This is a genomic window from Paraflavisolibacter caeni, from assembly GCF_025628885.1.
Classification (GTDB): Bacteria; Bacteroidota; Bacteroidia; order Chitinophagales; family Chitinophagaceae; genus Flavisolibacter; species Flavisolibacter caeni.
The window spans coordinates 115,343-162,882 of the sequence record NZ_JAOTIF010000014.1 but is presented as its reverse complement, the minus strand read 5'-3'; the positions used below and the strand labels follow the sequence as shown (position 1 = coordinate 162,882).

Sequence of the window (47,540 nt, the reverse complement as noted above, 5' to 3'; positions counted from 1 at the left end):
TTTTTCCACTTCTTTTTCTTGTTCCCCCTATAATGCTTCACCACAAAGCACTTCCCAATCGAGCCCCGGATCATGCCTAACAAGAGTCTAGGTACCTGCTTGCCATCCTTGATCACCACCCTTTCTTTACTATTGATATAGACCTGTTTCATCTTTCTGATTCATTTACCCCCTAAAGCTACTGCCCCCCATCCACAAGCAAAAACCTCCTGGCCGCTTTGGCATAAAATGGCAGGAAATGACCGCTTTTGTCCACCCCCAGCTCCAGCTTTCCAGCAGGGATCCTTCGTAGATCAAGTATACCTGAAGCATACCATCAGTATACCTAGAGTATGACAACAGTATGCCCCCTTCGTTCCTAAACCTCAAAAAAGCATCTTTTCTTCCCCTTTCTCAATCTCCAATAAAACCCGGACTCCTCCATCAAAAAATCCTATTCCTCCCTTTCTAATCGTGCAAATCCGCGGTTCATCTTTCGTTGCTCAGCCCTACCTGAGCCCTACTGAATCCATAGCTAAGCCTAGGAAAAGCCTAGAAAACCACTTTTATCTCCCATATCATGCCATTCCAATACCCCAATACCTCATTTCACCTTTCCCTATGGACCAATAATCAATAATTAATTATTAATAATCCAGCATCTGCTATCCATCATCTTCCTCCTACTTGCTCCCTAGATACTCCCTACCAACTCCCCAAACACCCGTTACAACTTTTGGCCTAAATTGTGCCTTTGATGGTCCTCATATGAAGAAATCTCTCTTAGCAATATTATTTTCAAGCATAGGTCTTGCCTCAATAGCCCAATATAAAAGTACCCTGTCAGCCTCCGAATGGGTGGATAGTGTTTTCAATTCCCTTTCCAAAGATGAAAAGATTGCACAACTTATAGTGATCAGGGCCCATAGCAACCTAGGACCTGATCATGTGGAGCAGGTTACCAACTTAATAACCAAATACAACGTTGGAGCCCTTTGCTTTTTCCAGGGTGGCCCTGTTCGCCAGGCTAATCTCACCAATCAATACCAGGCTATTGCCAAAACACCATTGATGATTACCATTGATGGCGAATACGGCCTGGGTATGCGGCTCGATAGCGTTGCCCGGTTTCCCTATCAGGCCACATTAGGCGCATTAACTGATACTGCCATCATTTACCAGATGGGCAGGGCCGTCGGAAGACAGATGAAGCGCATAGGCGTGCATGTAAATTATGCACCAACGGTTGATGTAAACAACAATCCGGCTAACCCTGTTATCGGCTTCCGCTCTTTTGGTGAGGACAAGAATAAAGTAGCCCGCTTTGGCGTGGCCTATATGCGCGGAATGCAGGACGAAGGCATCATGGCCTGCGCCAAGCACTTCCCAGGCCATGGCGATACAGAGGTGGACTCCCATCTGGACCTGCCCGTGATCAACAAGAGCATGGCGCAACTGGATTCCCTGGAACTGTATCCTTTCAAAGAACTCATCAAAGCCGGCGTGGGCAGTGTGATGAATGCACACCTGTTTATCCCGGCTATTGATAAATCACCAAACCGCCCTACTTCTCTTTCCAAAAAGTCAGTTACTGACCTGCTGCGCAAGAAACTGAATTTCACAGGTCTAAGCGTTACTGATGCTTTGGAGATGAAAGGGGTTACCAAGTTCTTCCCTGCAGGCGATGCTGCAGTTCAGGCGCTGCGGGCTGGCAACGATATGTTGTGCCTCCCGGACAACGTGGAGTTTGCTATGGCTGCTATCAAAAAAGCTATCGCTAAGAAGAGGCTTTCCTGGAAGGACATCGATAAGAAGGTGAAAAAGGTGCTGTATGCCAAATACAACCTTGGTCTTTACCAAAAACAATGGATTGATACCACCAACCTGGTCCGTGATGTAAATGCAGAAATAAATGGCATCCGCTCCTTAGTGGCACGCAATACGGTTACTGTTATGCGCGACAGTCAGAATCTGTTGCCATTAACCAAGGGCAGGAAGCTGGCCTACATCGGCTTCGGACTGACTGCTCCAAATGAATTTAGCCGCCGCATGCAACAGGAGCATAATGCCGATATTTACCTGGTCTCTTATAAAGAGGGCGACGACAGGGCTGATTATATCTTACAACAGGTCAAGGAGAAAAACTATGATGAGATCATTGCAGGCGTGCACAATTATAACCTGCGCCCTGCGAATAACTTTGGTCTGAGTGCCAGCGCCCTGCAGTTGTGGAACAACCTGCCGCAGGCTAAAACTGCCACGCTCTTGTTTGGTAATGTATATGCCGCCGGTAACTTCTGCCAGGCACCCACACTGGCAGCCTTCCACCAGGACGATTCAATTACACATGAGGCTGCTGCGGATTTTATGAGCAATGAATTGTCTGCAAAAGGAAAGCTGCCGGTCTCCGTGTGCGACCTTCCTTTTGGAAAAGGCCTTACAATGATCAATTATTATCCTGGCCCTACATCTACTGCATGGATCAAAATAGATAGCTTGGTTTCCAACGCCATTTTACAGGGTGCTTTTCCCGGCGCTGTGGTGTTGGTTGCCAAAGATGGTGAGATCAAATACCATAAAGCTTTTGGCAATTACGAATATGATGTTTCCCGTTCCGTAAATCTGGAAACCATCTTTGACCTGGCTTCTGTCACAAAGATTTCTGCCACTACTATTGCAGTCATGAAGTTGTACGAACAGGGAAAACTGGACCTCAAAAAGACCATCGGCGACTACCTGCCATGGACAGTAGGAACCAATAAGGCTCGTTTGCACATAGATGATATCTTGCTGCACCAGGCTGGTCTGACTCCCTTTATTCCCTTTTACAGGGAAACAATAGATTCAGCAGGTCATCCTTTAATGGGCTCCATTTACAGCAGTGTGCCCAAAGAAGGCTATACGATACCGGTAGCCCAGAACCTTTACCTGCGCAATGACTGGCAGGATACTTTATTCAAACGCATCCTGGCCAGCCCTCTTTCTGCTCCCAACCGCTATGTATACAGCGACAACGACTTTATTTTCCTGGGAAAGATTGTGGAAGCAATTAGCGGTGTACCCCTGGATGAATATGTTTCCCAGAACTTCTATCAGCCTATGGGCATGTCCTCAACAGGTTTCAAGCCTCTGTATAAATTCAATGGTAATCAGATCATTCCAACGGAAGTAGAAAGGAACTTCCGGGAACAGTTGATACACGGTTATGTGCATGATGAAGGAGCCTCTCTCTTTGGAGGCGTTGCTGGTCACGCCGGCTTGTTTTCCAATGCCTACGACTTGCTGAAGCTCTGCCAGATGTTGCTCAATGGCGGGGAGTTCAATGGTACCAGGTACCTGAAGCCAGAAACCATACGCATGTTTACTTCCTATCAAAGCAAACACAGCCGCCGTGGATACGGCTTTGATAAACCGGAAAAAGATAACGCCACCCGTTCTAATCCTTATCCTTCGGCCTCTGCATCTCCCGAAACATTCGGTCATACCGGCTTTACCGGCACCTGTGTCTGGATCGATCCGAAGTATAAACTGGTCTACATCTTCCTGTCAAATCGCGTATACCCCACCAGGGAAAACAACAAACTTTCCAAAATGGATGTACGCACCAACATCCAGGAAGCTATCTACGAAGCCATCAGGAAGGAAGACAAGCAACAAAATATTATCCTTGCCCAAGGTAAATAAGTATTCTTCTCAACTAAAAACAAAGCAGAGGGTACAAGTATCAAGTAATCATCACTTGCAACTTGTACCCTCTGTTTCATTCCAATCAACCACTATCAACCTTCATTCCAGTACTTCTATTATTTTAATTTTTCTCCAAACCTCTGTCATCAAATCACCCCTTTACCTTCATTCCTTCTAACGTCTTCTGAAGGCTGAACATCTCATCCCTCAGCCTTGCTGCTTCCATAAAGTCAAGGTCGCGGGCTGCCTTTTCCATTTCCTTCTTCGTCTTGGCAATAGCCTTTTCAATTTGCGGAATGGTGGTATAAGTTCCTTGCTCTTCAGCCGCTTTAGACACAATTTCTTCCACGGCATAAGGTGAATGTGGATCATAACCTTTGATGTCCAATACAGAAGTCTGGGCCATGATCTGGTCTTTCGATTTGGAAACTGTCTTGGGAACAATACCGTGTGCAGTATTGTAAGCCAATTGCTTCTCCCGCCTGCGGTTCGTTTCATCCATTGTGCGTTGCATACTGTGCGTGATCTTATCCGCATAAAAGATCACCTTTCCTTCAACATTACGGGCAGCACGTCCTGCTGTCTGGGTCAGGGAACGTTCATTTCTCAGAAAGCCTTCCTTGTCTGCATCCAGGATGGCTACCAAAGAAACCTCCGGCAAGTCCAACCCTTCCCTGAGCAGGTTCACACCTACCAATACGTCAATAACACCCAGGCGCAGGTCCCTTAGGATTTCTATCCGCTCCAGCGTATCCACATCACTGTGTATGTATTTCGACTTGATGTCAATGCGTTTCAGGTATTTGTCCATCTCCTCTGCCATTCGTTTGGTCAACGTAGTTACTAATACACGAGCACCTTTCTTCACACGTTTATCAATTTCATCCAACAGGTCATCGATCTGGTTCACACTGGGGCGTACTTCAATCGGCGGTTCCAGCAAACCGGTTGGACGTACCACCTGCTCAACCACAACACCTTCTGTCTGTTCCAGTTCGTAGTCCCCTGGCGTAGCACTCACATAAATAATCTGGTTAATGAGACTTTCAAACTCATGAAAGTTCAATGGTCTGTTGTCCAATGCTGATGGCAATCGGAAACCATAATCTACCAGGTTCAGTTTGCGGCTGCGGTCACCTCCATACATACCACTTATTTGCGGAACAGTCTGGTGGCTCTCATCAATGACACACAAAAAGTCTTTAGGGAAGTAATCCAGCAAACAGAATGGTCGGGTACCGGGCTTTCTCCGGTCAAAGAAGCGGGAGTAGTTTTCGATACCATTACAAAAGCCAAGCTCACGAATCATTTCCAGGTCATATTCCACTCTTTCTTTCAGGCGCTGTGCTTCAATGAACTTTCCTACGCTCTTAAAATAATCCACCTGTGCAGCCATTTCATCCTGTATCTCGTAGACCACCTGTTGCATGATGTCTTTAGGTGCTACATAAAGATTGGCAGGAAATATTGCCGCATTATCCATTTTGCCTATGCGCTTGCTGGTCTCTATTTCTATGCTTTCTATTTCTTCAATCTCGTCGCCAAAGAAAGTGATCCGGTAACCGAAGTCTACATAAGGCAGGTTAATATCTACCGTATCTCCCTTCACCCGGAAAGTTCCCCTGGTAAACTCAATACTGGTCCTTGTATAGAGAGAGTTCACAAGAGCATGCAGGAATCCCTGTCGGGAAATTCGTTCGCCCTTTGCAATACGTATAATACCGCTTTCATAATCAGTAGGGTTTCCCATACCGTAAATACAACTCACACTGGCTACTACGATAATATCTCTACGGCCGGAAAGCAGGCTGGTCGTTGCCCGCAGTCTCAATTTGTCCAACTCTTCGTTAATATTCAGGTCTTTCTCTATGTATGTATCCGTAACGGGCAGGTAAGCCTCTGGTTGGTAGTAATCGTAATAAGACACAAAATACTCCACGGCATTATCGGGGAAAAACTGTTTGAACTCCCCGTACAACTGTGCTACCAGTGTCTTGTTATGTGTCAGCACCAAAGTGGGTTTCTGCACATTCTGGATCACATTTGCAATACTGAACGTTTTACCCGAGCCTGTAACACCAAGCAATACCTGGTGCTGCTCACCAGAGAGCACTCCTTCGCTCAACTGTTCTATAGCCGAAGGCTGGTCTCCCGCCGGCTGATATGGAGATTGAATATGAAATGGCATTTTATAAAATTAGCGTATGCAAATTAGCGAATGAAGAAACAATAAGACCTATAAGGCTTCCGGCGGATAGCTTTCTGGTAAGAAGCCTCCCGCAAAACCTTATAGGTCCATTAATTAGTTACAATAATTATGCAGCCCATTGTTAATGAATCATTTAAATGTCAGAGCAGTCCCATAATTTCCATTCAAATCATTCATTTGCTCGTCATTCTCCTTCCTATCACACTGGTCTTGTTAGGTAAGAGCTGTAATCAGGAATTGTTATAGTGTAGTCTTCATCCATTAAGGATGACTTTAATATATAGTCTGCTGTAGTGCGGTTGCAAGCCATCAGGATGTTCCAGGCTACTGCCAGCCGCAACAAGGCTTTTACATCACTGTCATGGGGTTGTGCTTCCATGGGATCCCAGAAAAACACAATAAGATCAATCTCTCCTTCTGCTATCATCGCACCTATCTGCTGGTCGCCACCAAGTGGACCACTAAATAATTTTGTAACTGGTAGGTTTAATTTTTCTTGCAGTAGTTTGCCAGTTGTACCTGTTGCAAACAACTTATGGCTGGCCAACATGTTCCTATTATACTCTGCCCATTCAATCAGTTCTTTCTTTTTATGATCGTGCGCCACCAGAGCAATTCTTTTGGCAACACTTAATTTTCTAGTTTCTTCCATATTCCTATTATAAAATGGTGAATATAGAAAACTATTAGGATTGGAATTCAGGAATTTAGAATACTTCAGGATGATTTAATGATGGGTTTATAGTGCTCTGGCAAACAGAAAATTATTAGCCAGAATAAAAATCAAGAGATTACATATATGGCAAAGTATTTGTAGAAAAATATACGCAGATTTAAAAGCTAACTTATCAAGCATATTTCTGAAAAACCACCCCTACACCGTACTCGCTTGTTAATATGTAGAAATATAGTATCCAATTCCTTTCGAAACCATTCTTTTTACCTATGATTAGCCATTTAAAACAAAAAGAGGCCTCAATAAAAGGGCCTCTTTTACTTTTAAAGCGAAAGAAGCTCTTTTATAATCTAATGCCTTTTGTGAGATTGGTACGGATCGGCATATCTTATTAGACTGTTAGGAGTGCAATTGGTTTAAATGAGACAATATTTTTTTAAGCCTATGGTTTAATTGATGTATAACAGTCAGATAATCAGGGTAGTTTATAAATTGCATGGCCCTCAGTAATAAAAAAATCCCGTCTGTTGAGGACGGGATCTAGTCTGTTCTTATATGTTACCTAACTAATTATGCTATTGAGCATTGTTGAAACTTATGCTCCTTGCAATTCTTTGATCTTCTCTCTGATTTTTCCTTCGATCTCATCAGACAAGGCTGGATTATCCTGAAGCAAAGATTTAACAGCTTCGCGCCCTTGCCCAAGTTTATCAGAGTTGTAGCTAAACCAGCTTCCGCTTTTTTGTACAATACCCAATTCAACACCAGTATCCAGTATTTCGCCAATCTTGGAAATACCTTCACCAAAAATGATATCGAATTCGGCTGAGCGGAAAGGAGGCGCCACTTTGTTTTTTACCACTTTTACTTTTACACGGTTGCCCACAGCTTCATCGCCATCTTTGATTTGGCTCATACGGCGGATGTCCAGGCGCACAGAAGCATAGAATTTCAGGGCGTTACCACCGGTTGTAGTTTCAGGGTTACCGAACATTACACCGATCTTTTCACGCAATTGGTTGATGAAAATACAAATGGTATTGGTTTTACTGATCGTTGCAGTCAGCTTGCGCAAAGCCTGTGACATCAAACGAGCTTGCAATCCCATTTTAGAATCACCCATTTCACCTTCTAACTCACCTTTAGGTACTAAAGCAGCCACAGAGTCGATTACCACAACATCCAATGCTCCAGACAGGATCAGGCGGTCAGCAATTTCAAGAGCCTGCTCGCCATAGTCGGGTTGAGAGATGAGGAGGTTGTCTACGTCTACACCCAGCTTTTGTGCATATGCACTATCAAAGGCATGCTCGGCGTCAATAATGGCGCACATGCCGCCTTTCTTTTGAGCTTCAGCAATTACGTGGGTAGCCACAGTGGTTTTACCAGAGCTTTCAGGACCGTATATTTCTACAATACGGCCTCTAGGCAAACCACCAACGCCCAAGGCAGAGTCCAGGCCTATAGAACCGGTGGATACTACTTCCATTTGCTGTTCGCCTTTTTCGTTCATCATCATTACACTGCCCTTACCAAAGTCCTTTTCGATTTTGTCCATGGTAAGCTTAAGTGCTTTTAGTTTTTCGCTATTTGACATGTTTGTTAATTGAAAATGTTAGAAGAATGAGTATTTAAAATTAAGCTTTTCAGCCACTTTCATTCTTATTTTTTTGAAGTTGTAAAACTAATATTTTTAGCACGAAAAACCGAAATAAATACTCATTTTTTCCCTATTTTGCCGCTTAAAAAGTAGCAATGGCAGCTCCCAAAAAGGACGCAAAAGAGCAGGTTACGAACTATATAGAAACGCTTCCCACCTGGTCCCAAAATATATGTAATAGATTGAGGGATATCATATTAAGCGCGAATCCCTCCATTGTGGAAGACTGGAAGTGGGGGCCTAATTATAATAGTAATGGAATGATTTGCGGCTATGGGGCTGGTCAAAAACATGTAAAGTTTACCTTCTTTAATGGGTCGGCAATGAGTGATGGAAAAAATCTATTCAATCATTGCGTTGATAATGAATTTAGCAGAAGTATTAAATATACGGATGAAAGCCAAATAGATGAATTGGCGCTGGCTGAGTATATAAAAGAATCAATTGCGGTCAACCAAAAGGGTTTTAAGAGGGAAGTCAAAGACAAGACCGTAGATGTACCTTCTGAATTGCTGGAAGCTTTATTAGAAAACGAGAAGGCGAAAGCCTTTTTTGATGCCCTGAGTTATGGGTACAAGAAAGAGTTTGTTGAACTGGTAACCACAGCCAAACAGGAAAAGACCAGGAATGAACGCATTGCTAAGGTGGTCAGTTATTGTGCTGAAGGGAAGAAGTTAAACGATAAGTATAAGACTAAAACAGTCTAAAGTAATTAAACAAATTAGAGGAGGGCAATTTACACAGCTCTGCTATGCAGCAAGGAGGTATTGCTTAGCGAATTGAAATTGTGATGTAAAGTTTCAAATAAGTTAGAAGGAAGAGGTAATGATGGCTATTTGAAGGGTGCAATTGACTGTTGCCATTAATTTTTGTTGATCAGAAAGTAGAAAGGCTTTAAATCTGTTAATGTAACAGCCTTTAGAATTGCTTTCTGTTCACGGGTAATGAATGTACGTTTTACTAATTCGTGGGAAGAGCAGAAAACCTCATTAGACTCTACTCTTAGTAAAATTTTATGAAGACATTCAACAGCTTTTTCAAGCGCCTCCTGATTGACTATGGACTTATACAATAGTAAAAGGTCCCGATTATGGTTTTTCATATAACATTACTTTTAATATCCTACCATTCCTTTTTTGCTGGGACATCCACAATTATTCCCTTTACCAGTACCGGAGTAGAAGTTTTTCTGACAACCGGTTACCATAAATACCATTGTCAAGAACAGTGCCATACAGAAAAAGTTTTTTCTCATTTTAATAATAGTAATTTAATTAAAAATAAACGTAAAAAGCAAGCGAATTGGTGTGCTCTGCAAAAAATAATACAAATATTTGTTCTAAGCAAATAAAACGGATTTTGCTGGCCCCACTTGATTGGGGGTTAGGGCATGCTACCCGCTGTATACCCTTGATTGACAGACTGCTCAAGGATGGCCATGAAGTTTACCTGGCGGGTGATGGACGGATCAAAACACTGCTTTTGCAGGAGTTTCCGAATCTGCATTTCCTTTCACTAAAGGGATATGATGTTTATTATGCCAGGACAAAGAAGGGATTGTTATTTACTATGCTTCAGCAGGTTCCAAAGATCCTGAAGGCCATCCGGTATGAGCATCATTGGTTGGATGATGCCATGAAGAAGTACCATTTTGATATGGTGATCTCTGATAACCGCTACGGTCTCTATCATCCTGATGCTTATTCGATTTTCATCACCCACCAATTATTAATCAGGGCTCCTTACAGGTGGATGGAGCAAATGCTTCAAAGGATCAATTATCGATTAATCAACAAGTTTGATGAATGCTGGGTTCCTGACCAAGAGCAACCTCCTTACCTGGCAGGGGAACTGGCACATCCTTCTTTGCTACCACGGATTAGAGTAAAGTACATTGGTCCTTTATCCAGGTTTCATCATGATAACTCTATTGAGGCTGGGCAGCATTTATTGATTCTTTTATCCGGACCAGAGCCTCAGCGTAGTATACTGGAGCAAAACATTTTATCGCAACTTGAAGGAATAGTTGGTAATGTGTTGATGGTGCGGGGGGTACCAGGAGAGGACAGGATTCCGGTAGCTGCTCCTCATGTGGTGATTAAGAACCATCTGCCTGCCGATCAAATGAAAGATGCTTTATTGCAAGCATCAATGGTGATTAGCAGGTGTGGGTATAGTACGGTTATGGACCTGATGGCAGTCAGGAAGAAAAGTATTCTAATTCCGACTCCTGGTCAGACTGAGCAGGAATACCTTGCGCGGCACCTGATGGAGCAACACCTGGCGTTATGTATTCCGCAGGATACATTCAATCTGCAAGCGGCCCTTTCATTGGCATCTTCATTTCCTTACCAAACTTGTGTATTTGATTGGGATCAGGATAAGTTTGAGAATATTATTGGAGATATGGGAAGGATAAATGACAGCAATTAGGAGCCTGGGGAATGACGAATGGGGTATTGAGGTATGGAGTTGGAAGTTTGGAGTTTGAAGTTTGAAGTTGGGGGGGCAAAACTTGGAGGATGGGGGTTGGTTTTGTATCTTTAGGACCAGCTCCATTGACTCCGTTCAGAGCTTTTTAGGGCGTTCTGCCTGTAGGTTGTTTTCCCCTTCTTTATGAGCAGTTGCTCCATTCAGATCGAAGCATAGTCGAAAGATGGTCGAAAGATGGTCGAAAGATAGTCGAAGGATGATCGAAGGATGGTCGAAGGATGGTCGAAGTAGCCTAGCCTTAAGTACGGCTATGGTACGGCTTAAGTACGGCTTAGATATGGAGTAGGTAGGGAGTATCCATACTCCAAGTATGCTTCAGCAACGAGGATGTATGTAGTCGGGGTGGACAAGACAGGTCAAAAGTGGTCATTTAACTCCTGATTCTGCATTAGCTTTGCGCCTCATTGTGAAAACGACTACAAAAGCACACCTGGCGGTTTTAGGGACTAATTTCTTTTTTGCGGCAAACTATACTTTCATCAAATATATTTCTCCCGCACTCATCAGACCTTATGCTCTTAACGTGGCAAGGGTGGGGGGAAGCCTTATCCTGTTTTGGATCATGTGGTTAATGAGTAAGACCTCAGCCCGCATACAAAAGCAGCATATCGGGCGATTTCTGTTGTGCGGACTTACAGGAGTGGCCATCAACCAAACACTTTTTATTAAAGGTATTACACTCACTTCTACCATCCATGCCTCTCTGCTCGTGCTTGCAACACCCCTGGTGATTACTGTTATTGCTTTTTGGGCATTGAAGGAGCGGCTGAACCTGGCTAAAGGCGCGGGATTGCTGCTGGGCATATCAGGAGCAGCGTTGCTGGTTGCTACTAAGGAGAGCAGCCAACATGCTTCGAATTATTTGCTTGGTGATCTATTGATCTTGATCAATTCGATATCGTATGGCGCTTATTTTATACTGGTAAAGCCGTTAATGCGCGCGTATTCACCCCTGCACGTTATCCGTTGGGTATTTGTGTTTGGCTTTTTGATGATCCTGCCTTTCGGCTGGCATGAGGCCAGTGAGATTCCATGGGGCCAATTCAATGCCACACATTTTCTTTCACTATTCGCTATTGTTTTTACAGGTACTTTCCTGGCCTATTATTTTACAGCTTATGGGCTGCAGCATCTTGGGGCCGGGGTTACCGGGACTTACATTTACACACAACCGTTTTTTGCCGTGCTCATTTCCATGATTGTTTTGTCCGAAGTACTAACCGTTCAAAAGCTGTTAGCTGCAGCGTTGATTTTCAGCGGGGTATATTTGGTAAATCGGAAATAGGTAGCAGTGTATAGTCAATGGTGAATGGACCATTGGTTGCTGGTAATTGGTGCTTGCTCTATGCCAGTTGATTCGTTATGCTTCCATGGGGTTTTTGGGGTAATCGAAGAATAGAAAGCTCTTTTCGCTTTGTTCGAAGTCGGCCCAGGTGTCGGTATTTGCTGTTACTGCAAAGATGGAACAGGTAGGCATGTCGTCGATGCGGACCTGCGAGAGAGTGTTGGCAAACTCCGTGATGCCGGGATTGTGGGAGAACAGTATGGCTACGTCATGCTTGTTTTTAATGTCCCTGATGGCTTCTGTAAAAGCGGAGGGGGTAGCCATGTAAAGTTTATCTGCAATAACAATATCCTTTTTATCTAAGCCGTATTCTTCGGCGAAGAAACGGGCTGTGCGCTGGGCGCGTTTGGCAGGGCTGGAGATAAAGGTGTCGATTTTGATGCCTTTATTTTTTAAGCGTTTAGCCATGATTGGGGCATCTGCTTTTCCGCGGTCGTTGAGTGGACGATCAATGTCGTCTATACCGGGATCGTTCCAATTGCTTTTGGCGTGTCTTACTAAGAGGAGTGTTTTCATACTTTAAACTTAAGTGGAAATTGATGAATTTCAAAGAGGAGGAGGGACAGTTGCTGTTAATGCTGAGAGGGAGCGGTGTGGGAGGATGTGTGTTTAAAGTGTATGATGAACAGGAGAATAGGTAATTCCGGGTTATAAACAATACCGGGTGATGAGATCTTGGGGAGGGGTTCTCCTTCGATCTCATCACCCGAATTGTTTGAGTGCTCTTTTATTTATTAGAAGGCTGTTATGAGCCTTGAGCTGTATTGGTTTAGTAACCTCTAACGTTACGGCCTTCCATGTAGTTCATGAAGGCTTTGTTGACTACGCGATTGCCACCGGGAGTCGGATAGTTTCCGGTGAAATACCAGTCGCCGAGGTTGTTAGGGCAGGCCATGTGCAGGGTTTCTATGCCCTGGTAAATGACATCAACCGGGAGGTCTACGTCTGCCGGAACAATCAGTTCTGCGATCTTTTTGGTGATCTCCTCGTTGGTGAAGCTCTTATAGACCTGCTTTACCACGTTTACCGTATGTAATTCATTTTTGTGGAGAAGGTGGAGACACTGATCGTAGAGTTCCTTCAGCGTATCCTCTTTACCTCTTTCCTTCAGGAGTTCCACAGCGGCGTTGAATGCAATAAAATCACCCAGTTTGCTCATGTCGATTCCGTAGCAGTCTGGATAGCGGATCTGGGGCGCAGAGGAAACAATGATAATACGTTTGGGCGACAGGCGGCTGAGCATGCGCACGATACTTTCTTTGAGCGTAGTACCACGGACAATGGAGTCGTCAATGACTACCAAAGTGTCGAGGTCTTTGCGAACGGTACCGTAGGTGATGTCGTATACGTGCTGCACCATTTCAGAACGGCTTACGTCTTCGGTGATGAAGGTGCGCATCTTGACGTCCTTGATGGCGATCTTTTCCATACGGATCTTACGGTTGATCATTTCTGATAACTTTTCCGCATCGACATTGCCATTCCAAGCCAGAATGCGTTCTATTTTGATCTTGTTCAGGTAGTCTTCGCAGCCTTTGATCAATCCATAGAAAGCGACTTCGGCAGTGTTGGGGATGAATGAGAAGATCGTGTTTCTCAGGTCGTAGTCAATTGCTTCCAGTACCGGTTTGCTCAGGTGATATCCGAGGGCACTGCGTTCGCGGTAGATCTTTTCGTCGCTACCGCGGGAGAAATAGATGCGTTCAAAGCTGCACGCGCGGCGCTCTTTGGGTTCCAGCACCTGCTCTATCTGGAAAGAACCATCTTCATATACAATCAATGCCTGGCCGGGCATCAGTTCTTGTACTTCATTTTCGCCTACGTTGAAAGTGGTGCGGATGGCAGCTCTTTCGGAGGCAGCCACAATCACTTCATCGTTTATATAATAATAAGAAGGGCGGATACCGTGCGCATCACGAAACACAAAGCCAATGCCATTACCGACGATGCCGCCCACGTGGAAACCGCCGTCGAACATAGGCAGTGCTCTTTTCAGGGCGGTAACAATGTCCATTTTGCCGGGAGATAGTTCATCGGCTTTTACCAGGAAGTGGTAGATAACTTCCATCAAGGCTGCGAGGTCGCTCTGGCGCTGGAAGTCGCCGGGTTCCATACCTATGGACTGGAAAAGTTCTTCGGTATTGATCAGGTTGAAGTTTCCAGCCAGTGCGAGGTTGCGGGCAGGGATGGTGTTGCGTTTGATGAATGGGTGGCAGAATTCAACGCTGTTCTTTCCCTGGGTGCCGTAGCGCAGGTGGCCGAGCAGCAGTTCGCCTAAATGAGACAAGTGGCCTTTCAACAAGCCAGGATGTTTACCTATATCGTTATTATACTTTTGAAGCTCTGCGTATTCCTGCCCAATCTGGCGGAAAATATCTGCAATGGGCTGCGGGTGATTACTACGAATACGGTTAAGGAAGGGGTAACCGGGTTCTACGTTTAGCTTGACTGAGGCAAGACCGGCGCCATCCTGGCCGCGGTTGTGCTGCTTTTCCATCAGCAGGTACATCTTGTTGAGACCCCACAATACTGTTTGGTATTTCTGCTGATAGTAGGAAAGAGATTTTCTTAGCCTGATGAATGCCAGACCGCATTCGTGTTTTATCGCGTCGCTCATGAGAATTTTTGAGAAGTCGCAAAGTTAAACTACTCTGTGATAGGATGAACTGTTGGTTGAAGGTTTTAACTGAATGATTGGAATGAAGAATGGAGGAGGAGTTGAATTGGAGTGGTAAGGGGGTGGACAATGGTTGGCAGGTCGATGGCATATGGGTGTGGTGGAATCATTTCCCTTCCCATACACCAGGAAAGGGAAGGGAAATGATTTTTTATTGGACCTGTTCTTGTTTGTTGGGTACATAGACTATGACATGGCAGCCATTACCTGGGGAGGAGGTGATGGTGGCTGTGCCGCTGAAGATCTCTGCACGGTTCCTTATGTTGGCGAGGCCCAGACCTTTTTTAACGGTGTTGATGTCGAAACCTTTGCCGTCGTCTATGATTTCGAGGAAGGTTTCGAATTCGTTGTTGTACAATTTGATGGTTACGTTCTCTGCCTGGGCGTGCTTGATAATGTTGTTCAGCTGTTCCTGAATGATCCGGAAGGTCATTAATTGTTTGCTATCTGACAGGTAGATTTCCTGGAATTCGAAGAAGTCGAATTCTATATTAATGGCCTGTGTGCGGTTGATGCTTTCGATGAGGTCGAAGACGGAATCAATCAGGCCAAGGTCGCCAAGGGTTGGCGGCATGATGTTGCGAGACATCTGGCGCATACCATTGATAACGTCAGAAACGCCCTTTAGTGCCAGGCTGATCATTTCGTTGGTATTGTCATCGGCCGTGCTTTTGGCCATGTCCAGGAAGAGTTTTATCGTTGTTAATTGCTGGCCGAAGTTGTCGTGCAATTCTTTGCCGATTTCCCTGCGTTCTCTTTCCTGACCGTCGATGGTTGCCTTTGTCAGTTGCTTCTGGTGGCTTATTTGTTCTGCAATTAATTTGTTTTCCAGTTTTTTCCGCTCACCGATGTCTTTAATGGAGCATATCACCTGCAAGAGGTTACCTGCCTCGTCGAGGATGGGATCTGCGTTCATCATGACCCATATCCTATCTCCACTCTTAGGCCTTAGAATGCCCATAACCACGTCGTTGACCTGGGTTTTATGATGTGTAGCTTTGTACACGGGACAATCCTCGAAAGCAAACTGTTCTCCTTTTTCATCAATAACATCACCTGCAAAGGAATAAATGCTTTTACCCAGGATCTCATTTTCTGTTACGAGGAACATTTCGTGAATGGCTCTATTGCTCAGGAGGACGTGGGATCTTGCATCCAGCTGCACCACGCCTACCTGTATATCGCGTATCAGCGTACGAAAGCGGTGTTCGCTCTCTACCAATGCGTCACTAGCTTTTTTATTGGCTGTATTATCGTGGAAATAAATGACGATGCCCTTAACATAAGAGTTCTGCAACTGGTTGTGCCCGCGCACAAGACACCATAGCCATTCTCCGTTGCGTTTTTTCAAACGGATCTCGATAGACTTAACGATAGGGTTCTCTTTTACTTCGCGCTGAAAAGATTCCTGGGCCAGGGCTGTATCCTCAGGGTGGATAAAAGCAAAACAGTTGACTCCCAAGACTTCTTCGCTGTCATATCCCAAAATGCTGTGGACAGCATTAGAAGCGAATTTAAGCGTGCCATTGACGTCTGTAATCAGTACGCCGTTGGCAGAATCTGCAATCAGGTTGCGGTAAAACTGTTCACTCTGTATCAATTTCTCACTTGCCTTTTTCCGCTCTGTAATATCTCGGCCTACGCTCATAATAGCGATTTTTTTCCCGTCATTGTTTGTGAGGTAAGACATTGTGAAAAAGAAATGTCTCTTATTACCATTGTATTGATTAGTAACAGAGACTTCTCCTTTCCAAGTGCCTGAGGTTGAAAGTTCTGCCAGTACCTGCAGGTGTGTTTTCCCGGAATCAAAATTTACAAACTGGTATAGCAATTTGCTTTTGACGCCGTCTGATTTGATCCCGATGACCTCTTCTGCCACATTATTCCATGATAACACCTGGTGATCGAGGTTGGTAGTGATGATCACGTCGGAGATATGCTCCAACATAGTGGCCTGGTAACGCAGCTGGTCTTCTTTAATCTTTTGATCGTGGATGTCGACAATTGAACCAATATAACCCATGAACGTGCCATCCTGTAATATCCTTGGCTTAGCCTTGTCCATGATCCAGCGGTACTCACCGCTATGATGCATAAGCCTGTAGACGGCATTTATGGGCTGAATCGTTTGAATGTTCTTTGCATAAATGTGCTTTACTGCTTCAAGGTCATCAGGATGGATAAAGTTGTGCCAACCTATCTCTTTCATTTCCTTCAATGAAATTCCCGTGAATTGTAGCCAGGCTTTGTTTACATAAGTAAGTTTGTTTTGATGATCCGTCATCCAAATGATCACAGGGGCGAAATCAGCAATTTCGACAAACCTGTTTTCTGTTTCCCTTAATTGCAGCTCCGATTCCTTTTTTTCTGTAATATCTGTAGCTGAAAAAACGTAGCCTGCGCACGAGCCGTTTTCGTCAGTTAATTGTTTGAAATGGGCCTGAAGGGTGATCAGCTTTTTATCTGCGGGACGGGTGAATGACATTTCACCTTGCCAGAAGCCTGTTTCATTTAAGATCCTGCGGACTTCGTCACGGCAAGTATTGCGATAGATAAAGTCCGGAATGAACTCGCGGATGTTTTTACCTATGATCTCTTTACTGGTAATTTTAAATAATTTCTCAGCGCCTTTGTTCCAGGATACAAGTTTCCAATCCAGGTCCATTGCGGATAATACGTCGAAAGTTTCTTCGACCAGACAGGCGAGCAGTCTTATTTTCTTTTCGGCCTCTTTCCTTTCCGTAATATTGAGGTTGATGCCCCAGATTCTAACCAGCGCACCATCTTCAATGACGCCAAAGAAGTTGCTGGAAATGTTTATATTATTGTTGTTCAGATCTTTTATATCCAACTCTACGTTGCTTAGCCGGTAATTGTTCTGAGCAAATGATCTGAATATTTCGGATACTTCAGGCCGTGTAAAGTCCAAGACCCTGTTGAGTCGCAAACCAATGATTTCAGATAGTGAGTTTTTCCCCAGCAGATGGGCCGTATTGTAGTTACATTCTATAAGATAGGCGTACTTTTCTAAATGGCTTACCAATTCTGCGGTATTGCTTTTAACAGGTAGCGGGATTTCAAGCTCATAACACCAGGTGCATTCCGGGCTTTGCATATAGAGTTTGTACAGGTCTATACTGTTTGTCATGTCTTTTTGTAACGAAATGCTTGTTGTGGAAGCGTTGACTGCAGTGATTTGCCAAACCCGTTGTTCCTGGTAGATCTTTTGGGATACATACAGTTTTGCCAGGAGCTTCTCCCCTCCCTTTTTGTGCATAAAGAAAATCTGACCGTTTTCGGAAGGTTGTTGTAAGAAGACGAGCAACTGATCGTGGGTAACTGATGCGAAAAGGTTGATGAAATTGAGACCGTTCCAATCTGCTTCGCTGTATTGGTAAACTGCTGCCGCCATAGGATTAGCGGCCAATATTTTTAAATCCTTTTGGCTGACCAACCAACAGGACAGGGGCAATTGATGAAATGAGGAAAGGTAATTAACCTTCTCAGCATCAATTTCAAGAGCAGAGGTTGCACAGGATAGCATCGGATTACATCTTAATGTTATTGAGGGGTTCGGTCATATATCGTCAAAGGGAAGCCGAAATTAAAAAGCGGCTTACACAATTAAAAGAAAATATTGATGTATTTGTTTCTAATACGGGGAAATACTTAGGTTGGGACGAGTGGTTTGAATGACGAATAGGGTAGAAATAAAAAAGCCTGCATTTGGTGAGCAGGCTTTTGAAGGTTGAATTCGTTGTGTTTTTATTGATTGCTGGCTGTTGGTTTAGGAGTAGATGTCCACTTTTGTAATTGAGGACATACAGCATTGGGTGAATCGATCATGATATGATAAGATGGGATGCGTGTGTTCATCCATTTTTCCATTGCTGCATATTTCTTTTCTTCCAGCGCTAGTTGTGCAATTTTATCATAATCATCTTTAACGTTCATGCGGTGAGGCTGGGTCCTGGACTTCAAGTAGAGAATGCGCACACCTTTTTTCCCGCGATCGTCGGTGAAAGTTAAAGGTTGGGAGAACTCGCCAATTTTCAGTTTATCAAGAGAGGCAACCAATTCTTTATCCAATTCGTCGATGGTAACAAAGCTGGAGCCGGAGCGGCCGGAGATAAAAGGTCCGGCATATTTAGCTGCTTCGTCTTCGCTGTATTTACCAGCGGCTACCGGAAAGTCTATAGTACCGGCAATCAGTTTAGCCCGAACAGAATCCAGTTTGGAAGTAGCTTCCGCCACCTCGATATCGGTTACCGGGGGAATGCGAAGAATATGGCGGACGATGGCTTCATCTCCATTGCGTTCTACCATTTGAATAAGGTGGTAGCCAAACTTCGTTTTGATAACGGGTGAAATTTCACCATTCTTTAACCTGAAGGCACCTGCCATAAAAGCCGGATCCCAGGATTTTTCGTTGCGGTTGATCTGGTACTGACCGCCTCTATCTTTTGAACCCGGATCTTCTGAGTAGCGTTTTGCCAGCTGGTCGAAGGTGGTGAGTCTTGAATCAACCTGTTTTTTATAGTTGTTCAGTTCGTCGATCACGTACTTTTCCATGTCGCGGGAAGCTTTCGGATAGGCAACGATCTGGCCGATCTCGTATTCAGATTCGTAAAAAGGCAGACTGTCTTTGGGTATGCGATCGAAATAAGCTTTTACTTCTGTGGGGGTGATCTTCACACCTTCCATGATCTTGCGCTGCATTGCTTCTGCGAGTTTACGTTCTTTAACAGATTCGCGCGCATCGTCTTTGATCTGGTAGATGGTTTTTCCTGCAACTTCCTCCAGCGCCTGCTGGGTACCGTACATGCGGATGAACTCACGAACCCTGAGGTCGAGGTCTGCTTCCACTTCTTCTTCAGAAACCGGGAGGGAGTCTTTTTCGGCCTGGAGCATCATGACCTTGGAGATCAGGGCTTGTTCGAGGAGCATGCATTCTGCATTTTCAGGAACGTTGCCTCCCTGGCGCTGCATGTCGGAGATGGCATTTTTTATGTCAGATTGCAGGATAATGCGGTCGCCTACAATACCTATGATTTTATCGGCAACAATTTTTTTGTTTTGGGCAAGGCCAATCTGTGCAAATCCGAGCACCCCTACCAGAATATAGATAAATTTCTTCATAAAAGATTACGATCTTCCAAAAGTAAGCGATAGAAAGAAAAGCAAATGTGAAAAATGAATGGCGAATGTCTGAACCTGGATTTGGGAGGATTTCAGGGATTGGGAGGAAATGTAAAATGTAGAATCTAAAATGTAAAATGAGGGGAGGGATATTGGGATATTAGGATAATGTGGTGTAAAAGTGGTTTTCTAGGCTTTTCCTAGGCTTAGCTATGGATTCAGTAGGGCTCAGGTAGGGCTGAGCAACGAAAGATGAACCGCGGATTTGCACGATTAGAAAGGGAGGAATAGGATTTTTTGATGGAGGAGTCCGGGTTTTATTGGAGATTGAGAAAGGGGAAGAAAAGATGCTTTTTTGAGGTTTAGGAACGAAGGGGGCATACTGTTGTCATACTCTAGGTATACTGATGGTATGCTTCAGGTATACTTGAGGTACGAAGGATCCCTGCTGGAAAGCTGAAGGGGAAGCGGACAAAAGCGGTCATTTCCTGCCATTTGCTGCCAAAACGGCCAGAGGGGTTGGAGGGGTGGATGGGCAGCCCTAGCTTTAGGGAGTAAATGAAAAAGATGAAACAGCTTTACATTGACAACAGGACCCGCCTAGTAGTAGTAGTTGGCAAAGTGATGTCCCGGCTGCTGCTGGGTATCATCAGGGGCTCGATTGGGAAGTGCTTTGTGGTGAAACACTACAGGGGCAACAAGAAAAAGAAGTGGAAGAAAAGGATCATCGTGACCCGCTACCCGGATATGAGTGGGATTATAGCTTCTGAACAGCAAAGGGAATGCAGGAATCTGTTCAAAGAGGCGGTGGTGTATGCAAGGTGGATCATCAGTGATCCTGAAAGGAAGAAGGCCTTCCGAAAGACATTGCCGAGGAAGAAGCGGAAGCATGTCTACCAGGCGGGCATCCGGTTGTATATGAGGATGCAGGGGGACAAGCAGTGGCTGAGGAAGCAGCTGGCAGTCAGAGGGATGATGAGCACAGGCAGAAGGGAGATGGCGGATGTAAGGGTGGTGAAGGGGGAATTATTCATTGGGATTGTTGGTGGGGTGAATGGTTGTGAGCAGAGGGGGGATTGGAAGGTATGGTGGCAGAAAGAAGAGGCAGTGGGGCTTGAGGTGGTGGATGTTTCTAGAAAGGAGCCGGGAGGCTTAGAAGTATTGCAGATTTAGAGCGTTAAGGGATAGAATTTAGTTCGTTTTTGTTGTTTTCAGTTAAGCACTACAGATGGGCTCATGCAGACTGGGTAAAAAAAAGTGAATGAAGAAGTTTATGGAAGACTATGCAAATCAGCTCGTTATAGAGCTATGAAAAATACACTTGCCTAGATGAGGTTGGTTCGTAAATTTATCTACTGTTGCCTGCAAGCGTAAACCTCAACTATCATTAACCTTACTCCTGATATAATCACGCCCGTCCCTTAGCTTAAAGCAATCTGTTTTAGTTCATTGGCTAAGAGGTGAACGGCTGCCTGAATCTTTTTTGCTTGACTTTCCGAAGCTCGCTTGTTGCCTGAAACGTACTGCTGCAAAAGATTAGGGTTGATACCTGCCCGAGCCGCAATGGCTGATATTTTCAACTCTTTGAAGTGTTCAAAAAAAGCCGCCAAGTCATATTCACATTCGAACCTAATCTCTTCAGCTTTTATGTTTTGCCACTCTGGATTGCTTTTACCCTCATGCGCCAGATAATCTGCGAGTAGATTACGTAAGTTCTCCAGCACACCCGGTACTGTCTCGCCTTGTGTGGTGAGTAAAAAACCAGGAGCTTTCACCTGTGCTCCAAACTTATGTTCCTCCCAATCAATGCGCACAGGCAGGATTGTTGACGCTTGCATATGAAACATTTTTGCAATTACCGGGATAGCCCTAAAACATTCCTAACCATGGTTACAATTCCTCTTGGGCTAAATTGTTCTTTATGCACTCTGCCTTTCAGCCCTGCTTCCCGGCAAATGTCATTCACGAGGCTTGGTTTTAAGGCTTGTTCTCCTAAGTCGGGGATTGAAAGAAGGTTCGGATGGCTGGGATGGGAAAGAATGCGGTGGATGCCTTGTTGACGAACTTGCTGCCAGCCAGCTCTTTCAAGATAGCTGATAAGGAATGATGCTGTCATGTGTTAATGAAGTTTAGGCTATAAAGGTAATAAAAATATTACCCCAATAACAAAAACCAGGTAATATTTTTATTACCGATGGTATGTTGCTGTAGGTACATGAGCGCCAGCAGGCAACATACCAGTTTTGCCAAAGCAGAGCTTCAGTGCTATCTTAGACCTGTAAAATACTAATCAGCAGCAGTGCATAGGTAAAGTGCAGTAACCCAGACTACCCTGCCTTAACAAAGCTGCGAGAAAGGTTAGTCAGAACTTTATGAAACAATTCCGAGTAGTTATTCCAAAAGAGAAATATTCCATTATTGAGTTTATTCAGGACGGATTGCCTGGAGTTGGAGTAATTAATTTATCATTAAGAAACTTTGAACCAAAGGAAGTTTTTGCCTGGCATCTTTCCATATTAATAGATTTTGATGAATTGATTGAAAATGGAATGCCTTCTGGTGCCGAAAGAGAAGTCGTTGATCCATTCGGAGAAAAATTGGATACACTGATAAAAGGTGCAAATCCAGAAAAACCTAATGCTTTGTTCTTAGCAAGGATAACCTGGAACAAGACAAGAGAACTTATTTGGCGAGTGTTTGAGCCAGAAGTTGCCAATCAAGAGCTACAGAATATTATTGAAAACAATAGCTCACCCCGAGGCTTTGATTACCGAATGGAAGAAGATATTGAGTGGCAATTAGCCCAATGGCATTTAAAGAATTGTTGAAATAATGCGGCTAACATAGCAGCTTTGACAAAACAGGGTTTCAGCACTATCTTTAAACGGCAAACAACTATTCAGCAGCAATGCATAAGTTCAGGAATAGTATCCCAGGCTTCCCTGCCTTCTCAAAGCTGCGAGAACCGTGTGCCAATTGGATCTTCGGTAAAATCATATTATTTATTCAGGAATCATGAAACTTGAACATGTTGCTATTTGGACAGATGATTTAGAGGCACTGAAAGCATATTATCAGCGTTATTTTGGAGGAATACCTAACGCCAAGTATACTAATGAAAAAAAAGGATTTCAGAGCTACTTTCTTAGATTCCAATCAGGAGCAAGACTGGAACTAATGTCAATGAAAAGTATACCTGCCAACCAGAATGATACAATACAGGCACAGTATAAAGGAATTATCCATATAGCATTTGGTGTTGATAGTATCCGAGAGGTCGATCAAAAGGCTGACCAATTGCGTGCTGACGGTTACCCAATTCTAAGTGGTCCAAGAAAAACAGGGGATGGGTATTATGAGTTTGAAACTCTTGATCCTGATAACAACCGAATAGAAGTCTCAGCCATATATCCAGATTAAGAAGGGTGCACACCAAACGGTTTGTAGTGATTCTCAGGAAGTTCAGGATTTGTTTTCGACGGCGGAATGACATTGTAACGATTCTTAAGATGATTTTCACGAAGATTTAAGATGAGAATTTCGGCTCTTTGAGCTGATCCGTTATTTTTGCTCCCTAAATGAGACTTGTAGGTATTTATTTATTGAGCCTGTTTTTCCTCTTGTTGGGTGGGCATGAAAATGCTCAGGCGACTGCTCATGCCTACAAAGTTTTCTATTCACCTGCTCAAAGTATTGGAAAAGGGCAACAGGCGGAGCAGCTAACTACAAACCAGGAATACTTTGTAACCACGATTGTCGACTTAGTCGATGAAAGCGTTGATCTTTTCAGTGACGATGATGAAGGTGACGAAAATCTCTTCAAGAAGCGTATTTTACTGGCCAAGACGTTTTTAGCCTTTTCTTACGCATTTATTTTAAATTACTCCTACCACAGCTCTGAAGATACTCTTCCTATTTGTGAGCATCTATCCACTATAAACTCTCATAAGTACATTGTACAAAGAGTCTTAAGAATTTAGACTATATCAAAACTTTACTTTCTTCAGTTGCCAAAGGTGTGTTTGATACATGCCTGGTAGATGTAGTTGACATTTAACTCCTGCAGATCGATTCAGAGATCACTACGCTGACTGAAGGCTTTTACATTCCGGGGAATCTTCGATTCCTGATTATCCCATCGTTTAATATTTCACTTAATACCATGAACAGAATTGTTATGCTTATGGGCTTGTGTGCCATTTTGTGCCATACAAGCTGTACGTCTGAAAAACAAGTAAAGGAGGAAGCCGGTAAGTATGCGGTTACCGCTCCCTTAAAAGTCGATACTTCTTTTGCCAAGGAGTATGTTTCGCAGATAAGGTCTATACGGAACATCGAGATCAGGGCGCAGGAAAAGGGCTACCTGCAAAATATTTATGTTGATGAAGGCCAGTTTGTAAAAGCCGGCCAGGTCTTGTTCAGGATCATGCCGAAGATTTACGAGGCTGAACTCCTGAAAGCGGAGGCGGAAGCCAAAGCAACATCAATTGAGTTACAAAATACAAAAACGCTGGCCGATAAAAACGTGGTCTCCAAAAACGAGCTGGCAATGGCGCAGGCAAAATTGGACCAGGCAAATGCAGAAGTAGCACTAGCCAAACTCCACCTGTCGTTTACCGAGATCAGGGCTCCATTTGATGGCACCATCGACCGTATCCCATTAAAATTGGGAAGTCTTATTGATGAAGGAGAATTGTTAACCAGTCTCTCAGATAACAGCCAGATGTTCGCCTATTTTAATGTATCTGAGCCGGAGTATCTTAATTATAAGACCGACGCTAAAGCAAGCGTAAATAACAAGGTAAACCTGGTTTTAGCAAACAGCCAGCTTTTGCCTTATAAAGGAGTTGTGGAAACCATTGAAAGCGAGTTTGACAGTGAGACAGGAAATATAGCGTTCAGGGCAAAGTTCCCGAATCCCGACAAATTATTGAAGCATGGTGAGACAGGTAAGGTTCAAATGACTGTTCCACTCCGCAATGCATTGATTATCCCACAGAAAGCGACCTACGAGATACAGGAAAAGAAATATGTTTTTGTCGTTGACAAAAACAATGTGGTAAGATCGAGAAACATTACCATCAGCAATGAAATGCCTGATTTGTATGTGGTAGAAAGCGGCCTTTCAGAAAACGATAAGATACTGCTGGAGGGCGTACAGAAGGTGAAAGACAATGACAAGATCGAATCTGAATTTGTTGCACCTAAGGATGTTATTGCCCGCCTGAAATTATATGCAGAATAGTGGTTCAATCTCTAAAAGCGTAAACCAATGTTTAATAAGTTTATACACAGGCCTGTCCTGTCGATAGTAATATCGCTCATTATTGTCTTCATGGGAATCCTGGCCATTACCAAATTACCGGTAACCCAATTCCCTTCCATTTCACCGCCCAAGGTGAATGTCACAGCAGAATACCCCGGCGCAAACGGCGAGTTAATGACCAAGGCGGTACTCATTCCCCTCGAAAGGGCGATCAATGGAATACCCGGAATGAAATACATGGCCTCCGATGCCGGTAATGATGGTGAAGCTACCATTCAGGTAGTATTTAACCTGGGCACCGACCCTAACCTGGCGGCGGTAAACGTGCAGAACCGGGTTGCTTCGGTGGTCAATAAACTGCCGCCCCTAGTGGTACGTGAGGGTGTAAAGATTACCCGCGAGGAATCCAACATGCTCATGTACATCAACCTATACAGTAATGATTCCCACATGGATCAGAAGTTCCTCTTCAACTTCGCTGATATCAATATCTTATCAGAGCTGAAAAGGGTGAATGGGGTTGGTGTTGCCGATATCCTTGGTAACCGGGAATATGCCATGCGTATCTGGTTGAAGCCCGACCGCATGCTGGCCTATAAGATATCTGCCGATGAAGTGATGAAAGCACTGGATGAGCAAAGCCTGGAAGCCTCACCCGGAAAAACTGGTGAAAGCTCCGGTAAGCGGTCGCAGGCATTTGAATATGTATTGAAATATCCCGGAAGGTACAGTACGAAGGAAGAATATGGAAACATCATCCTGAGATCCAGCCCCAATGGTGAGATACTGCGCCTGAAAGATGTTGCGGATGTAGAGTTCGGAAGCTCCATGTACGACATTTATTCCACCCTCAACGGCAAGCCTTCTGCTGCCATTGTATTGAAGCAATCCTATGGTAGTAATGCCAGCCAGGTAATTGAGGATGTAAAGGCCAAGCTGAAAGAGATCAAGGCCACTTCCTTTCCCAAAGGTTTGGACTATGAGATCAGTTATGACGTTTCCAAGTTCCTCGATGCTTCCATTGAAAAGGTAATACATACACTGGTGGAAGCCTTCATACTGGTAGGCCTGGTGGTATTCATCTTCCTTGGTGACTGGCGCTCTACCCTGATCCCCGCCATTGCCGTACCGGTATCACTGGTCGGTACGTTCATGTTCATGCAATTCTTTGGCATCACGCTCAACCTCATTACGTTATTCGCCCTGGTGCTGGCGATTGGTATTGTAGTGGACAACGCCATCGTTGTGATAGAGGCCGTGCATGCCAAGATGGAAGCCAAGCACCTTTCGCCCTTGAAGGCCACGGAAGAAGCCATGCATGAGATCAGTGGGGCCATCATCGCCATCACCTTTGTCATGGCATCGGTATTCATCCCCGTTGCCTTCATGTCAGGTCCTGTGGGTATCTTCTACCGTCAGTTCTCTATCACCATGGCTACTGCAATTATCCTTTCAGGGGTTGTGGCGCTGACCCTAACACCGGCTCTTTGCGCCATCATGCTGAAGAATAACCACGGAAAGCCTAGAAAGAAGACCGTACTGAATAGGATGCTTGACGGGTTTAATAATTGGTTCAACAGGCTCACAGGAAGGTACCAGAAGGTGCTGCGTGCCATTGTGAACAGGAGGGTGATCACTTTCGGTATGCTGATCGCATTCTGCGGCGGCACCTGGCTGCTGAGCAACAACCTTCCTTCGGGCTTTATCCCGAATGAAGACCAGGGCATGTTCTATGCCGTTATTCAAACTCCTCCGGGTTCATCATTGGAAAGGACCAACCAGGTAGCTGAGAAACTACAGAAGATAGCTGAAGACATGGAAGACGTACAATCCGTTTCTTCCCTTGCTGGTTACGAGATATTGACCGAAGGAACAGGAGCCAACTCAGGAACCTGCCTGATCAACCTGAAAGGCTGGGAAAACCGGAAACATTCTGTCCAGGAAGTGATCAAAGAACTGGAAGAGAAATCAAAAGACATCACTGGGGCAACGATCGAATTCTTCCAGCCACCGGCAGTGCCTGGTTATGGTGCGGCAGGTGGTTTCGAATTGCGCTTGCTGGACAAGGCTGGTAGCGGTGACTACAAGAAGATGGAAACAGTGAGCAATGACTTTGTACAGGAACTAAGTAAACGCCCTGAACTGTCATCTGTATTTACCTTCTACAGTGCCAGCTATCCGCAGTTTATGCTGCGCATAGACAACGACATCGCCCAGCAAAAAGGGGTGACCATAGAGAATGCGATGAATACGCTTTCTACGCTTATCGGTAGTAACTACGAGACTAGCTTTATCAAATATGGACGCCAGTACAAGGTAATGGTGCAGGCCCATCCTCAATACCGCCAACTGCCTGAGGATATCCTGAAGCTCTATGTGAAGAACGACCGCGATGAAATGGTGCCCTTTTCCGCTTTCATGAAAATGGAAAAGGTGTATGGCTTATCAGAGATCACGCGGCACAATATGTACAATGCATCGGAGATCAGTGGCGCGGCAGCACCAGGATACAGTAGCGGTTCGGCTATCAATGCGGTTGCTGAAGTGGCTAAAAACAAACTGCCCAGAGGATTCGGTATAGATTGGGCCGGTATATCTGCCGATGAGGTGGCCCGTGGCAATGAAGCCGTTTACATCTTCCTTATCTGTTTGGCCTTCGTTTACCTCCTGCTGGCTGCCCAGTACGAAAGCTTCCTGCTGCCTTTCCCGGTAATTCTTTCCCTTCCTGCTGGTATTTTCGGAGCTTTCTTCCTCCTGAAATTATTAGGATTGGAGAACAACATCTATGCACAGGTTTCTATGGTGATGTTGATTGGTCTGCTGGGTAAGAATGCCGTATTGATCGTGGAGTTTGCCGTTCAGAAACACCGATCAGGAGATTCGGTATTCAAGGCGGCAATTGAGGGTTCAGCAGTAAGATTCCGTCCGATCCTGATGACCTCGTTTGCCTTTATTGCAGGATTGATCCCATTAGTTTTTGCCTCTGGCCCGGGTGCCATTGGGAACCGGACAATTGGTTCTGCTGCTGCCGGAGGTATGCTTTTCGGAACTGTTTTCGGTGTTCTGATCATACCCGGATTGTACTACATATTCGGCAAAATTTCAGAAAGGCACATCCTTGTTAAAGATGAAGACGAAAATCCATTAACAGAAGAAATTGATCATCATACTGAAAAAATTAAGCATCACACAGAAAAAATTGAGGTCTATGTTTAAACTCAAGCGATATATATGTCTTAGTATGCTGGGCGTAAGCATAGCTATGGCCAGTTGTAAGGTCCCTGCCATCATGCAACGGGCCGAAAACAAATCAGTTCCCGTATCCTTCGACAATGGCCGGGATACCACCAATATGTCTGCGATCCAATGGCGAAACTTTTTCACTGATAAAAACCTCGTCAACCTGATCGACACAGCCTTAAAAAATAACCAGGAACTGATGATCACTTTGCAGGAAATTGAAATTGCAAGGAATGATATCCGTTTCAGGCAGGGGGCAATCCTTCCATCGGTTGGTGCCAAGCTTGGGATTGGTGTTGAAAAGGTAGGTAGATATACCAGCCAGGGTGCAGGCGACGCCACTACGGAAATCAAGCCCGGAAAGGAAATGCCTGATCCTTTGACGGACGTTACCGCTGCAGCCTATGCGAACTGGGAGGTGGATATCTGGAAAAAGCTGCACAACGCCAAGAAAGCTGCAATAAGCCGGTATTTATCAACTGTTGAAGGCAAAAACTTTGTGATCACCAACCTGGTAGCCGAGGTTGCCAATTCCTATTACGAATTGATGGCCCTGGATAATCAGCTGGAGATTGTTCGACAAACCATTGAGCTCCAAAAGAATGCACTGGAGATCGTAAAGATCCAGAAAGAGGCTACCAGGGCTACCGAACTAGCCGTTCAAAAGTTCCAGGCTGAAGTGCTGAAAACCCAGGCAATGGAGTTTGACATCCTTCAAAGGATCAAGGAAACCGAGAACAGAATCAACTTCCTGCTGGCCCGGTATCCCCAGGCAATACCAAGAGATCAAAGCAGCTTTATGGGTTTGATTCCTGCGACGGTGAAGTCCGGGATTCCTTCTCAATTGCTGTCTAACCGGCCAGATATTAAACAGGCAGAATTGGATTTAGCCGCAGCCAAGCTGGATGTACAAGTTGCCAGGGCAGAATTTTATCCCTCCTTTGGGATTTCAGCCGCCTTAGGCTTCCAGGCGTTTAAGCCAACCTACCTGGTAAAGTTACCCGAGTCTTTGTTGTATTCTCTAGCCGGCGACCTGGCAGGACCGCTTATCAACAAGAGTGCGATCAAGGCGGAGTTTAACAATGCCAATGCGCGCCAATTGCAAGCGATGTATAACTATGAGCGGAGTATCTTAAATGCCTATCTCGAAGTTTCCACCCAGCTTTCGAATATAGACAATCTCGGAAAGAGCTATGATCTGAAGTCCAAAGAAGTGAATACGCTCACTAATTCTATAGATATAGCCAATGACCTATTCAAATCTGCACGGGCTGATTACTTCGAAGTTTTAATGACCCAGAGAGATGCATTAGAATCAAAACTGGAATTAGTAGAAACCAAAAAAGAACAGTTGAATGCAGTAGTCAATATTTACCGCGACCTAGGGGGTGGCTGGCAATAAAAGCAATTCTAAAAAAGAGCTGGTATTAGTGCCGGCTCTTTTTTTTTAACTTTACCATACAAGCCATGAAATCAATTCACCCCTATTTATTGCAATTTTTTGTTTTTGTACCCATTTTTCTTTTTGCACAAACGGCTGTTCGAGCCCAGGATGACGAATTAACAAAACTCCTTTCGCTAAAGGACGACACCATAAAAGTGCAGCAGTTATCGGCGTTTGCCAAAAAAATGGTGCACCAGGATAAGGATTTGTCACGGCAGGCATCTTCAGCCTTGCTGAAGACCAGTCAGGGTCTTCAGTATGCCAAGGGGATAGCAACAGGCTATTCTTATCTTGCTTTTATTGATCTTGAAGCGGGCAAACATGCTTCTGCTGCCAATCTATACAACAAAGCGATTATTTTCTACCGTCAGGCCAAGGATGATAGGGGGATTGCGAAATGCCTTGGCAATATGGCTGATATATACGAATCGACCGGGCAAGGCGACCGGGCGGTAGACGCCAGGTTAGCAGCTGTCGCCATTCTGGAGAAACTGCTGCAATCTTCTTCTGCGTCACGGAAGGATATTCTACATTCATTAGCGATTCAATACAACAACTTTGCAGGCACTTACTCTGATTTATTTTTAAATAATGCGAAGGCTTTAACCTATTTAAGAAAAGCAGAGAACATTTGCAGGCAGGCAAAAGACACTTCCGAACTGGTAGATGTTTTAAATAACTTGTCAGATTTGTTGACGGCAATGGGGAAAGAAAATGAGGCTTTGAACGTCGGGAAAGAAGTATTGGAATTGAGCAAGGCCACTAAAGATAATTTTCACCTGGCTGCCGGGTATCAAAGTTATGGGTATGCCTTATATACGCTTGATAGGATAGACTCTGCGGTGCTCATGCTGCGAAAGGCGTTACAGTGTGCAAATGTGGCAAATAGCGACTATCGCATTTTCAAAGCCACTCATTCGCTGGCCCTGGCTTTGGCCAGGAAGGGCGAATACAAGGAGGTGATTCAGCTGTTGGAAAATGCCTACAATGGGGTGGCAGAGGATGGTGCGCTCAAATACAAAAGTGACATCGAAGAAGAATTGGCCAACGCTTATTTTAAAACTGGTGATTATAAGGCTGCTTATCAACATCTTGAAAATCGATTTCGCCTTAAGGATTCGGTGATCCAGCTTGCCAACAACCATATCATAGCGGAAAAAGAGACCAAATACCAAACCGCGCAAAAAGAAAAAGAACTGGCACAAAAGGAACTTTTATTGCAAAAGAGCCGGCAGCAAGCGCTTTTAGGGTTGGTGAGTTCCATTGTTGCCTTACTGGTGGCTACATTGATTTATGTGCAATACAGGAACAAACGCCGTTTCCATGAAAGTCAATTACGGGCGTTGCAGCAGGAAAAAGAGATCCAGTTGTTACAAGCGCTGATGCAGGGTGAGGAGAAAGAGCGGAGTCGCATTGCCAAAGACCTGCACGATGGAGTTGCCGGCATGCTGGCTGCGGTAAAGATGCATTTGTCGTCAAGTGGGGGTGAAAGAGCATCGGCAGGCTATACAAAAGCCACTGAGCTCCTGGACGAGGCCACTGCAGAAGTGCGCAAGACTTCGCACAACCTGATGCCGGAAGTCTTGCTACAACACGGCCTGGACCGGGCTCTTCAGCGTTATTGCACCAATATCAGCAGTACATCACTGCAGGTCCATTACTTTTTTATTGGTGAGGAACAACGTTTTGTCGGCAGTTTTGAATTATCAGTTTACCGCATTGTGCAGGAACTACTCAATAATATTTTCAAACACTCCAAAGCCACCGAAGCCACAGTACAATTAAGTATACAGGAGACTGTGCTCTCCGTTTCCATCGAGGACAATGGCATTGGGCTTACCAAGCAGCCTGCGCAATCCAGTGGCATGGGACTGGAATCACTCAAACGACGTATCAGTGCTTTGAATGGGAACATGGAATTGAGTACCGATGAGGGCGGTGGCGTGAATGCATACCTGGAATTCAGTACCGAGGGCTTAGAGCGTGATAGCAGCAAAGCAGAAGACCTGTCGCATGAGCGTCTCACAACATAATCATAATTATTCCCAATAAACTGTTATAGTAGTTGTGTTTCTTAAACTCGTGCTTTAACTTGACGTCCAAGTGAAAATTATACTATCCCCTGCTTATGTATTATAAATTGATGGTGTGGCTGCTTTGTATTGTGGGTATATTCAACTATTCTACAGCCTGTAGTCAAACACAAGCCTGTCCGGCAAATGTTAATTTTGCAACAGGAGATCTATCATTCTGGTCGGCTAAAACCGGCCTGTTGAATGGGGCGAGTCAAAATTTTCCCGCCCCTAATAGCGGTGTTTCTACTATTCAAGAATACAATATTTCAACAAACGGTATCAAAGTAATCACCTCTTCTTCCACAGATCCTTTTGGAAAGTTTCCCACCATTCCTACTATCAATGGGTATTCCTATAACTATTCCGTGCAACTCGGTTCTACGGCTACATCCTATGATCTTCGTGCCAATATACCAAACCCTGGCGGATTTAGCAGGTCAATAACTTATAACATCAATGTGCCTGCAGGTTCGACTTCGGAACCTTATACCATGACTTATGCCTATGCTATGGTACTGGAAAATGGCACACATAATTCGAATGAGCAGCCCATGTTCAAGGCTACCTTAAGTGTGAGCGGAAATGTCATTGACTGTGCTTCTCCTAAGTATTATCTTCCTACACTTGATAATGCTACCAATAACAACGGGGGCAATGGCAGCGGCACCGGGGCAACATTGGATACTGCCAAAGCCTTGGCAAACGGTTTTTACCTTAGTGATCTTCCATTCCTGTCACATGCGGGCACGCAAAATAATGCCGGAACACTTTTGTATGATGTATGGACAAAGGGGTGGACAGAAGTAACTTTTGATTTAGCGCCTTACCGTGGACAGCAGGTAAACCTGACATTTGAAGCCGACAACTGTTTACCTGGTGCTCATTTTGCTTATGCTTATGTTGCGTTGCGTAACACCTGCGCCGGACTTGAGATTAGTGGCAATACAAAAGCCTGTGCAAATGTGACTACTACCTATTCGGTGCCTGCATTAGCCGGCGCCACTTATAGCTGGACTGTACCACAGGGATGGACCATCAATTCGGGGAGCAATACCAATATTATTAAAGTAACACCAGGGACCACAAGTGGAAATATCTCGGTACGTGAAGTAAATGGTTGTGCCGACCTGAAAGATGTTTTTCCTGTTTCGGTCACACCGCCAACTGTGGCTGGGCAGGTCCTCAGTAATTCATCGGTTTGCACCGGGACAAACACTACTCAATTGGCATTAAATGGATCGGTTGGCAATATTTTAAAGTGGCTGTACTCAACTGATGGTAATCAATGGAATGCTATTTCTAATACAGGTACAAATTATACAGCACAAAACCTGACGAGCACTACAATGTATAAAGCAATTGTACAAAACGGAAGTGAATGCAATGTTGATACGAGTAAGGCTGCAAGCATAATCGTTGATCCCAAAAGTGTGGGTGGTACTTTAAGCCCGGACAATACAAATATTTGTATTGGACAAACCAGCAACAGCAAATTTCAATTAAAAGGGAATACAGGAGGTGTTGCCAACTGGCAGCAATCATTTGACCAGTTGAACTGGACTAATTTTTTACCAGTAAAAACCGATTCTACATTCAATACAAATAGAATTAGTTCTGATATTTATTACAGGGTTATTGTCAAGAGTGGTGTTTGCCCTGCCGATACCAGTTCTGTTGCTTCAGTTCATTTGTTGAACGCAGAATTTCCTAGTGTTGCTATTAATCCCGATTCTGTTTTTATTTGCTATGGGAAAACTGCGCCGTTGAACGTTACCATCAATAAGGGCGCTTCCTATACATGGAGCCCTGCTGGTACATTAACCAACCAAGGTAATGGAAACATTAGTTCGCTTCCTTTCCATATTCAAGCAACTGCATCACCCATATCAACTACTAATTATATTCTTACAGTGTATAATAACGGTTGTCCTAATGCGTTGATTGATACATTTCATGTAAATGTAGCACCCCGTGTTCAAGTTTTTGCAGGAAATGATACAATGATTGTAGCCAATCAGCCGCTTCAATTAAACGCAACTATTAATAATCCCAGTGCTTACCAATTCACGTGGTCGCCGGCCATGGGTTTGAGTTCTACAACTGTTCAAAATCCGATTGCTACTTTAAATTCATCAATAGAGGCTGGGTCGATCACCTATATTGTACGAGCCACCAATGCCATTGGATGTTATAGTGAGGATAATATTTCCGTAAAAGTTTTTAAAACTGGCCCGGAAATTTTTGTTCCTTCCGGATTTACTCCGAATGGGGATACTCACAATGATGTGATACGTCCTATTCTTGTGGGCATCAAGCAACTGAATTTTTTCAGAATTTATAATCGCTGGGGCCAGCTTATTTTCAGTACGAGTGAAGGTGGTAAAGGCTGGGATGGCAGGGTCTCCGGCCAGGAACAACCAACAGGCAACTTTGTTTATATGGTACAGGGGATTGATTATACCGGCAGGATCATTTCAAAAAAAGGGAATGTTGTGTTGATAAGGTAAGCAATTTAAGAACTACAGCTTAACATGGAACAGCCTGCCTTTTGGCTAGCCCAAGATGGGCGCTTTTGAAAGAACTCATCGTGTTTTGCTGAATAAGGTTCTTTCATAGCCTGCTGCAGTTTTACAAATAGGCTATCATCTCCTTTTTCCAAGTCTTCAATTGCCTGGTGAAGCAAATAATTCCGTAAAATGAAACGGGGATTATTCTCCTGCATACGTTTTACTGACTCTTCAGGGCTTATGGTATTTGTCTTTTTCCTTTCCCGGTAGCGTTGAATCCAATTGAAGATTAAATCCGATTGTATTTGTGAAAGTTTCTGATAAAAACTTTCTCCGAAATGTTGCAACACTTCTTCTTTGTTTTTAGTTTCTGCAGGAAGGTGGCTTAAAAGCTGGTAAAATATTGTCATATCCGGTTGCACAGTAGCCATCATCTTTTCCAGTTCAGTAATCAGCGAGATATCATCGGGCCTTACTCCATCCAATCCGATCTTATTTCCCATCATGGAATAGAACGCCGTCCAATAAACATCATCGTAACTATCAACGACCTTAATCAACTCCTCTTCTCCGGATAATAATGGAAGGATAGCGCCTCCCAAACAGCCAAGGTTCCATTTGGCTACCGCTGCCTGTCGTGCAAAGGCATATCTCCTGCCCGGCAAATCGGTTGTATTGGGTGTAAAGGAAGGATCATAATTATCAACAAACGAATAAGGACCATAATCGATGGTTAATCCAAGAATAGACATGTTATCGGTGTTCATCACTCCATGCACAAAACCAACTCTCATCCACTCCACCATCAGCCTCGCTGTGCGGTCAACCATTTCTTTGTACCAGCTGATCACCCTGTCCTGACCCTGGAGATGAGGATAATATTTTTCTATTGTCCAATCAACTAGCTTTCTTAAGTTATCGAGCTCGCCTCTTGCTGCGAAAATTTCAAAATTGCCGAAGCGCAGAAAACTTGGGGCCACCCGCATTACTATGGCTCCGGGTTCATAAGCCGGATGTCCATCGTAAAACATATCACGTAAAACGGGTTCGCCCGTGCTCACCAAACTCAAAGCCCTAGTGGTAGGTATACGAAGATGATGTATTGCTTCACTCATCAGGTATTCCCTGACAGAGGACCGCAACACGGCTCTCCCATCTGCCATTCGGCTGTAAGCTGTTGATCCCGCGCCTTTTAACTGCAACTCCCATTTCTGACCTTTTGAAGTAACCAGTTCGCCCAGCGTAATCGCCCGGCCATCGCCCAACTGTCCTGCCCAGTTTCCAAACTGGTGACCTGCGTAGCAAGCTGCATAGGGATACATGGAAGGTGTGACCTCGTTACCACCCAATATATCAATTTCTTTTTGTGAAGCAGGTTTTGATAACTCCAGTTCTTCTGCCAATTCATCACTCCAGGCCAGTAGTGCGACCTTATTTACCGGCGTAGGCAAAGCTTTGCTATAAAACATCCCTGGAGTTTGCCTTGGCTGCGTGCTGCCGGTATCATCACCCGGGAAATTTTCAACAAAATCATTCCTGAATGTTATTTCGCTTAAGTTTTTCATGAAGATCTTCCTTTCTTCTTCAATTGAGCCTTTTCCAATGCTCATCCGAAGCTTTTCTTTATACAATTACTTTACCTATTCATTTTAGTTCGTACGGTGAAAGTATCATTTTTTAGGCGACCATGGATTTACCACGATACTGATCAACGGGCCAGTAATTATTATACCTTGAAAGTAGACAAACACAGAGGATGACTTTGAAGACTTTACTAACTCCGCTACATTTTCCTACCATATTTGATGAAATCTTTGAAGTTGAAGAAGGTGGACTTTATGTCTTATGCTTTAACTAAGGTGATTAATAGCCAAAGTCAACTTTCAACTCTCTTTGAAACTTTATAACTTTAACCAGTAAGTGTAACTCATTATGAACGCCACAGAATTAAGAAATTTACAAGCGCCTCTTAAGGAAAAATATAAAACTGAACCTGGATCAGCAATCATTACTTTGAAAGCTCAAGGAAATATAGGAGAAGGGATTGCTTGTAAAGTTGAAACTGGCCGTGCATTAGTTAAAGCTGGTTTGCATCCTGCAACTGGTGGCGATGGTTCACTTGCATGCTCTGGAGATTTGTTACTAGAAGCATTGGTCGCATGTGCTGGTGTTACATTAAAAGCGGTAGCAACTGCAATTGGAATAGAAATAAGAAATGGAAAAATATATGCAGAAGGAGATATAGATTTTCGCGGAACTTTAGGTGTTTCCAAAGAAGTGCCTGTTGGATTTAAAAGTATTCGTCTTCATTTTCAATTTGATTCTGATGCAACTGCTGAACAGATTGAAAGTTTAGAAAAGCTCACAGAAAGATTTTGTGTGGTTTATCAAACGATTAGCAAAGGTGTTCAAATTGAAACTTCATATAATTAGGTGAAAGCACTACGATTAAAATAAACAAGTCTTATGGAGAATAAAAGTTATTATATCAATTATGGAAGAAGAGAATTCTTAACTTCTGTTACCAAACTAGCTAGTGCTTCAATGGTTTTGGCTGTACCCGGTGTCAGTATTGCAGGCGGATTATGGAAGACAAAAACTACTTTTATAAATTAAATTGAGATGACCTGCCCATTGGTACGACCTTAACTTAGTGCGTAATTAAACTGATTATTGCCACAATAACTGTTGGACAAGTTTCTGATATCTAATACTCGTAAATAATATTCATCAAAAATGAAAAGGATAACCGACAAGTGGAATAGTGGCGACTCATATGAATATTTTATGGGGAGGTGGAGTACACTAATGGCAGATGTATTTCTTCAATGGCTTAATTTTCCTTATCACAAGTCCTGGCTTGACCTTGGGTGTGGAACGGGTGCTTTAAGTGAAGCTATATCCAATTCCTGCAAGCCAGATCGTTTGTCTTGTGTTGATACGTCATCAGAATTCTTATCAAAGGCAAAAGAAAAAAACTTGCCCAAAACCGATTTCTATATTGGGAGCTCATCTAATATTCCAATATCGGATAACACATTTGATATTGTTGTCTCTGGGCTTGCACTCAATTTTTTTCCTGACATTATCAGTGCATTTTCTGAAATGAAAAGAGTTGTAAAGCCAGGAGGGACAATCGCAGCCTATGTTTGGGACTATTCAGGCAAGATGGAGTTTTTAAGATTATTTTGGGATACAGTCCGGGAGATTGACACAGAAGGTTACAAATTTGATGAGGGCGTTCGTTTTCCAATTTGTAATACAGAACAATTACATCAAATATTTGAAGAAGCTGATCTGATAGATGTTGAATCCTCCTACCTGGATATAGCTACAGTGTTTAAAAACTTTGATGATTTTTGGAATCCCTTCTTAGGGGGACAAGGACCTGCACCCAGCTATTTGGCATTACTAAGTCCAGAAACTCAAGAGCAATTAAAATCAGCTATTCAGAAGAAGATGCCAATTGAATTTGACGGTTTAATTAAGCTGAAGGCAAGGGCAATTGCCATTCAAGGGCAATTGAAATCGTAATCTCATTACCACTTTTCTAGTAGCCGTATTTTCTAGTAGCCGTAAAATTTTTTCAAAACAGCGTTCACTTCTGCTTTGAACAGTTCATTCCTTTCAGTGATGCGGCGATGCAGCCTTTTAAATTCCGGTTCGTCTTTTACAAAGTCGTAAAAAGGATCATGTGTAAAGAAAGCATAATTGTGCCATCCCATTTCAATTGCTTTATCCAGGTATCCGGCATACATGGGATCTTTTAATGCAGCGTAACACCGGCTGATATCATAAAAATGGTCGGCAGTTAATGAGCCCTTTACATTTTTTCTATGTTCTATTGCTTTGTTGAGAAATTGTGTTCCCTCTGCTTTATTTCCTAAATGTATATTAACCAGGCCTGCATCCATATCATCCGGGTTTGATGAAATAGGGTATAATGAGCTTGCCTTTCTCCAGTCTCTATGAAACAAATAAAATATGCCCAGTTGATAGGCTATCTCTTTCTCATCATTTGGCAAAGCAGATTTAACCAGATGTCTATAGTCTTCATAATTCCATCCGAAATAAAGGTAAATTAAGGCATCAAAAAGCTCGGCATTTGCTTTTTCAGGCCTCATTCTTTTTGCTAAATCAATGTTGTGCTTCACAGAATCTAATAAGCCAAGGCGTTCAAAGACCTCAGCCTTTTTTATATAGTTTTTTATTTCTTTCGGATCATATTTTATGGCATTCAAAAGCCATTCCATAGCCGTTCCATACTTGTTTTTCTTCAGGTAAATATCCACGATATCAGTAATTGCGGAAGTTCCAACGGTAGAATAAGGCACCAGTTCATGGCATTTGAGTAGCCATTTTAATGCTTCATCTAAATTGCCTTTTCTGAAATATGCATATGCAAGTGCTTCAAATCCATTTTCTCTTTCCGGTCCATATTGAATGGCTTTCTTTGCCATTAATAAAGCTGAATCTGGTATTTGCATTGAATATGGAGCGACAGGACTGTAATATGAATAGTTTTTACTCAATAAGGCATAAGCATCAGAAAAAGTCGGATCTATTTGAATTGCTTGTTTTAAAAGGGCGATTGCCTTTTGGGTGTTGCTGTATTCTCCGCCTAAGCCTGTTTCTATAAAAGTAAGGTTGCGTGCCTGTAAATACTTGTCATAGGCTTCCGTATTTTGAGTGGGAGATGTGGTAATTTCTTTCCGGTCATCATTTGATAGCTTCATTCCAAATTTTTCAGCGACATGTTGCGCAATATCGGATTGTAGATCAAAGATGTTTTTTAATTCCCTGTCATAGTTTTCACTCCAAACGTGTTCATCATTTTTTGCATCAATCAATTGAACTGTAATGCGGATACTATCGCCTTCTTTCCTGATGCTTCCTTCCAGAATATTACTCACACCTAATTCCCTGGCTATTTCTTTTGCTGTCTTCTTATCATTTTTGTACTGTAAAACGGAAGTACGACTTTTCACTCTTAATCCGCTGATCATAGAGAGTCTTGTGATGATTTCCTCAGTAATTCCATCACAGAAATATTCCTGTTTAGGATCACCACTCATATTGGCAAAGTAGAGGATTGCAATTGAATTTTCTTTTGTTGAAAGGGGCGCTTTATTCAAAAATTGTTTAGATAAAAAGAGTGCGGCTGCAAGTACGCCAATTAATAAAGCAGCAATCATTAATATTCGAACTAGTGTACTTAGCTTTTTTAGTTTGCCAATGAGGTTTTGCCGCTTTGGCACCCATAATCCTTCATTTGTGAGTGCAAAAACTTCAATGGTTTCATCAATTTCTTCACAATAGAATCGACCAAGAGATACTGCTTTGAACTCAGGGTGATTTTTGATCTTATCAAAAAGTTCTTTTGAAAGTAAGATGGTGTTTTCCTGGCCAAGGGCTTGAATACGTGCGGCGATCTTTACTGCATCGCCTGTGGCTTTATCATTTTCAAGAAATATTTCGCCGATGTGCAGACTGATTTTCAGGGGAACAGCGGGTTCAAATAGCAACGCTCTATGTAGCTCTATACTACAGTTTACTGCATCAGTCGCACTTGGGAAAATACACAGGTTACTATCGTCGTTATCATTTAGTACTTTGCCTCCATGTAATGAAACAATCCTGTTCAGTTCATGATGATAATGTTTCATTAAAATAGATGCCCGTTTTTCATCTGTGTCCATAAGCATCGTGTTACCGGCAATGTCGGCAAACAGAATGGCGGCAAGTTGATGAACGGGAGGCACGTATGGAACTGTTTCTTTAAATTTATTGAATTTTAATTTATGAGACGGCAAGATCTTTCGGAAAGCTTCCAGAATGTTGAATATGCCAAAAAGGAGCCCAAAACGAGTAAATATGGAAATGGCAATAGGACTTCTCCACACATTTTAGGAACAGCTGCAAATTTGCTTGGGTTTTGTTTAATTGTTCTTACATCGTTGCACTTTACCAACAGTACTGCAAATACGATCATTGATGAATTAACTTCTCTTATAGCTTTGCTGCTCACCCTTTCTTCTACCTTTTCATTCATTTCAATTAGAACAAAAAATGAAAAAATGGAATTCTTGTGTGAAAGCATTGCAGAGTATCTGTTCATTGTCTCTCTTATTGGTATTTTTTTGATCATACTTTTTTTGATGATCAAGTATTGGTTGAAATAATATGAACAGGAAACTGCTTTAATGCAGGTTATACATAAGCAAAAGTTTCCTTAAGTTTGCGTTCTCAACTAAAAAGATTAATGTAGAATATAATTTCTTTCCAATTACAAACAGAGGCCTACGCAAAGTCGTTGGCAATTAATGTTTACTTCTAAAGAAAGGAATTATGTTGATTCTTCAGAATCTCTCTTATATACATCCCAACAAGGAATTATTGTTTGATAATATTAACCTGGCTTTCAACCGACATGATAGAATTGCCTTGATTGGTAATAATGGTGCGGGAAAATCTACCCTTCTTAAAATCATTGCGGGTGTTTTTTCACCTTCAACGGGTATCGTATGTACGGACTCAAGGCCATATTATGTTCCACAACTTTTCGGGCAGTACAACGATCTTACTATTGCGCAGGCACTGGGTATCGAGGATCGATTAAAGGCATTGAAAGAAATACTTGATGGTCATGTTACTGAAGCAAACCTGACATTGCTGAACGATGATTGGAACATAGAAGAACGTTGCAGGGAAGCATTGGCTTATTGGGGGATTGATGGTTTTGATCTGGGGCAGAAAATGAAAACCCTGAGTGGCGGACAAAAGACAAAGGTTTTCCTTGCCGGCATTTCCATTCATCAACCAGAAATCGTTTTATTGGACGAGCCGAGCAATCATTTGGATACTTCAGGAAGGCATTTACTTTATGAGTTTATAAAGTCTAGTTCAAACACTATGATTGTGGTGAGTCATGACCGGAAATTGCTTCATCTGCTTGATTCGGTTTGTGAGTTAAGCAAGGGTGGCATTGTTGTATATGGCGGCAATTATAATTTTTATACAGAGCAGAAGGCTATCGAGGTCAATGCGTTGAACCAGGATGTCAGGAGTAAAGAAAAAGCATTGCGCAAAGCGAAGGAGGTTGAGCGGGAAACGGCTGAGCGGCAGCAAAAATTGGACGCCCGAGGCAAGAAGAAACAGGAAAAAGCCGGGCTTCCTACCATATCTATGAACACATTTAGAAACAATGCAGAAAAGAGTACATCCCGATTGAAAGGTGTTCATGCTGAAAAAGTGGGATCTATTTCACAAGAGCTGAACGAATTGAAAAAGGAGTTGCCAGATATGGACAAAATGAAGTTTGGCTTTGACGATTCTACACTTCACAAAGGCAAAATATTGATTACGGCAAAGGATATTAACTATGGTTATGGTGAGGAGGTCCTGTGGAGGCAACCCTTGAGCTTTGAGATTAGAAGCGGAGAGCGCATCGCATTGAAAGGATTGAATGGGTCGGGCAAAACGACTTTAATTAAAGTTTTTATAGGTGAATTAGAGCCAAAGGTTGGTACAGTAGTAAGGGCAGACAATAAGGTAGTGTACATTGACCAGGATTATTCGTTGATTAACAATATGCTCAATGTTTACGAGCAGGCGCGTCAATTTAATCATTCTGCTTTGCGGGAACATGAAGTCAAGATCCGGCTCAACCGGTTCTTGTTTACAAAAGATTATTGGGACAAGCCGTGCAGTAATCTTAGCGGAGGGGAGAAAATGCGGTTGATGCTTTGCTGCCTGACAATTAGCAATCAGGCTCCTGACATTATTGTGTTGGACGAGCCTACCAACAATTTAGACATTCAAAACATAGAGATTCTGACTGCAGCCATTAATGAGTATAAAGGAACGCTCATCGTTGTATCGCACGACGAATATTTCCTGGAACAGATCAGTGTTGAGCGCACAATTAATTTAGAATGCCTCTAAGAAATATTGTAGTTATCAACAGGGATACTCGCATATAAGCTGCCGACCATCTGTTTATGGAGTGATGTGATTGTTTTCTTCTAATTTTTTCTTCAATTTTTGATACTCATCTTCTTCTGAGAGAAATCTTGATTGACGGTAATCGAACATATAGTGAAAAATCACACCAATACCCCACCCTGTCATTGGCCATACTGGCCAAGGGTATCCCTGACCTGTAATATACCATATTATCCACAAAGCGGCATTTATCACTAAATAAACCATTAAGTGAGTCCTGAATTCTACCCGCTTATGGGCTAGCTCATGCAATTGAGCGTCAGTAAAAGTTCGCATAAAATGTTTTTAATGGTTTATAATCCAGTTTCTATACTAAGTTATTTTGCATTAACCCCCTCGGTCAAGAATATCAATCAGTGCAAAATAAGACAGTCGTCATACTTTTGGGGTTTACTAACAGTTTAGAGAAATGGCACCACCAAAAGACAGACAAATATTTGAGGGCGAAATTGCCACCTATTGGTTTGATGATGGCATATTGGTTTCGTTATCCAAAAGTCCTAAACGGACGGTTGCGAATATTACGGATAATATAGCTTTGGTAAAGCGTATTACAAGCAACCAAACAGTTCCATTACTGATTTACCTGGCCAATTCTCCGGTCCCGGATAAAGAAACCCGGAAGTTTTCAACGGAGCAATTGCCTAATGTTTATAAAGCAATGGCTATGGTGTCGAAACCAGGATTGGCGCAATTGATCATGAACATTCTATTCAAGTTTAAGCCACCGCCAATTCCAATGAAAAGTTTTACCAACGACAAAGATGCAAAGGAGTGGTTGATGCAATACTTGTAATATGCAAAAACTGCTGGTGATGAACAGGAAAAGGCAGCGTAATGCTTAGAACATAAAAAAGGCCTCAACTTTTTGAAAGCTGAGGCCTTGTTATTTAAAGATTATTTATGCTATTGGCTTTTAGAGCGTGCGCTTGATCTCTTCGATTTCGTAAGCTTCGATGATATCGCCTACTTTCAGGTCGTTGTAGTTCTTGACCGTCAAACCGCACTCCATACCCATTTGTACGTCTTTTACGTCGTCTTTGAAGCGTTTGAGTGAGCCTAATTCGGCTTGTTGATTTTCTCCTTTCGGATATTCAACGATACCGTCACGGATTACGCGCACTTTGTTGTCGCGTTTAATCCGACCATCCAGTACATAACAACCGGCAACGGTCACTTTGTCGAATTTGTAGACTTCTCTTACTTCTACGTTGGCAACGATTTTTTCCTGAACTTTTGGTTCCAACATACCTTCCATCGCGCTCTTGATCTCGTCGATGGCGGTGTAGATGATAGAGTAAGTTCTAATCTGAATACCTGCGCCGTCTGCCAGGCGGTTCGCCTGCATAGAAGGACGAACGTTAAAGCCTATGATCACTGCATCAGATGCTTCTGCCAGCACCACGTCGCTTTCGTTGATCTGGCCTACGCCTTTGTGAATTACGCTCACCACGATTTCTTCTGTTGACAGTTTTTGCAGTGAGTCGCTCAGGGCTTCTACCGAACCGTCCACGTCACCTTTGATGATCACTTTCAGTTCTTTAAAGTTACCCAATGCCAAGCGGCGGCCGATCTCATCCAGTGTGATGTGTTTCTTGGCACGCATACCCTGCTCGCGGAGGATTTGCGCACGGCGGTTGGCCACTTCTTTAGCTTCTGCTTCGTCGTCGTATACTTTGAACTTCTCACCAGCCTGAGGCGCGCCGTTCAAGCCCAGGATCAATACCGGTGTACTTGGAGGTGCTTCATTCACCTTTTTGTTCCGTTCGTTGAACATGGCTTTCACACGGCCATAGTGCTGACCGCTCACCACAATATCACCATTATTCAATGAACCATTCTGAACCAGGATAGTTGCAACATAGCCACGGCCTTTATCCAGCGTTGCTTCAATGATGCTGCCACTGGCTTCACGATTCGGGTTGGCTTTCAGGTCGAGCAGTTCTGCTTCCAGCAATATCTTTTCCAGGAGCAGGTCGACATTGAGACCTTTTTTGGCAGATATTTCCTGGCTTTGGTATTTACCGCCCCATTCTTCCACCAACAGGTTCATGCCTGCCAATTGTTCGTATATCTTTTGAGGGTTGGCTCCATCTTTATCTATTTTGTTGATCGCGAAGATCATCGGTACGCCGGCCGCTTGTGCGTGGCTGATGGCCTCGCGGGTTTGTGGCATGATGGCATCGTCTGCAGCAATTACGATCACTGCAATATCCGTAATCTTGGCACCGCGGGCACGCATGGCGGTAAACGCTTCGTGACCAGGAGTATCCAGGAAGGTGATGTCTTTGCCATTTGGCAGGTTTACCTGGTAGGCACCAATGTGCTGGGTGATACCCCCGGCCTCACCGGCAACTACGTTAGCCCTACGGATGTAGTCGAGCAAAGAGGTTTTACCGTGGTCAACGTGACCCATGATGGTAACAATTGGAGAGCGGGGTTCCAGATGATCTTCGTGATCCACCTCGTCTTCTTCCTCCATTTCCATTTGTTTTTCCACGTCGATGAATTCCACGTCGTAACCGAATTCACTGGCTACCAATTCAATTACCTCTGCATCGAGACGCTGGTTGATGGATACCATGATACCAAGGCCCATACATTTACTGATCACTTCAGCAAATGAAACGTCCATCAGGTTGGCCAACTCACTCACAGAAATAAATTCAGTTACCTGCAGCTTGTTGTCAGTAGCACCTTCTGCAGCGTCTGCCATTTCATGACGTTTTTCACGACGCAGTCTTGCTTTCAGGCTTTTACCTTTACCGGTACCACCAGACAATTTGGCTTGTGTTTCCTGAATCTTCCTTTGAATTTCTTTTTCGTCAATTTGCTTATCCTCTCTAGCTGCAATGCGAGGTGTACCAAATCTGCCACCGCCTTGTTGGGGTCTGCCTTTCTGGTCGCGGTTGAAACGGCCTCCACCTTGTTGGCCCTGACCTTGTCCGCCAGGTCTTTGTCCACCGCCTTGGCCTTGCTTGTGCACTTGGAAACCGCCAGGAGGTCTGTTGGCTGCAGGAGCTTGTCCTTGAGTTTGGCCTTGCCCCTGACCTTTATGGAAATCTTGTCTTGTATCTCTTGTATCTTTCTTTTCAATAGGAATACGTTTGCGTTTCCTTTTTTCGTCGTGTTTAGGACGGGTATCGCTATCTACCGGTAGTTGAATTTTACCAAGTATCTTAGGACCTTCAATTCTTTCAGCCCTAATATTTTCGATTACCGGCCCTGTTTCTGTTGCTTCTGGAGCTTGAGGTGTCACTTCCGGTGCTTCTATTGTTTGACTTTCAGCCACTGGTTCTTCCTGTGGTTGATGAGCAGGCTGAGGTTCAGGTTGGCTTTCTGCCACTGGCTCAGTCTCTGGTTGAGGCTGTGGCAGTGGTTGAGGCTCAGGCTGAACTTCTGGCTGAACCTCAGGCTGAGGTTCAGGTTTGTATTCCGGAGTTGTTTCCGGTTGAATTTCCGGTTGAGGCTGTACCTCCGGAGTAGACGGTGTTTCTGGTTGCGCTTCCATCTTAGGCTGAACTTCTTCTTCAGCTTTTGCAACAGGTTCTTCCACCTGTGGTTTAGGCTGTTCTTTAGGTTCAGTCTTTTTAGGACGCGCATCAAATTGAGACAAGTCTATTTTATCAACGATCTTGGGCCCTTCCAATTCAGGGGCTTCCAATCTTATAACGTCAGGAGTTTCAGTCTTTACTGGCTCTGGTTCGGGAGCAGGTAGAGGCTCAGGTTGTGGAGCTGGTGCAGCTTCTGCAACTGGTTCAGGCTCTTCTTTTTTCGCCGGTTTGATTATTTCCGGGCGAGCAGCAGGCTTATCACGATAGGCAACTTCCTCCTCTTCCTTTTTGCGTTTAGCATCAGCAGCTGCGCCTTTTGGTAAGTCGATTTGAACGCTTTTCAGCTTTGCTACCTTATCGCTTTGAAATTCAGCCTGCAGAGCACGGTACATATCCTCTGTCAGCTTGGAGGTAGGTTTCAGGTCGTCTTTATTAAAACCTTTTGCCGTCAAAAAGTCCACAAGGGTATCTTTACCAATGTTGAATTCTTTGGCTGCGGCCATTAACCTGGGTGTTATTATTTCTGCCATATATTATTTTACCCTAATCCGCCACAAAGGTGGATTTTTATATTGTCTTTTTATGCGGGCCTGATATGTGCCCATTTTGTAAAATTACCTAACTCCCTTCAAGCAGCTAGATATTTTATCCTTTTTCAAATTCAGCCTGTAAAACTTTTCTTATTTCATCAATTGTAACTCTTTCCAGGTCTGTTCTGCGTTCCAGTTCTTCAGGGGTAAGATCCAATACGCTGCGGGCTGTATCGCAGCCTATACGTTTCAATTCTTCAATGATCCAAGGTTCAATTTCATCGCTGAATTCTTCCAGATCGATATCAAATTCTTCTACTTCACCTTCTGTGTCGCGGAATACGTCAATATCGTAACCAGTAAGTTCGCAGGCGAGTTTGATGTTCACGCCACGGCGGCCGATAGCCAGAGAAACCTGGTCTGGTTTGAGGTAAACACTTGCATGTTTAGTTTCCTGTTCCAATTCCATTGTAGTGACCTTAGCCGGAGTTAAAGAACGCTGAATCAGTAATTGGATGTTGGATGTCCAGTTAATGACGTCAATATTTTCATTTTTCAGTTCGCGTACAATGCCATGAATCCGGCTACCTTTCATACCAACGCAGGCACCAACAGGGTCAATACGGTCGTCGTAAGATTCGACAGCCACTTTTGCTCTTTCGCCCGGGTCGCGGACGATCTTCTTGATAACGATCAGACCGTCGAATATTTCTGGTACTTCTATTTCCAAAAGCTTTGCCAAAAAGTCGGGTGAAGTTCTGGAAAGTATAATTACCGGATTATTATTTTTTAAATCTACCTTTTTTACTACGGCACGGATGGTTTCACCTTTTTTGAAATAATCCTGGGGTATTTGTTCGCTTTTAGGAAGGATCAGCTCGTTACTTTCTTCATCCAGCAGCAGGATTTCTTTTTTCCATACCTGGTAAACCTCGGCACTGATGATCTCCCCGATGCGGTCGGCATATTTTTTAGCAAGAATGTTTTTCTTCAAGTCAGAAATACGGCTTGCCAATGTTTGTTTTGCGGCAAGGATAGCCCTGCGGCCGAAATCG

General features: G+C 43.6%; 33 protein-coding genes (1 of these 33 cut by a window edge). 18 read left to right on the top strand and 15 right to left on the bottom strand.

The annotated features are described in order from the left end of the window. Positions 1-747: 747 nt before the first annotated feature. Positions 748-3,663, top strand: a complete 2,916-nt coding sequence (locus tag OCK74_RS16540) for a serine hydrolase domain-containing protein (protein WP_279298169.1) — start codon at positions 748-750, stop codon at positions 3,661-3,663. Between the two features lie 154 nt (positions 3,664-3,817). Here the strand turns inward: OCK74_RS16540 and uvrB are convergent, their stop codons facing one another. The 3 genes from uvrB to recA all read right to left on the bottom strand — a co-directional run bounded on the left by uvrB (position 3,818) and on the right by recA (position 8,148). Continuing rightward, positions 3,818-5,854, bottom strand: a complete 2,037-nt coding sequence (gene uvrB, locus OCK74_RS16535) for an excinuclease ABC subunit UvrB (RefSeq protein WP_279298168.1) — start codon at positions 5,852-5,854, stop codon at positions 3,818-3,820. 220 nt (positions 5,855-6,074) lie between these two features. After that, complete coding sequence (locus OCK74_RS16530; protein ID WP_279298167.1) at positions 6,075-6,527, bottom strand: methylglyoxal synthase; 453 nt, start codon at positions 6,525-6,527, stop codon at positions 6,075-6,077. A 619-nt stretch (positions 6,528-7,146) separates the two neighbouring features. Beyond that, complete coding sequence (recA, locus tag OCK74_RS16525) at positions 7,147-8,148, bottom strand: recombinase RecA (RefSeq protein WP_279298166.1); 1,002 nt, start codon at positions 8,146-8,148, stop codon at positions 7,147-7,149. A gap of 158 nt (positions 8,149-8,306) precedes the next feature. Here recA and OCK74_RS16520 point away from each other — a divergent pair, with 158 nt between their 5' ends. The 3 genes from OCK74_RS16520 (at position 8,307) to OCK74_RS16510 (ending at position 11,989) form a co-directional block, all read left to right on the top strand. Beyond that, on the top strand, positions 8,307-8,918 hold the full coding sequence (locus OCK74_RS16520; protein WP_279298165.1) for a YdeI/OmpD-associated family protein: 612 nt from the start codon (positions 8,307-8,309) through the stop codon (positions 8,916-8,918). A gap of 652 nt (positions 8,919-9,570) precedes the next feature. After that, complete coding sequence (locus OCK74_RS16515) at positions 9,571-10,644, top strand: glycosyltransferase (protein WP_279298164.1); 1,074 nt, start codon at positions 9,571-9,573, stop codon at positions 10,642-10,644. A gap of 466 nt (positions 10,645-11,110) precedes the next feature. After that, positions 11,111-11,989 carry a DMT family transporter gene (locus tag OCK74_RS16510; RefSeq protein WP_279298163.1) on the top strand — a complete coding sequence of 293 codons (879 nt, stop codon included), beginning with the start codon at positions 11,111-11,113 and terminating at the stop codon, positions 11,987-11,989. 75 nt (positions 11,990-12,064) lie between these two features. Here OCK74_RS16510 and OCK74_RS16505 read toward each other — a convergent pair whose 3' ends face one another. From OCK74_RS16505 to OCK74_RS16490, 4 genes are all read right to left on the bottom strand, one after another. Then, complete coding sequence (locus OCK74_RS16505; protein WP_279298162.1) at positions 12,065-12,565, bottom strand: SixA phosphatase family protein; 501 nt, start codon at positions 12,563-12,565, stop codon at positions 12,065-12,067. Positions 12,566-12,818: 253 nt separating this feature from the next. Continuing rightward, positions 12,819-14,666 (bottom strand): amidophosphoribosyltransferase, encoded by a 1,848-nt coding sequence (locus tag OCK74_RS16500; RefSeq protein WP_279298161.1) that lies wholly within the window; start codon positions 14,664-14,666, stop codon positions 12,819-12,821. Between the two features lie 211 nt (positions 14,667-14,877). Further along, positions 14,878-18,270, bottom strand: a complete 3,393-nt coding sequence (locus tag OCK74_RS16495; RefSeq protein WP_279298160.1) for a PAS domain S-box protein — start codon at positions 18,268-18,270, stop codon at positions 14,878-14,880. 221 nt (positions 18,271-18,491) lie between these two features. Beyond that, a complete protein-coding gene (locus OCK74_RS16490; protein WP_279298159.1) occupies positions 18,492-19,865 on the bottom strand; it encodes a peptidylprolyl isomerase in 1,374 nt (457 codons plus the stop codon). Positions 19,866-20,432: 567 nt separating this feature from the next. Between OCK74_RS16490 and OCK74_RS16485 the strand changes: the two genes are divergently transcribed. Beyond that, positions 20,433-21,038, top strand: coding sequence for a hypothetical protein (locus OCK74_RS16485; protein ID WP_279298158.1), 606 nt, complete (start codon positions 20,433-20,435; stop codon positions 21,036-21,038). Between the two features lie 248 nt (positions 21,039-21,286). Here OCK74_RS16485 and OCK74_RS16480 read toward each other — a convergent pair whose 3' ends face one another. Continuing rightward, positions 21,287-21,703 (bottom strand): hypothetical protein, encoded by a 417-nt coding sequence (locus OCK74_RS16480; RefSeq protein WP_279298157.1) that lies wholly within the window; start codon positions 21,701-21,703, stop codon positions 21,287-21,289. A 17-nt stretch (positions 21,704-21,720) separates the two neighbouring features. After that, positions 21,721-21,981, bottom strand: coding sequence for a type II toxin-antitoxin system HicA family toxin (locus tag OCK74_RS16475; RefSeq protein WP_279298156.1), 261 nt, complete (start codon positions 21,979-21,981; stop codon positions 21,721-21,723). A 256-nt stretch (positions 21,982-22,237) separates the two neighbouring features. On the opposite strand from OCK74_RS16475, the gene OCK74_RS16470 reads away from it, so the two are divergent. The 8 genes from OCK74_RS16470 to OCK74_RS16435 all read left to right on the top strand — a co-directional run bounded on the left by OCK74_RS16470 (position 22,238) and on the right by OCK74_RS16435 (position 34,397). Beyond that, entirely contained in the window at positions 22,238-22,693 is a 456-nt protein-coding gene (locus OCK74_RS16470) for a DUF695 domain-containing protein (protein WP_279298155.1), read from the top strand. Between the two features lie 187 nt (positions 22,694-22,880). After that, positions 22,881-23,285, top strand: a complete 405-nt coding sequence (locus OCK74_RS16465; RefSeq protein ID WP_279298154.1) for a VOC family protein — start codon at positions 22,881-22,883, stop codon at positions 23,283-23,285. Between the two features lie 158 nt (positions 23,286-23,443). Beyond that, positions 23,444-23,845 (top strand): hypothetical protein, encoded by a 402-nt coding sequence (locus tag OCK74_RS16460; protein WP_279298153.1) that lies wholly within the window; start codon positions 23,444-23,446, stop codon positions 23,843-23,845. Positions 23,846-24,027: 182 nt separating this feature from the next. Beyond that, on the top strand, positions 24,028-25,110 hold the full coding sequence (locus OCK74_RS16455; protein ID WP_279298152.1) for an efflux RND transporter periplasmic adaptor subunit: 1,083 nt from the start codon (positions 24,028-24,030) through the stop codon (positions 25,108-25,110). Between the two features lie 27 nt (positions 25,111-25,137). Beyond that, positions 25,138-28,347 (top strand): efflux RND transporter permease subunit, encoded by a 3,210-nt coding sequence (locus tag OCK74_RS16450; RefSeq protein WP_279298151.1) that lies wholly within the window; start codon positions 25,138-25,140, stop codon positions 28,345-28,347. Then, positions 28,340-29,773, top strand: coding sequence for a TolC family protein (locus tag OCK74_RS16445; protein ID WP_279298150.1), 1,434 nt, complete (start codon positions 28,340-28,342; stop codon positions 29,771-29,773). Before OCK74_RS16450 ends, OCK74_RS16445 begins: the two co-directional genes overlap by 8 nt. A gap of 65 nt (positions 29,774-29,838) precedes the next feature. Continuing rightward, entirely contained in the window at positions 29,839-31,848 is a 2,010-nt protein-coding gene (locus OCK74_RS16440) for a tetratricopeptide repeat-containing sensor histidine kinase (RefSeq protein WP_279298149.1), read from the top strand. A 95-nt stretch (positions 31,849-31,943) separates the two neighbouring features. Next, positions 31,944-34,397, top strand: a complete 2,454-nt coding sequence (locus OCK74_RS16435) for a T9SS type B sorting domain-containing protein (RefSeq protein ID WP_279298148.1) — start codon at positions 31,944-31,946, stop codon at positions 34,395-34,397. Between the two features lie 5 nt (positions 34,398-34,402). On the opposite strand, the gene OCK74_RS16430 is transcribed toward OCK74_RS16435, so the two are convergent. Then, entirely contained in the window at positions 34,403-36,007 is a 1,605-nt protein-coding gene (locus tag OCK74_RS16430) for a protein adenylyltransferase SelO (RefSeq protein ID WP_279298147.1), read from the bottom strand. A 322-nt stretch (positions 36,008-36,329) separates the two neighbouring features. On the opposite strand from OCK74_RS16430, the gene OCK74_RS16425 reads away from it, so the two are divergent. The 3 genes from OCK74_RS16425 to OCK74_RS16415 all read left to right on the top strand — a co-directional run bounded on the left by OCK74_RS16425 (position 36,330) and on the right by OCK74_RS16415 (position 37,931). Then, positions 36,330-36,830, top strand: a complete 501-nt coding sequence (locus OCK74_RS16425) for an OsmC family protein (RefSeq protein WP_279298146.1) — start codon at positions 36,330-36,332, stop codon at positions 36,828-36,830. A gap of 33 nt (positions 36,831-36,863) precedes the next feature. Continuing rightward, positions 36,864-37,013 (top strand): hypothetical protein, encoded by a 150-nt coding sequence (locus OCK74_RS16420; RefSeq protein WP_279298145.1) that lies wholly within the window; start codon positions 36,864-36,866, stop codon positions 37,011-37,013. 120 nt (positions 37,014-37,133) lie between these two features. After that, positions 37,134-37,931, top strand: a complete 798-nt coding sequence (locus tag OCK74_RS16415; RefSeq protein ID WP_341483201.1) for a class I SAM-dependent methyltransferase — start codon at positions 37,134-37,136, stop codon at positions 37,929-37,931. 32 nt (positions 37,932-37,963) lie between these two features. Here the strand turns inward: OCK74_RS16415 and OCK74_RS16410 are convergent, their stop codons facing one another. Both OCK74_RS16410 and OCK74_RS16405 read right to left on the bottom strand, forming a co-directional pair. Then, the gene (locus OCK74_RS16410) at positions 37,964-40,096 is read right to left on the bottom strand and encodes a hypothetical protein (protein ID WP_279298144.1); all 2,133 of its coding nucleotides are present in this window, start codon (positions 40,094-40,096) and stop codon (positions 37,964-37,966) included. A gap of 95 nt (positions 40,097-40,191) precedes the next feature. Next, entirely contained in the window at positions 40,192-40,545 is a 354-nt protein-coding gene (locus tag OCK74_RS16405; protein ID WP_279298143.1) for a hypothetical protein, read from the bottom strand. A 200-nt stretch (positions 40,546-40,745) separates the two neighbouring features. Between OCK74_RS16405 and abc-f the strand changes: the two genes are divergently transcribed. Continuing rightward, positions 40,746-42,341, top strand: coding sequence for a ribosomal protection-like ABC-F family protein (gene abc-f, locus OCK74_RS16400; protein WP_279298142.1), 1,596 nt, complete (start codon positions 40,746-40,748; stop codon positions 42,339-42,341). Between the two features lie 54 nt (positions 42,342-42,395). Here the strand turns inward: abc-f and OCK74_RS16395 are convergent, their stop codons facing one another. Next, positions 42,396-42,677 (bottom strand): 2TM domain-containing protein, encoded by a 282-nt coding sequence (locus OCK74_RS16395; protein ID WP_279298141.1) that lies wholly within the window; start codon positions 42,675-42,677, stop codon positions 42,396-42,398. 133 nt (positions 42,678-42,810) lie between these two features. Between OCK74_RS16395 and OCK74_RS16390 the strand changes: the two genes are divergently transcribed. Continuing rightward, a complete protein-coding gene (locus OCK74_RS16390) occupies positions 42,811-43,197 on the top strand; it encodes a DUF7793 family protein (RefSeq protein ID WP_279298140.1) in 387 nt (128 codons plus the stop codon). A gap of 120 nt (positions 43,198-43,317) precedes the next feature. Here OCK74_RS16390 and infB read toward each other — a convergent pair whose 3' ends face one another. Together infB and nusA are read right to left on the bottom strand one after the other, a co-directional pair. Next, positions 43,318-46,485: a translation initiation factor IF-2 gene (gene infB / locus OCK74_RS16385; RefSeq protein WP_279298139.1), complete on the bottom strand. Its 3,168-nt coding sequence runs from the start codon at positions 46,483-46,485 to the stop codon at positions 43,318-43,320. Positions 46,486-46,600: 115 nt separating this feature from the next. Next, positions 46,601-47,540 carry the 3' portion of a transcription termination factor NusA gene (gene nusA, locus OCK74_RS16380; protein WP_279298138.1) on the bottom strand. It continues 308 nt past the right edge of the window, so 940 of the gene's 1,248 nt are visible here — the last part of the coding sequence; the start codon falls outside the window, past its right edge; it ends in the stop codon at positions 46,601-46,603.

Excerpts from the sequence above, each read along its gene's own strand:
- OCK74_RS16540 (WP_279298169.1), top strand. The coding sequence starts at position 748 with ATGAAGAAATCTCTCTTAGCAATATTATTTTCAAGCATAGGTCTTGCC.
- uvrB (WP_279298168.1), bottom strand. The coding sequence starts at position 5,854 with ATGCCATTTCATATTCAATCTCCATATCAGCCGGCGGGAGACCAGCCT.
- OCK74_RS16530 (WP_279298167.1), bottom strand. The coding sequence starts at position 6,527 with ATGGAAGAAACTAGAAAATTAAGTGTTGCCAAAAGAATTGCTCTGGTG.
- recA (WP_279298166.1), bottom strand. The coding sequence starts at position 8,148 with ATGTCAAATAGCGAAAAACTAAAAGCACTTAAGCTTACCATGGACAAA.
- OCK74_RS16520 (WP_279298165.1), top strand. The coding sequence starts at position 8,307 with ATGGCAGCTCCCAAAAAGGACGCAAAAGAGCAGGTTACGAACTATATA.
- OCK74_RS16505 (WP_279298162.1), bottom strand. The coding sequence starts at position 12,565 with ATGAAAACACTCCTCTTAGTAAGACACGCCAAAAGCAATTGGAACGAT.
- OCK74_RS16500 (WP_279298161.1), bottom strand. The coding sequence starts at position 14,666 with ATGAGCGACGCGATAAAACACGAATGCGGTCTGGCATTCATCAGGCTA.
- OCK74_RS16495 (WP_279298160.1), bottom strand. The coding sequence starts at position 18,270 with ATGCTATCCTGTGCAACCTCTGCTCTTGAAATTGATGCTGAGAAGGTT.
- OCK74_RS16490 (WP_279298159.1), bottom strand. The coding sequence starts at position 19,865 with ATGAAGAAATTTATCTATATTCTGGTAGGGGTGCTCGGATTTGCACAG.
- OCK74_RS16485 (WP_279298158.1), top strand. The coding sequence starts at position 20,433 with ATGAAACAGCTTTACATTGACAACAGGACCCGCCTAGTAGTAGTAGTT.
- OCK74_RS16480 (WP_279298157.1), bottom strand. The coding sequence starts at position 21,703 with ATGCAAGCGTCAACAATCCTGCCTGTGCGCATTGATTGGGAGGAACAT.
- OCK74_RS16475 (WP_279298156.1), bottom strand. The coding sequence starts at position 21,981 with ATGACAGCATCATTCCTTATCAGCTATCTTGAAAGAGCTGGCTGGCAG.
- OCK74_RS16470 (WP_279298155.1), top strand. The coding sequence starts at position 22,238 with ATGAAACAATTCCGAGTAGTTATTCCAAAAGAGAAATATTCCATTATT.
- OCK74_RS16465 (WP_279298154.1), top strand. The coding sequence starts at position 22,881 with ATGAAACTTGAACATGTTGCTATTTGGACAGATGATTTAGAGGCACTG.
- OCK74_RS16460 (WP_279298153.1), top strand. The coding sequence starts at position 23,444 with ATGAGACTTGTAGGTATTTATTTATTGAGCCTGTTTTTCCTCTTGTTG.
- OCK74_RS16455 (WP_279298152.1), top strand. The coding sequence starts at position 24,028 with ATGAACAGAATTGTTATGCTTATGGGCTTGTGTGCCATTTTGTGCCAT.
- OCK74_RS16450 (WP_279298151.1), top strand. The coding sequence starts at position 25,138 with ATGTTTAATAAGTTTATACACAGGCCTGTCCTGTCGATAGTAATATCG.
- OCK74_RS16445 (WP_279298150.1), top strand. The coding sequence starts at position 28,340 with ATGTTTAAACTCAAGCGATATATATGTCTTAGTATGCTGGGCGTAAGC.
- OCK74_RS16440 (WP_279298149.1), top strand. The coding sequence starts at position 29,839 with ATGAAATCAATTCACCCCTATTTATTGCAATTTTTTGTTTTTGTACCC.
- OCK74_RS16435 (WP_279298148.1), top strand. The coding sequence starts at position 31,944 with ATGTATTATAAATTGATGGTGTGGCTGCTTTGTATTGTGGGTATATTC.
- OCK74_RS16430 (WP_279298147.1), bottom strand. The coding sequence starts at position 36,007 with ATGAGCATTGGAAAAGGCTCAATTGAAGAAGAAAGGAAGATCTTCATG.
- OCK74_RS16425 (WP_279298146.1), top strand. The coding sequence starts at position 36,330 with ATGAACGCCACAGAATTAAGAAATTTACAAGCGCCTCTTAAGGAAAAA.
- OCK74_RS16420 (WP_279298145.1), top strand. The coding sequence starts at position 36,864 with ATGGAGAATAAAAGTTATTATATCAATTATGGAAGAAGAGAATTCTTA.
- OCK74_RS16415 (WP_341483201.1), top strand. The coding sequence starts at position 37,134 with ATGAAAAGGATAACCGACAAGTGGAATAGTGGCGACTCATATGAATAT.
- OCK74_RS16410 (WP_279298144.1), bottom strand. The coding sequence starts at position 40,096 with ATGGACACAGATGAAAAACGGGCATCTATTTTAATGAAACATTATCAT.
- OCK74_RS16405 (WP_279298143.1), bottom strand. The coding sequence starts at position 40,545 with ATGATCAAAAAAATACCAATAAGAGAGACAATGAACAGATACTCTGCA.
- abc-f (WP_279298142.1), top strand. The coding sequence starts at position 40,746 with ATGTTGATTCTTCAGAATCTCTCTTATATACATCCCAACAAGGAATTA.
- OCK74_RS16395 (WP_279298141.1), bottom strand. The coding sequence starts at position 42,677 with ATGCGAACTTTTACTGACGCTCAATTGCATGAGCTAGCCCATAAGCGG.
- OCK74_RS16390 (WP_279298140.1), top strand. The coding sequence starts at position 42,811 with ATGGCACCACCAAAAGACAGACAAATATTTGAGGGCGAAATTGCCACC.
- infB (WP_279298139.1), bottom strand. The coding sequence starts at position 46,485 with ATGGCAGAAATAATAACACCCAGGTTAATGGCCGCAGCCAAAGAATTC.